Raw genomic sequence first — 57,671 nt, 5'->3', positions numbered from 1 at the left:
CCCGATCCTCGGGGCATTTTTCCGCGACTCAAACATCAGCCGCGAAGAAAAAGAACTGCTGATGATCGTCACGCCGCACCTGGTGCAGCCGTTGGCCGCCAACGCCCAACTGCCGTCGCTGCCTGGTGAAAAATTGCGCAGCTACGACCCGAACTGGTACCGGCTGTTCTTCCTGGAAAACGGTAATTTCGACCGTCGCAGTGGACTTTCCCAATGAGCGATAGCCTGAACCAGACCTTCCTCGCCATCACGCGCAACACCACCGACCTGGAGTGGCTGCAGGGTGCCCTTGCGCCCCTTGGCCAAGTCGTCAGTGCCGGCACCGGCAGCCTGGACGAACTGCTGGCGCTGGTGGACGTGACGTTCGCCAATCTGGTGTTCGTCGGCCTCGACCGAGAAAACGTCGTGGCCCAGAGCGCGCTCATCGAAGGTGCCCTGGAAGCCAAGCCGATGCTCGCCGCGGTCGCCCTCGGCGATGGCATGGACAACCAACTGGTACTCAACGCCATGCGCGCCGGTGCCCGCGACTTCATAGCCTACGGCTCGCGTTCCAGCGAAGTGGCGGGGCTGGTGCGTCGCCTGAGCAAGCGCCTGCCAGCCGTCGCCCACAATGCACAGCTGGGTGGGTTGACCGTACTGTTTGGCACTCAGAGCAACGCTGACGGCGCAATACTGGCAACCCACCTGGCCTTGGTCGTGCAGAAAAGCGGGCAGCAGACCTTACTGCTCGACCTGGGCCTGCCACGCAGCGACAGCCTGGCCTTGCTGGGCCTGGAGAGTACGTTCAATTTCGGTGATGCGTTGCGGCATTTACGCCGCCTTGATACCACGTTGATCAACAGTGCGTTTACCACCGCCCTGGATGGCCTGCGCATCCTGGCGTACGCCACCGGTGACGAGCCACTCAAACTGACCAGCGCCGCCGAGCTGTACATGTTGCTCAGCGCTCTGCGCCAACACTTCCAGCACATCGTCGTGAACATCACCGGGCAGCCAGACAGTGAAGCGCTGCGCACCTTTGTCAGCCATTGCGACAAGCTGCTGTGGTGCACCGACCAGAGCGTACTGGACTGTCGCCGCAACCTCGCGGTGATAAGCCGCTGGCGCGAAAAAGGCATGAAGCTTGATCACGCCAAGCTGGTGATCGACCGCTACATCAAGGCCTGTGCGCCGGACACCGACGCCCTGGAAAAAAGCTACGGCCTTGAATGCGTCGCCGTGCTGCCCCTGAGCGCTGAGCTGCGCCTGAACGTGAAAAACCAAGGCCAGACCCTGTTCGCCCTGGCCCCACGTGAACCCCTGACCCAAGCCGTACGCACCTTGGGCGAGCGCCTGGCAAAACGCTCCGAGGGCCTTGCAAAGCCCTCAATGCGCTGGTTTGAACGCATCCTGGGGTCGGGACGATGAGCGGCGAAAAACTGTTTGGCGGCCCGGCCCGCAGCGTCAGCGGCAACAGCGATCACGATGGGCTGAAACTGGTGCTGCATCGCTACATCATCGACGCCATCGAGGAGTCGGGCAAAAACCTGCTCGAAGGCACGCGCCAGTCGCTGGCGCAACTTGTCATCGACAAGGTTTCGGAATACATCACGCGCATGCGCCTGGCGATTTCGCGCTATGAGATAGAGCGCCTGGCCGAAGAGATAGTCGACGAACTCACCGGTTTCGGCCCACTGGAAGTGCTGTTGCGCGACCCATCGGTCACCGAAATCCTGGTCAACGGGCCGCACCGGGTGTTTATCGAACGTGATGGCCTGCTGCACCAGAGTGACTTGCGCTTCATCGACGACCACCACGTGGAACGCGTGATGCAACGTATCCTTGCGCCGCTGGGCCGGCGCCTGGATGAGTCCTCGCCGATGGTGGACGCACGCTTGCCCGACGGCAGCCGGGTGAACGCGATCATCCCGCCGATTGCCCTGGACGGCCCGTGCCTGTCGATTCGAAAGTTTCGTAAAGACATGCTCAAGAGCAGCGATCTGGTCGCCATGCAGACTATCGACCAGAGCATTTTCGGGTTCTTCCAGGAGGCCGTGGGCAGGCGCTGCAACATCCTGATCAGCGGCGGTACGGGTACCGGCAAGACCACTTTGCTGAATATCCTCAGTCAGTTGATCAACCCCCACGAGCGCCTGGTAACGATCGAAGACGTTGCCGAGCTGCAATTGGGCCACCCGCACGTGGTCCGCCTGGAAACCCGTCCGCCCAACGCTGAGGGACACGGCGAGGTCAGGTCCAGCGACCTGATCCGCAACGCGTTGCGGATGCGCCCGGACCGCATCATTCTCGGGGAAATTCGTGGTGTGGAAGTGCTCGACGTAATGACCGCGATGAACACCGGTCACGACGGTTCCATGAGCACGGTACACGCCAACAATGCCCAGGATGCGTTGCTGCGCCTGGAAACCCTGGTGGGCCTGACCGGCCGCGTGATCGCGGAAAAAACCTTGCGGCAGATGATCTGCGCCGCGCTGGACGTGATCATCCAGCTGACGCGCATGCCCGATGGCCGTCGCTGCGTGAGCGAGGTGGTGGAAGTGGTCGGCGTGCGCGATGACGTGTATGTCACCAACACCCTGTTCCGCCTGGATCGGCGCACCGGCTTTGGTTTCTTGCGCGAAGCCCTCAACCCGGCCGGCGACAAACTGCGCCGCGAATCGGCCTTGCCACCCTAGGGAGCGCGTGATGACTGGACCGGCGTTGCTGCTTGTCTGCCTGCTGCTGATCGGCTTGTCGTTCTGGCTGCTTCAACATGGCCTGCGCAAGGCCCGGACGGATCGCGTGCTGGAGCGCCTCGGCGATGGCCAGCCCGAGGCCCAGGAGCCGAGTACCCGATGGACCGGCCTTGAACGCATGTTCCTGCGCGCGGGGCTGGGCAAACCTACAGACCGTTTGGGCCTGTGGCTGAGCGCCTGGGTCATCGGCGCATTGTTGGGCGGGTTGCTCGCCGACGGGCTGGGCCTGTTCGCGATGATCGTGGGACCGCCGCTGGTTTTGCGCATGTACATCAGCTGGCGCTACCAACGTCGCGTGCAGCGTATGGTCGAGCAACTGCCGCAGTTGCTCGACCACAGCGTACGCAGCCTCAAATCCGGCAGAACCCTGGCCGATGCCATATTGGGCGGCGTCGATAGCGTTGAAAACCCACTCAAGGATGCGATGGGCCGCGTGCAGCGCAACGTGCGCATGGGGGTCAGCCTGCCGGATTCGGTCAGCGACTTCGCCGAGTTCTACGAACAGGACGAATTCCGCCTGTTTGCCCTTGGCTTGAAGGTCAACCATCGCTACGGCGGCAACGCCAGCGAACTGCTGGAAAACCTGATCAAAATGATTCGCGAGCGAGAACAGGGCGCCCGTCAACTCAAAGCCATGACCGGCGAAACGCGCATGACGGCCTATGTGCTGGGCGGCCTGCCCGTGTTGATCGTGGGTTACTTCATGGTGGTCAACCCCAGCTATTTGATGACCATGTGGAACGACAGCACGGGGCGCATGATGCTGTTCACCGCGCTGGCCATGGACCTCGGCGGCACTTTTATCATGTGGCGCATGCTGAGGAGTGTCTGAGATGGCACTTCTGGCCTGCGCCTTGTTGTTGCTCGCAGCCGTGGTATTGGTGGGCGGCCAAGAGCTCGAGAATCGACGTCGCAAGCGCCGGGTGGCTGAACGCTTGCAGGGGCGGATGAGCGGCGATGCAAGGTTCGGCACGCTCATGCGTCAATTGGGCGCAAGCACCCTGGCGCAGCGCTCGGTCAGCCTGGACAACGAGACGCAGGTCCTGCTCAACCGGGTCGGCTGGCGCAAGGCTAGCCAGCGCTCACTGTTTGCTGCGTTCCAGATTGGTTTGCCTGTCGTGCTGCTGGGCCTGACGCTCCTCGGCCAGCAACTGCTGTTTCCTCATGCAGACCCTGCCTGGATTGCCCCGATATTTGCGCTGGGCATCGGTTACCTGTTGCCAAAACGCGTGCTGGCTGCGGCGGCCAAATACCGCCAGCAGGCCATCGCCAAAGAAATCTCAACGTTCATTCCGCTGCTGCGCATCCTGTTCGAGTCGGGCATGGCGATTGAGCAGTCGCTGCGCGTGCTGGGCAACGAAGCCGAACGCCTGCTACCCGCGCTTACCCATGAATTGCGGCTGATCCTGGCGCGTGTCGATTCCGGCCTGGAGCTGAGCGAAGAGCTGGGCAAGACCGCACGCTTGCTCGAAGTGGATGAATTCACCGACACCTGCATCATCCTGCAGCAATTGATCCATCAGGGCGGCGGCGCGATGAAATCCTTGCTGGCGCTAAAGCAGTTGCTCGACGACCGACGCCTGACTCGCCTGCAGGAATACATCTCGAAGATGTCGGCAAAAATGTCAGTGGTGATGATGGTGTTTCTGTTCCCCGCGTTGCTGATCGTGCTCGGTGGCCCTGCGTTTATCGGCATCGCCCGCGCTTTGAATCACTTTTGAGGAGACGTTGATGAAAGTACTGATTGCCGGCGTGGCCCTGCTAATGCTCGGCGGCTGCGCCACCAACGGCCAATCACCCTGGGCCGCGTTGATCTCGTCCGGCAGTTGCGCCAAGCCGAGTTCAGACCAGGGATTGGCGCTCAACCTGTCGGACGACCTGGCCAACGAAGGCAAGCTGCACGCCAGCCTCGCCAACCTGCAAAACCTGCCCGAGTCCTTGCCCCAGGTGCGCCAGCGCAAGGCACGCGCTTACCGCTTGCTGGGGCGCAGCGAGGCCGAGCCGTTCTACCGCAGCCTGCTCGGCACCTGCATGACCGCTGAAGGCGAACACGGTTTGGGGCAATTGGCGGCGGCCAAGGGCGACAACGACCAGGCGATGGCGCATATGCAGCGAGCGGCGCGGCTGGCGCCCACGGACGAAAAAATCCGCAATGACCTGGGCGTGGTGTACCTCAACCAATTGCGCCTGGAAGACGCCCGCTTTGAATTCATGACCGCCATCGAGGTCAAGCAGGGCAATCCCTTGGCTGCCGTCAACCTGGTGACGCTGTTGATCTATCAGGACGACTGGGGTCAAGCGGCGAAAGTGGTCAGCCAGTTGGGCCTGACCCCCGAGCAAGTCACCGTTGCCCAGGCACGCGCGGAAAAACTCAAGGGCTCCCGCGCGGCGACGCGCAAAGTAGCGGCGGTGAGCGATGCCCTGCCGGTGACCCTAAAGTAAGGAGTGATTGATGAAAGCACATTACCTTATTGGCCTGGCGATGCTACCGCTGAGCGCACTGGCCCTCGAACCCGGCCCGTCGTCCCCGCAACAAGCGGAGACGGAAAACTGGCTGGCCTTGCAGGTCAATGGTCGGGCTGCTTCGGCGACGCCGCAAAGGACCACTCCCGCAGAACGGGAGCAAGCCTTGCAGCGCTGGCTGGACAGTAATAAGCATCCGATTCCGGAGTTCTTTGAATCGGAGTCGGGAGGGTCTGCCCAAGGCGGGAAGAGCCAGTGACACCCTAGTGGGCGGTGAACCGTTGGCGAATCGCGGAGTTATTCGGTGACAAGGCCAACGCCAGCTGGGTGCGGTTGCGCATGTGGGTGAGGCGAAGCACCTGGGACACGTACAGCTTGACGGTGTTCTCGGTGATCCCCAGCTCACAGGCAATCTGGTAGTTGGCCTGGCCCTTGCCCACCAGACGTGCAACGTCAAGCTGGCGCGGCGACAGCTGGTTGAAAATGGTCGGAATCTCCACGGGCCCAGCCTCTTCGGCGACCAGCTCGCCATCGTCCACCAAGCCGGGACTTGGGCTGCGGCGCACTTTATCGAGGTCCTGGTACAGGTCATTGATGGATTCGGAGAGGTATTGCAGCTTCTGGTTCAAGTGCCCCAGTTGCAGCTCTTTTTGCCGTTCTTCCAACGCCGCTTCCTGGCGTTGCAGGCCTTCGAGCAACTCATCGAGATTGATCGGCTTCTGGTAGTAATCCGAGATCCCTGCGCGCAGGGCCTTGATCACGTCCTGCTTGTCGGCACGCCCGGTCAGCATGATCGCTTCGAACGCCCGCTGCTTGCCCGCCACCTTCTGCATGGCCTGCACCAGCTCGATGCCATCCATGTCCGGTATATGCAGATCGCACAGGACCAAGCCAATGTCGGCATCCTCGCCGAAGCGTTGCAACGCATGCCGACTGGATTCACAAGGGACGCAGCGGTAACCACTGCCTTCAAGAAATTCGCAGAGTTCTTCCACGATCATCGGCTGATCGTCGACAACGAGCACTTTCACCGCCGAGGTAAGCTTGTTCACACGCCACTCCATGCCCGGAAAGCCAAAAGATTGAGCTATCCCTTTTGACAAAAAATCCTACACATCCAGTTAATAAACGTAGACCTACTTTCTGACTCTGTACACAGTGACAGAGGCCTCGTCAGCCTAATCGATCCAAAACCAATATAGCCCAAACCCAGTCAATACAAAGGGCGCAAAAGGCTGTTTTGTTGACGCTCCCGCAGCCGCGATTAGAAGAGGCGCGCTAAGCCTTTGACGCACAATCACCCAGCCACTTTGGAACAGCGCTGCGCCGATTAAAGACCACAATAAATAGTCCAGCGTACTGGCCAGCGCCAGGGCGGCCAGCAGCTTCACATCACCCGCGCCAAAGCGGCCCAGCGCATAGCCGGGCAAGGTCAGCAGCAGCGCCACGGCAAAGGCCCCGCCACCTTCGCCGGCGGGCGCTCCGAGCCAGGTGGTGCCCGTCCATGACAGGTAGAACAGCGCCAGCAGCGCCGCCCCCAGGGTCAAGCCGTTGGCGATTTGCCGTTGACGCATGTCCTGCCACGCACAGAGCCCCAACCAGAGCAGTATCACCACGCCATGGATCACGTAAAAAACATCCCTTTTTGCTGAATGATTCTATGCTCATATCAAGTAGTAGCCGTCAGGGTAGACGCAGTCATGAAAACAAGCCTCCCTAGAAAGCAAAAAGGTGCGGCGGCGATTGAGTTCGCGCTGGTCTTCGGGATCTTTTTTGCGGTGTTCTATGGATTGATCAGCTATAGCCTGCCTCTGTTGTTGATGCAGTCGTTCAACCAGGCGGCAGCGGAGGCCGTACGCCAGGCGATGGCGGTGGACCCGGTCGCTGCGGGCACTGCCTATGGCACCGAGCTGATTGATCGCGCCAAAACCAAGGCGATCCTGCAGTTGGACTGGATTCCACCCAGCTTCCAATTTACCGACGATTTAATCACCGCCGCCTACAACGGCACTACGCTGACTGTGACGATTAAATACCCCACCAGCCGCCTCTATTCAGTGTTTCCGGCGTTGGTAGTGCCGGGCATAGGCACCGTGCCGAATCTGCCGGCCAACCTGACAGCCATTTCGAGTCTGCAGTTTTGACCTCGGGGGATAGCCTCTTCGGGCGCCTGCTCGGCCGCACCAGCGCAACGCCCCTCGACACGCCCGGCGCACCCACGCCAGGGTTGCACCTGCAACTGGATCACCAGGGCCACGTATTGAGCATCAGCGGCACGCTGCGCCCGCAGCTCGCGTCGCATGGCGTGGGCGAAACCCGGCCGCTATTGCGTGAACTGTTGTGCGCCAGCAGCACCTTGAGCATTGAAGGTCGCCCGGCCGACTGGCAGCGCCAGAGCCTGGACCTGGACCTGGACTTCCAGGGTGCTACCGGCCAGGTCTTGCACACCCGCGGCTGGATCGAAGCCGAGGGTGACGGCTGGAGCCTGCGCCTGCTGGACGTCAGCGACTTGCTGGCTGGCTCGCAACTGGCCCAACACCGTGAGCAGAACCATCAACTGACCTGCCAGATGAGCGGCCAGTTGCGGGTGTGCAGCCTGGCCCGACTGCCCGAGGTGTTCAACGAGCACCTGCGAAGCGTGGCGCAGCGCTGGCGCATGCCCTGCCTCGCGCTGGCGTTGCTCGATGAAGAAGACCAGGGCTGGCGGATCTACAGCCACTACGCCGCCCACGATGCCCCCGCCTTGTGGCGGACCGGCCAACACCTGGGCACCAGCCTCGACAGTGTGAGTGGCAACACGCCGTTGAGCCTGGCCCAAGAGCGCAGCGACAACCTGCGCCTGCAGAGCATTTTCGGCAACGCCGATGGATTTTTGGTGCCCTACCGTGACAGCCAGGGCGTCGCCGCATGGTTACTCTGCGGCCTCTACAACGGCCAGCAACACACCCGCGAACAGGACTGGCTGAACCTCACCGCCGCCCTCGCCGCCCCACTGCTGAGCCGCTTGCGCGAGCAACGCTATCATCAACAGCTCGACCGCATGGAAGCCCTGCAAGGCCTGCTCGGCACCGGCTGGTGGGAGCTGCTGCCGGCTACCCAAGAAATCCAGCTCGCCCCGCAGTTGCTGCACAGCCTCAGCCCGGAAGACGGTCCCACCCGCCAACCGCTGGGCCTGTGGCTGGAACTGATCCACCCCGCCGACCGCCAGGAACTCAACAGCCGCCTGCACGATCTGCAAGCCCTGGGCAAACCGCTGCTGACCACCGTACGCCTGCAACGCACCGACGCCGAGCACAACCCCCTCTGGTACCGCGTACAGGGCCAGGTGCTGGGCATGGGCGATGACCGCCGCTGGGTCGGCTTCATGCTCGACATCAGCGACATCAAGAACCAACAACTGCAAGCCGCCGCCGCCCATGCGCGCCTGGACAACCTCATCGCCAGTTCACCAGCAGTGATCTATGTGCAGCGCTATGTCAGCGGCGCCCTGCACCCTGCGTTCTTCAGCGATAGCCTGCTGCCCCTGCTGGGCTGGACGTTGGCCGAGTGTAACCACGACAGCCTGGCATCGCTGATTCACCCCGAAGACCGCGATTTGTACTTCGAACGCACCCGCCAACTGTTGCGCGAAGGCGCCGTGCGCAGCCGCTACCGCCTGCGCGACAAACAAGGCCAATACCATTGGCTGCTGGATGAGGCCAAATTACTGCGCGATGACCTTGGATTGCCGCTGGAAGCCGTCGGGCTGTGGCTGGACGTCACCGAGACAACCCAGGCTGCCGAGCAGATCAAACAAAGCGAAGAGCGCTACCGCATTCTCGTCGAAGACTCCCCGGCAATGATCTGCCGCTACCGCCCGGACCTGACCCTGACCTTTGGCAACACGCCGCTGGCCAATTACCTGGAATGCCTGCCCGCACAGCTGCCGGGGCAGAACTTGGGTAACTGGCTGTCGGAAGAACAACACCAGGCCTTTGTGCAACGTATCGGCCAATTGAGCGCGGAATTTCCGGTCAGCACCGCCGAAATCAGCCTGGAATTGCCCGGCCGCGAACACGCCTGGTGGGTATGGTCAGACCGTGGCGTGTTCGATGAACAGGGCACGCTGGTGGAAGTGCAAGCGGTGGGCCGCGACAACACCGAAGTGCGCCGCTCCCAGCAGCAACTGACCCAAAGCGCAAAAATGGCCACCCTTGGCGAAATGGCCACGGGCCTGGCCCATGAGATCAACCAGCCGCTTAACGTGATGCGCATGGCGATCGTCAATGTGCTCAAGCGGCTAAGCACTGGTGATGCTCAAATCGACTACCTCACTGACAAGCTCCAGCGCATCGACACCCAGGTGCAGCGCGCGGCGCGGGTGGTGGACCATATGCGCGTGTTTGGCCGCCGCTCGGAAATCGAACAACAGCCCTTCGACCCGTCACAGGCGGTAGAAGGCACGCTGTCACTGCTCGGCGAAGGCTTGCGCGGCAAAGGTGTGGAGGTGCGCGTCACGCCAGCGGACGCTGCGGTGCAGGTCAAAGGTTACGTCGACCAGCTTGAGCAGGTGCTGATCAACCTGGTGGTCAATGCCCGTGATGCGCTGTTGAGCAAACAGGACAAGGACCCGGCGTTCCGCCCCTGGATCGCAGTGCATTGCGAGCACGACAGTCGGCATGCGCGGATCTGGGTGGAAGACAACGCGGGTGGCATTGACCCTCGGTTGCTGGAGCGGATTTTCGAGCCGTTCTTTACCACCAAGCCGATTGGCGTGGGCACGGGGTTGGGGTTGTCGGTGAGCTACGGGATTGTGGACAACATGGGCGGACGGTTGAGCGTTGCCAAGGGGGAGCACGGTGCGCGGTTTTGTGTGGAGTTGCCGATCAGTTAGATCACCAGGTAGGCGCGACCCATGTGGCAACTGAGGTTGGCGCCGACTTCGGCGTTGCCGAGGCTGATCCCTAGGGCTAAGAGCAGCGTGTTGACGATGGGGTCGAGTATCGGAGTCAGGACGCTTTTTACAAGCGTGATCACCGAACTGATGATGGTAGCCATAGCACTTGTGACAGTGCCGTTCGCCGCACCGGGTGTGCTGCCGCTGGGCGGTACGTAGGTGACCTCTAGACCGTTCAACGTAGCCCCCAGGCTACTGACGATATTGGCGGTGCCAGGTGGGCTTTTATAGATCGTCGCCGCGTTGATGTCATTCACCGGAGAAAACAGCAACGTATTAGTCTGCGCGCCCACCGTGGACAACGCTCTCAGATTCAAGCCGCCGCCGACGCCTGCTGTGCGCGGACCGCAAACCAGTGTCAGCAGGCAAAAGCGCTGGCCAAAGTCGATCAGCCTCACTGGCTGCACGTTGACAGGCGCAGACGATGAAAATGCCGCCACCGGATCCACATAACCAACGCCCAGGGTAGCGAGTGTGGTGGTGGCCTGCACCGTCAAAGACTTAGTGGCCGGTGTGGCGCAACTGAAGTCGGTTACATGGCTTTGCGCACTGGCCGCCTCGATATAGATGCTCAAGGGCTGGGTGATATCCACGTCAGTGAGATTGCACCCCAATAAGCACACGACACCGGCCACCGTATCAACAAGGTTCAGGTTCAACAAACCGCCGACCACCTTTGACACTGGCGTCGCAAGCCCGGTCAGAATCGGTGAAACCCCAGAAACCATCTTGATTACCGGCGCATCAATGGTGACCAAAGTGCGCACTTGGGCGGTTCGTACAAAAATCTGATCTGTCTGCGGGTTATTCAGGAGTCCGGCCTTGGCCTTTGCGGGATTGCCAATCGCCGACAGTTGCGGCGGCTTGATGACTTTGGTCTGGATCGAGACATTGCCCACCAGTGGAATATTCACCTGCGTTGCGGCACTCACCGCGCTCTTGCTATTGGACAGTTGCGCCACAGTCTCAAGCAGTTGAAACAACTGCAGGCTGGTATTCAAGGCAGCGGCCGGTGTTCCAGTGGCGACCTTCAGCAGGTCTCCGACCTTCAACAGCTGTGTGTTGGGCGCGATTGCTTTCACTGAAATCACGTCGTTAATGATCGCCGTGGCCACCGAGCCATTTTTTTGCAGCACCTTTACCGCGGCTTCGATCAACTGGCTGGCGGACACAGCGGTGTTGAGCAATGCATCGTAGTCACCTGCCTTGACATTCAATTCAATCGCCAACTGATCCAAGTAGCTGAGCAGATTAACGTTCGTCGTCAAAAAGCCGTTCCAGGCCGCCGCCGTCAGGGACAGGTTGCCGCCCAAAAGATTGCCGATGACCATGTTCAATATAGGAGATTTACTGGCATCGACCGTTCCTAGGCTGCTGCGAATCGTCAGCTGCGCCACCGGTGGCGCATATGCAGCAACGGCGGTGGCACTCAAGATCATCTGGGTGGACATTGGCCCGCCGCTGAACATGCTCCAGATCCCGCCGGCAATGCTGGTCATCACGCTACGCGTGGCCACCACACGCACGGCATCGTTTTTGGTGGCGTCTGCGGTGAATACGCGGATATTGCTGGCATTGGTGGTCAATGTGCCGCAGGTCACGGCCAGGCCACGGCTGTTGTCGCCGGCGACCACGGTGAAGCCGTTGCGCGTGGCGTTTTCCTTGGCGTAGTCATTGGCGCTGGTGGTGGGCGTGCACAGGCCACCACGGCTGGCGGCCTCCACGGCCGAGGTGTCGGCGATGGATTGCAATTTGCGCTTTTCCAGGTGGAGGCGGCCGCTGTCTACCGCGAGCAGCATGAACACCAGGGCCACTGCGAGGGTGCCCGCAGCCATCAGGCCAATCGCACCACGCTGACGGGAACCAAGTCGGGGAGACATCAGGCACTCCTTAGCGCTTACTCTCCTTAGTTGGTATTGAGTGTAGACAAGGGCTGGCCAGTCTCCACAAATCAATGTGGGGGCTGGCTTGTGTGGGAGCCGGGCTTGCCCGCGATGCAGGCACCTCGGTTTTTCAGATGCCCCGAGGTGATGCTATCGCAGGCAAGCCAGCTCCCACAGGGTTCAGCGGTGGTTTTAGTGGGGTGGGTAGCTGGAGAGGATTCGGGTGATCGTGGTGCGGATGGCGTTGTTGCGGTCCTGCGGGCTGGGCGAGTTGGCCATCATTTGCTCGTCGCTGCCGCGCCAGACCAGTTTGCCGTCTTTGCCGTCGAGCAGGTCGATCTGGAGGGTGGCGACTTTGTAGGTGATGTTGCGGGTTTCATTGTACATCGGCGCGCCCCAATAGCCGTTCCATGGGCCGCCCCATGCGCCGCCATAGTTGGTGGTGACTTGTTGCTGGCGGTCTTCGACGATCAGGTAGGCCTGTACGTTCAAGTCGGCCTTGCTGCCCGGTGCCGCTGAGCGCAGGCCGCGTTGGTCGAGTTGTTCGCCCACCGCCTGACGGATGCGTTGTTCGGTGAGGTCGCTCTTGATGCGCGGGTCATCCGGGCGATATTGCAAGGCCGGGTCTTTCCAGGCCCAACTGCGGTAGGCGCCAAAATCACGGCTGGCGTCAAAATCGTGGTTGACTTGGCTGGTCTGGCAACCGCCCAGCAACATGACAACAGCGAGCATAGCGATACGACAAAACATGGGTTTTCTCCAAAAAGCGACCCGCGCTCAGGATGAGAATAGCTGTTAACTGGGAGGATACGCCGTCATTGCCTTTTGCACCGCCTGGCGCAAGGCATCTCCCCGTTCACTGAGGCTGCCCTGGCTGCCCGTTTCCGCGCTGGCACTCCACACCGGCTGCCCCGTGCGGGCATCGAATAGATTGACGCGCACCACCACGACCTGGACTTCATAGGTGCGTACGATCGGCACCGAGTTGTACATGCCATAGCCATTGCCATAGCGGTTGTAGCCGCCGTAACCGTAGCCATAATCATCCTGGACCTGCTTGAGGCGCTTTTCCTGGCGCACATCGGCTCTCACCAGCAGGTCTGCCGGGCGGTTGTCGTGCAAGGGACGCAGACCGCGCTGGTCAAGCGCGCCGCTGACCGCTTCGGCAATTTGCGCCGAATCCGCCCAGGCCGTGCCCGCCGGGAGCTGGCCATTGCGCCACGCCCAGTTGCGGTAGGCGCCGTAGTCGCGCACGGGCGCGGGATAGGCGCTGGCATCAAAGGTATTGGCTGCCTGCGGCGGCGCCGGTGGAATCGGCGCCGAAGCGGAGACATAAGGGTTGGGGCTCGAACACGCACCCAAGCCGAGAGATAACAGGATCAAACAGAGACGACGCATTTCGACCTCCGCAGACTGGGCCGTTTAAACCGGACGGCAGACCCAGTGCAAATAACGCCCAAGTCCGGCAAAGCTTGGGTGACGACGGTGAGCGAGTTCCATCTCCAAAAGGCCCTGCAAATCCGCGCGGGCCTGGAATTCCACCGGCATATAGTCGTGGAATACGCGAACGCCACTTTGGCTTTCGACCTGCCAAAGGCCTTCGAGTTGCGCCGCCAATTCACGCGGGTCGAGCGGCTGCTGCGGGGTGAGGCTCTGCTTTTCGCCGGCCATGTCGTTCTTGCGCATTTTGCGGAAGTGGCCTTTGAGCAGGTTGCGGTAAATCAGCGCATCGCGGTTGTAGAACGCCAACGACAACCAGCCGCCAGGCAGCGTGAGCTGATGCAGCACCGGCAGGATCGCATGAGGTTCGGCCAGCCATTCCAACACGGCGTGGCACAGCACCAGGTCGTAGGGTTCGGTGAGTTGGCCGAGCAGGTCTTGCCAGGGCGCATGAATAAAGGTCGCGGTCTGCCCGGCGTCGGCAAAACGTTGGCGGGCGCCGGCGAGCATCGGTTCGGCAGGTTCGGCCAGGGTGACCTGATGGCCTTGCTCCGCCAGCCACAGCGACATGTGGCCCAGGCCTGCGCCGATATCCAGAACGCGCAAGGGGCGTTTGGGCAGGGCTTCGGTGAGGTCGGCCTGGAGCACCGCCAGGCGAATCGCGCCTTTGGCACCGCCGTAGATTTTTTCGGCAAAGCGCGTGGCCAGTTGGTCGAAATGACGATCACTCATGGGCAAACCGCCGTTCGCTGTCGGCCAATTTGGCGCGCACCACCTCGTTCATGTCCAGGCCCAGTTCGCTGCACAGCAACAGCAGGTACAGCACAATATCGCCGACTTCCTGGCCGGCGTGGGCGAGTTTCTCAGCCGGGAGCTGGCGCGATTGGTCTTCGCTCAGCCATTGGAAGATTTCCACCAGTTCAGCCATTTCTACGCTGGCGGCCATGGCCAGGTTTTTTGGGCTGTGGAACTGTTTCCAATTATTTGTATCGCGAATGCGGTGCAGGCGTTCGGTGAGGTGTTCGAGGTTCATGCGGGGGCTCCTGAAGATGGGTAGCTTCGGGGGGATTGGCGGTTAAGGCAAGTGAATCTGTGGGGGGTTGAGGAGGCTCGACAGCTGCTACGCAGAGGGCCCGCTCTAGAGGTGTAGATGCCTGGGCTGCAATGAGGCTCTAGTCGATGACGCTGAATCCTAGGCGGGCGGTTTGGCCGGCTTCGTCGAGGACGCTGAGTTGGTAACGGCCCAGGTGTTCGAAGCTGGCGTTGATGAAGTCCTGGTTGGCGCTGTCGCCCAGTGGCGCGCCGTTGAGGAACCACCAGCGCCGACCACTGCCGCCGAGGGCGGAGATTTTCAGGCGCAAGGTTTGCTGGCTGGCGGCGGGCAGACGCAGCTGGTCGCCCTCGCGTACGCCAACGATCGACAGCGGTGAAGACGCGGCCAGCGCCGGTGGCGGGCAATCGGAGTCAGCGGGCGGGATGCGTGCTTCGCGGCGTTCGGCCCTTGGCAGCCAGGGTTCCAAGGGCGCAGGCCACAGGGCGATGTTTTTCGGCTCTGCCCCCGGGCAATGGGCGTCGACCCGCGAGCCTTTGGCATTGACCCATACGCTTTCCATCAGGCCCACGCTCAACGGTTGGTCCAGTGCCTGCAAGGTCGGCGGCGTGGTGTTGTCCAGCGTCCAGGCGAAGCGCTGGCGACGGCAATTGGGGTCGCTGCGGCTCATGGGCTGGCCTAGTGGCCAACAGATCGCTGCCACGCCGACATTGGCAGGCACAGGTTTGACCGGCGCGCTGATGCCGCGCTGGCTGTCGCGGTTGCTCAGTACGTCGTGCACCTGCAACATCAACGGCGCCGCCGAGGCCAGCCCGAACTGGCCCGGCACCGGTGTGCCGTCCGGGCGGCCGATCCACACGCCGATCAAGTAACGCGGCCCCACCCCAATCGCCCAGGCATCACGAAAGCCGTAGCTGGTGCCGGTCTTCCAGGCCAGCATCGGGCGCTGCACCAGTTCGGCCCGCGGGTCGCGGTCGGGACGCGCCTGGCCGCTGAGGATGCGCCGCACAATCCAGGCGGACCCTGGCGACAGTAATGGTCGCTCCCTAAGCGTATCATCCGGCTGTAATCGAATAGTTGCACTCCTGCCGTTCCGGGCGAAGGCGCTATAGCCGCTCACCAGATCTTCCAGACGGCTGCCTGCGCCGCCCAGGATCAAGGCCAGGTTCGGCTCGGCCAACGCCGGCAACGCCAAAGGCACGCCGCCAATACGCATCTCGGCGGCGAACCGCTTCGGCCCATAGGCTTCCAGCAACTGTACCGCTGGCAGGTTGAGCGAACTGGACAACGCCGTACTCGCCGGCACTGCGCCGGTAAAACCCAGGGAGAAGTTGCCCGGCCGGTAATCCCCGTAACGCCGCGGCACGTCCTGCAGCAGGGACTCAGAGTGAATCAGCCCGTCATCAAGGGCCATGCCGTAGAGAAAGGGTTTCAAGGTGGAGCCCGGCGAACGCAGTGCGCGGATCATGTCCACATGGCCAAAACGCTTGGCATCATTGATGTCCACCGAGCCGAGGTAGGCGCGTACCGCCATGGTTTCTTCCTCCACCACCAGGATCGCGGCGGAGGTGTGCTCCGGCAAGCGTGCACGCCAACCCAACAGCAGGTCTTCGAGGCGGCGTTGCAGGGTGGCATCCAGGGTGGTGCGGATCAGCGGCGGGCTGTCGGGGCGGTTCAGGCGGCGCGCGAGCAGGGGCGCCAAGCTCGGCTCCAGCCGCGGGGCGAGCAGCAGCGGTTCCTGCAGGGTTTCATCGACGGCGGCTTGCGGCCACACCTTGAACTCGGCAAGACGACGCAGCACTTTGTCGCGCGCTTCCTGGGCACGCTGCGGGTGACGGTCCGGGCGCAAACGGCTGGGTGCCTGGGGCAAAACCGCGAGCAAGGCGGCTTCGGCATGGGTCAATTGTGATGGAGACTTGCCCAGATACGCCCAACTGGCCGCCGCCACGCCCTGCAATGTTCCGCCAAACGGTGCGCGGTTCAGGTAGAGGTTGAGGATCTCCTCCTTGGACAGGTGCCATTCCAACTGCGCCGTGCGCCACAACTGGCGCAACTTGCCGTGGAAGGTACGCGAATGCGGATCCAACAACCGCGCCACCTGCATCGACAACGTACTGCCCCCCGACACCACACGCGCCCCGGTCAGGTTCTGCCACGTCGCCCGCACCAGCGCCAGTGGGTTTACGCCAGGATGCTGATAGAACCAACGGTCTTCATAGGTGAGCAACGCATCCAGGTAATACGGCGACACTTCGCTGGTTTGCACTGGATAGCGCCACACCCCATTCGCATCGGCAAACCGCCACAACGGCGTGCCATCCTCAGCCAACACCACCCGCGCCAAATCATCCTGAGGCAACGGCAACGGCCAAACCCGATCCGCTCCCCACAACAACACCACCACCAACACCACTGCCCCCAGAGCCCAGCGCAGTAAATGTGGGAGCGTACACCCGCAAATGACGCAACTTAATCGCAAATTCAACCGGGCAAACCTCTATGCTTGTAGGGAACTAGCCAGTCGCAATAACAACCAAAGACACGGATACGCCCACCTCTTCATCAGGACACACACATGCAGGTAGAAAGCTTTTTCGAATGGCTGGGCCAGGCGCTCGGTTCCATCATCCGCTTTATCGTCGACGGCCTCAGCGGCCTGTTCGGTGCCCTGACCAACGCCGGCGGCAACTTCGTCGAAGGCCTGTCCCGCACCTTGGGCATGGATACCTCGATCATCAGCATCATCACCCTGATCGTCGGCCTGCTATTCCTGTATTCAGCCGTACGCGCCTTCATGCGCGCCTCGGTCATCATGGGCATCATCTGGCTACTGCTCGGCCTATGGCTCCTGAGCTGGGTCGTCCACTAACCCACAGAGTATCCCCAAACTAATGTGGGAGCGAGCAAGCCCGCTCCCACATTTAGCCCCTATTTTATGTTGGAATATCAGCGCCCCTTGATCACCAAATCTGCCGGCGTCTCCCCCACCGCCTGCCAATTCGGCCGATACATCGACTCCACCTGCGGCGGTGGTACGCGATAAGTCCCCGGTGTCACCGCCCGCGCCAGATACAGCAGGTGCGTGGTGCCAGACCCCTCCAGATTAATCGCCGCCACATACCGATCATCCCTGAACTCCTGATGCTTGAGCGACGCGTTCTGCATCGACTCACGCCACTCCTTCACTTGGCTGCTGGCGTTCTCCAGGCTGGCGGCACTCTGCGCCAGGTTCTGGTTTTCAAGCTCCAGGCCAGCGGGCAGCAAATCCACCACCAAGGCATCCGGCACACGCTGCTTGGCACCGACCGCCAGATGCACCAGCACCAGGTCCCCACTGTTGAGGTTACGAAGATTCAACGGCTGGCCATTCATGCCCAGGTACTCACGGCGAATGCTCAGGTTGTCGCCGCCGGCAGCCGGTGGCAGCTGTGGATAACCCGAAATCGTCAGTTGCTGATACACCGGCGTTTCGCCCTGATTGCTCAAGGTTAAATCACTGGAAAGCAGCTTGCCTTCCAGCGCCAGCGTCGACTGCTGATCATTCAACGCCTGCACACCGCCACTGCCGGTGAGCGACACCTGCCAGTTCGAATCCGGCTTGGCGAAACCGAGGCGCCCCGCCAGGAACAGCGAATTACGCTCCTGGGTCGACAGATACGCACTGGCCGCCAGTTGATCCGACAGCGTAAACAAGCGCTCCTCACGCTTGCCCTTGGCCAAGTCATTTTCTTCCAGCAACGCCAGGATCATTGCCTGGTCGCGCAGCGGGCTGCCGTAATCGGCCAACCATTCACTGGCACTGCGCTGCGCCGCCAGCCCCGCCAGCAAGGCTTGGTCCGCGCGCGGCTGGTCGCCCATCTTCTGCAACGCGACAGCCAACTGCACCAGCGGCAAACCGGAGCGCGCGTCGCTGCGTCGTTCAAAAATGCTGCGCAACGCACCCAACGGCGCCTGCTGACTGCGCGCCAACACCATGCCGGCGTAGGCCTGCACGGCAAAGCGCGTGTGATCAGCGTTATCGCTGTAGTCGACATCGATCAAGTTGCGCTCCTGTACATAACGCAGCAGGCGTTCGCTGGCCTTTTTCATGGCTTCAGGCGGTACCGCGAAACCCTGATCTCGGGCGCGCAACAGGAAATCGGTGACATAGGCGGTCAGCCAGTACTCCTCTTCACCGTCGGCGCCCCACAAACCAAAACTGCCGTTGTAGCGCTGCATGCCCAGCAAACGCTCTATGCCCAGCTCGATCTTGCGCTTGCGCTCGCTGTCCGACTCGCCCTTTATCGACAGGCGCTTGAGCAACGCATCGTCCGCATACAGCGATGGGTACAGGCCGCTTGCCGTCTGTTCCAGGCAACCGTAAGGGTAAGCTTTGAGTGCACTTATCTGCGCACCGAGGTTCAACGGCGGCCGGCTCGACAGGCTCAGCAGCGCCTGACGCCCCGAGGTATCGAATTGATCCAGGGTACCCGGTGGCAAGGTCCACGGCTGATCCTTGAGTACCGCGCGATAATGCTTAAGCAGTGCCGGATAGGCCGGCCGCACGCCCAAGGTCCATTCACGCGTGAACGGCGGCAGGTGCTCACCTGGCAAGTCCAGCCCATTGACGGTCACCTTGACCTTGCCCTGCCCCAACCCGCCCCAGGCTTTTACAGGGATGCGCAGCGTGGTGCGTTGGCCTTGTGTCAGCTCGACGGTTTGCGCGCCACTGTTGACCAGTTCCAACTGCCCCTCGGCAGTCAGTTGCACATCAAGCTTCTGCGCCTTGCCCGACAGGTTGGACAGGTCCAGCGCTAACGTTGTCTGGTCACCACCGGCCAGGAAGCGTGGCGCCGACAGTTCGGCAATCAGCGGCGCGGCAATCACTGTCTTGGCTTCGGCCATGCCATAGCGGTCATCGCCCCAGGCCTGGGCCATCAGGCGCAGTTCGCCGTTGAAGTCGGGAATGTTGACGCTGACTTCGCCCTCGCCCTGCTCATTCAACGTCACCGGCGCGCTTTGCAGGGCGACGATGGTCACACTGGTGTCCGGACGCTTGCCGCCCTTGGCCAGCGCCGCGTCACCACCAAACGCCAGGCTGGCCAGGCGACCCTGGCCGGCCTCGATCAACTGGCCGTAGATATCGAACTGGTCCACGCCATACGCCTTGCGGCCGAACAGGCTGGAGTACGGGTCCGGTGTCGGGTATTCGGTGATATTGAGGATGCCCACGTCCACCGCTGCCACCAGTACGTGCACCTGTTTCGGCACGCTGCCATCGGCATTTTTTGCCGATATCTTCACCGTCAGCGGTTGTTTGGGGCGCATTTTTTCCGGCGCAGTGAGGGTCACGCCCAGTTTGCGCTGGGTGCGATCCAGCGGCAGGTGCAGCAGGCCCACTGCGCGTTTGGGGGTGATATTGGCTTTACGCTCGCCTGGGCGAATCACCAGGGCACTCACGTACAAGTCATGCCGCGACCATTTCGGGTCGAGCTTCACAGCGAAGCTTTTGCCCTCGGCCGGCACGTCGATTTCCTGCCACCACAGCGGCCCTTCGGCGGACTCCACCAGCAGGTAGCCTTTACCGGCTGCCGGTGGCGTCACGGTGACATTGGCGGTGTCACCATCGCCATACGCTGGTTTGTCCAGCGCCAGCTTGACCTGATCGGGGCGCACGGCGCCGCCTTCGGTGTTGTCCTGGGCCTGGTAACCGGCCCAGAAGCGCAGGCTGCTGACCAACCCGGTCTGCGGGTCTTCGACCTCGACGCGGTACGGGCCCCACTCCACCTGGAAGCTGACCTTGGCGGTGTCGCCAGCCTTGATAGTCAGGGTCTGCTCGTCGAGGTTGAGGAATTTCTCGTTGAAGTGATAGCTCCAGCCATCGTTCTCTGAGTAATTCCAGTAATAGTCACGGCGCTCGCGAACCAGGCGCACCTTGAGGTTTTGCGCGGCGAGTTTCTGCCCATACTGGTTGGCCAGCAGTACTTCAAATTCCGCCGGGCCATCGCCATTGGTTTCGGTGCCGTCAAACAACCCGCGCAGGCCCGGAAGCTGCTCGGCGGGCCAGATCGGCTGCACCAGACGCCGCGTGATCGGGCGCCCGCCGGACTCTTGCAGGCTGGCTTGCACGATTAATTGCAACGGCGACTTCGCGTCGGCCCACTTGCTTTCCAGGGTCAGCGCTTCCTGGCCCTTGGCGTCGAGCACGCTTTCATCCAGTTCGAAATCCTGGCTCAACTCTTCTTCGGTAACAGAGCCGAACTGGTAGCCCGGCAACGACTTGACCGCTTCGCGCAACGGGCGCACATAAACCTGACCACTGACGCGGTTGCCCGATGCTGGCGCACCGTACAGGTAACGGCCGTTAACCTGAATGACCGGGTTGTCCGCGGGGCTCAGCGCGGTGTCGCTGCCCTTGAGTTCCAGCGCAAGGCGCTCGGGCAGGAAGTCTTCAACGAGAAATTCATACAACTGCGGTTTGCCATCGCCCAGGTCGAACACCAACTGCCAGCGCCCAGTCGGCGCTTCGCCGGCCAGTTGCAGCGGATATTGATAAAGACCGGAGGCATCCGCATCCCAGACAAATTTGCGGCTCACCTGCTCATCCGGGCGACGCACTTCCACGCTCACCGGCTGCGGTTTGACGGCATGGCCATCCTTGTCCCGCAACAATGCATTGAGCAGCACCGTTTCACCGGGGCGATACAGATCACGCGGGCCGAACACAAAGAACTGCAAGGGGTGGGAAGGCTGGCCGCCAATGTCGAACTCGGCCAGGTCCAGTGCAGCGCTGTCGAGGCGCAACAGACTGGTCTGCTCACCCTGCTTGGCCAGGAGCACCTGAGCCTTTTTCGGCAGCGGCAACTCAGCGTGGCCGCCCTTCTCGGTCTTGCCCTGGCCCAACACACGGCCTTCGGCGTCGAGCACTTCGAGGTCAACCCCGTCCAGTGCCTTGCCGCCTTCCAGCGCCTGGGTAAACACATCTAATCGGTTGGCGTAGCGGTGCACCGACAGGCCGATGTCACTCAAGGTGAACAGCGTGGCCGGTTGCGAATAGTTGTAGGTGCCCGACGCACGCATCACCGCCAGGTACACGCCCGGCTGCTGCAATTGCTTGAGGCCGGCGATCGGCAGTAAAAGGGTTTCGCGGGTGTTGCGCGCTGGGTTCAAGTCGAAACGGCCACCGTAGACCAGGTCGGCCAGCGGCAGCAGTTCGCGGGATTCGTAACTTTGCAGGCTGGTATTACGCCCCCACTGCGCCAGGAATGACGGCAAGGATTCGGGCTTGATGCGGAAGAACTCGACGTCGATCTTGTCGACGTTCAGCGCGATCACTGGCAGGCCTTCGGCCAGGCGCGTCGGCAACAAGGTGCCACGGCTGGCGAAGCCGACAGTGGCTTGCAGGTCGCGGGTTTCCAGACGGGCGATGTACTCGGCGGCGAGCGTGTTGTCGTTGACCGCCTTCACCCCGGCATCCACCGTAAGCACCAGTTTGCGCTGTGGCTCCAGGTGGCGAAGGCGCAGTTCCATGAGGTTTTCGGAGATTTCCCAGGCGCCATCGACCTTGCCGGACTTGCTGTCCACCAAGTGCAATTTGTCGGCGAATTTCTGATCGCGGTCCAGCGGAATGGAAAAGCTCACCGACAAGGTACTGGCCCCATCGAGCTGCACTTCAGACACGTCCACCACGCTCAACTCACGCCCGGCGTAGCGTTGCTTCAGCGCCGCCACATCCACCGCCGCTTTAGCCGGCGTGGTTGCAACCGTTGCCACCGCAGGAGCGCTCGGAGCAGTCGGTTTATCGGAAGAATCGCAGGCGCTGAGCAGTGCCAGCGCGCAGGCCAGGAACAATCCTTTGTTAAGCATGAGACACTCGTAGTGAGAGGGACCGAAGGGCTAACTATATATCAGCCAGAGTGGGGCCGATGAGATGCTGCTCACATTGACCGACGGAGGGTGGTTTGGTTCTGAGCTGCCCCCCAGCCCCAGCCAAATCCCACAAGCACTGAAGATCAAAATGTGGGACCTGGCTTGGCTGCTCCCACATTGGTTCTGCGGCGTGTCTGACGGCCAGTTACACTGCTGCTCTCCCAAGGAGCCCCCATGACCAACCTGCTCACCGACTGGCGCCACCGCCCCACCCACCGCCGCGTCTGGGCCCTGGCCGCGCCTATGATTCTTTCGAACATCTCGGTGCCGCTCGTAGCGCTGGTCGACAGCATGGTCATCGGCCACCTGCCCCACGCCCACCAACTGGGTGCCGTGGCCGTCGGTGCCAGCCTGTATACCTTCCTCGCCTGGGCCATGGGTTTCCTGCGCATGGGCTCCACCGGTTTCGCCGCCCAAGCTGCCGGGCGCAATGATGGGGCGGCGCTGCGGCAAATCCTGCTGCAAGGTTTGCTGTTGGCACTGGGCCTGGCGATGCTGCTCGGCACCGTGGGCATCCCGCTGAGCCATCTGGCGTTGCAGTGGATGCAGCCCTCCCCCGAGCTCAATCAACTGACGCAGGATTTCTTCCACACCCGTCTGTTCGGCCTGCCCGCCGCGCTGGCCAGCTACGCGCTGGTCGGTTGGTTCCTCGGCACACAAAACGCCCGCGCGCCGCTGGCGATTCTGTTGACCACCAACCTGGTCAACATCGCCCTGAACCTGTGGTTCGTACTGGGCCTGGATTGGGGTGTGGTCGGCTCCGCGCGCGCCTCGGTTGTTGCTGAATGGACCGGCGCCCTGCTGGGCCTCGCACTGACGCAAAAAGCCCTGCGCGCCTACCCCGGTCACATCGCCTGGGCGGCACTGAAGTTGTGGGAAAGCTGGCGTCCACTGCTGGCGGTCAACCGCGACATCTTCATCCGCAGCCTCGCGCTGCAATCGGTGTTTTTCATGATCACCGTGCAAGGCGCCCGCCTGGGCGACGCTACCGTGGCCGCCAACGCGCTACTGCTCAACGGCCTGTTGCTGACCGCCCACGCCCTGGATGGATTGGCTCACGCCGTCGAAGCCCTGTGCGGTCACGCTATCGGCGCCCATGACCGCCCAGCGCTGCGCCGTTCGCTGGTGGTGGCCGGCGGCTGGTCGCTGATCGCCAGCGTCGGTTTCGCGCTGCTGTTCACCGTCGCTGGCCACGTGTTTATCGCCATGCAGACCGATATTCCCAGCGTGCGCGAAACCGCCGACAGCTACCTGCCTTACCTCGCGGTATTGCCGTTGATTGCGGTGTGGAGTTACTTGCTGGATGGTTTGTTTATCGGCGCGACACGCGCGCGGGAGATGCGCAATGGGATGCTGCTGACGGTGGTTGTGGTGCTGCCCATTGCCTGGGCGTTGCAAGGGCTGGGTAACCACGGGCTGTGGATAACCTTCCTGGTGTTTATGGCGGTGCGCAGTTTGACGCTGTGGGCGATTGCCTGGCGTTTAAATCGGCAGGGGCTTTGGCTGGGCAGCAACTGAAGGAATTAGATGCAAATGTGGGAGCGAGCAAGCCCGCTCCCACATGGGATTTATGTCAATCCAGCTTAAGAGGACAGGTACGAAGAGCGGGTCAGGCCCAGGCGCAGCGCATCCAGGAACTGGGTACGCTCAGATGCAGAGATCTTCGCACTCGCACACTTGTCGCGGTAATGCGTCATCAACTCTTCCGGCGACAAGTGCACATACCGCAGCATGTCTTCAATAGTGTCGTGGGTCTCGATACCCGCGCTGTACACCGACCCATCTTCACGCTGGTAGATGTTCACCGAATCGGTGTCACCAAACAGATTGTGCATGTCACCAAGGATTTCCTGGTAGGCACCCACCAGGAAGATCCCCAGCAAGTAGTCCTCACCTTCTTTCAAGGCGTGAACCGGCAGGCTGGTCTCGATGCTCTGCTCGTCGACGTACTGCTTGATCTTGCCGTCGGAGTCACAGGTAAGGTCTTGCAGTACGGCACGGCGCAACGGCTCTTCGTCGAGGCGGTGCAGCGGCAGGATCGGCAATACCTGGCCGATGGCCCAGGTGTCCGGCAGGCTCTGGAATACCGAGAAGTTGCAGATGTACTTGTCGGCCAGCTTGTCGTTGAGTTCGTCCAGCACTTGGCGGTGCGAGCGCTGGCGGGCTTTCAACGAGTTATGCAGGCGACGGCACACGGCGAAGTAGCACTGCTCGGCCAGGGCTTTTTCGGCCAGGGTCAGTTTGCCGTCGGCGTACTGGGTGGCCACGTCGCTCATGTAGTGAGTGGCGCGCCAGTAGGTCTCGGTGACCATCTCGATGTCGGTCGGGCCGAGCAGGTCCACCAGCCATTGCACGGTTTCCGGCAGGCTTTCCTTGTTTTCGATGGTCGGGATTTCGTCGTTGTGTTTCTCGACGTCGGTGACCTGCACCACCAGCATGGCGTGGTGGGCGGTCAGCGAGCGGCCGCTTTCAGAGAAGATGTTCGGGTGCGGCAGGCTCTGCGCGTCGCAGAACTCCTTGAGCATGCCCACGACCACGCCGGCGTAGTCGTCCATGTCGTAGTTGATCGAGCTGGCGTTACGCGAGTGCGTACCGTCGTAGTCCACGCCCAAACCGCCGCCGACGTCGATGTGGTCCACCGGCAAGCCGAGGTTGCGCAGTTCGCCGTAGTAACGAATGGCTTCCTTGAACCCGTGCTGGTAGTCGGCCAGGTTGGCGATCTGCGAGCCCATGTGGAAGTGCAGCAGGCGAATGCCCTGGTCCAGACCCGCCGCGCGGAAGCGCTCGACCACAGACAGCAGTTGCGCCGCCGACAGACCGAACTTGGACTTCTCGCCACCGGTGTCTGCCCACTTGCTCGACGCCAGGGACGACAAGCGCACGCGCAGGCCGACCTGTGGCTTGACCTTGAGGCTGGCGGCCTCTTCGATCACCAGCTCAACTTCGGACTCTTTCTCGATCACGATGAACACGTTGTGGCCGAGCTTTTGGCCCATCAGCGCGAGGCGGATGAACTCACGGTCTTTGTAACCGTTGCAGACGATGGTGCCGCCCTTCGGCGCCAGGGCCAGTACGGCCAGCAGCTCAGGCTTGGAGCCGGCTTCCAGGCCGATGGACACGTTCTGGGTGGCGATGATGTTCTCGATCACCGCTTCCTGCTGGTTCACCTTGATCGGGTACAGCGCGGTGTACTTGCTCTGGTATTCCAGGCGCTCGATGTTCGAATCGAAGGCGCCGGTCAGCTGGCGTACACGGTCTTGCAGAATGTCGGGAAAACGCACCAGCAACGGCAGCGACAGGCCGCTTTTACGCAACGCGTCGACTTGCTCGTAGAGGTCGACGGGCGTGCTGTTCGGGCCGTTCGGACGGACTTCAACGCGACCGGCTTCATTGATCGCGAAATACCCGGCCCCCCAATGGCGGATCCCGTAAACACTGCGGCTGTCCGCAACTGTCCATTGGCTGCCATCGTCTTTGCGTGTGCGTCGTACGGACATCGAAGTCCCCTATAAATGAAGGCGAAGGCGCCACCTCTCGCGGAGGCTGGCGCAGTCTAAAGAATGAAAATGACGATTTGCCTGCGAGGGAGGTAGACCTCATTCGCAGGACAGAGTTTAGACACAGGTCGGGAAGAGGCTTTCAGCCGCCGGACTTCTTGGCCTTGTAACCGAGCTTGATCAGCTCGGCCAACAGCAATTCAACGTGATCGCCCTGGATCTCGATGACGCCCTCTTTCAACGCGCCGCCGGTGCCACAGCGCTTTTTCAGCGTGGTGGCGAGCGCCTTCAGCGCGTCTTCTGCCAGCGGCACGCCGGTGATGGTGGTCACCGTCTTGCCGCCACGGCCCTTGCTCTCGCGTCGCACGCGGGCAATACCGTCGCCTTCGGGGATCAGGGTCTGTTTGCAGGTACACGCGTCCACGGGCTGGCGACAGTCCGGGCAGTGTCGACCTGCGTCGGTGGAAAATACCAGGCCGCCCAGGGCGGCGAAGGATGCGGCTTTTTTGGCCACCGGCAATCCTCTTGGGGGCTGAAAAGTGGCGCAGTGTAACGGCAAAAAGTCCACTTGCTAAGGGCCAAATGGCGCCATTTCATGCAACTTTAGCGACGTGACACCAGATAGCGCCGCAAGCCTTCTTGAGCGTCCGGGCAGTAAGGCTTTTGTTCAGCCTCCTGCAGGACTGTTTCAATAGGTAAAAAGCGCGCTTCCATGACCTCTTCAGGCTGCAGGCGCAGCGGCCCGTCCCAGACAGCGGAGTAGGATTTGCACCAGAGTTTGCTGTCACCGTCTTCGAAGTAGAAATGATCGTGCTCAGTCAACGCCACGCCGCTGACGCCCAACTCTTCCTCTAACTCGCGGGCCGCCGATAAGGCGTACGACTCGCCCGCCGCCACCATCCCACCCGCTGCCGTGTCCCAGAAACCGGGATACATGGCTTTGCTTAGGGTTCGCCGATGCACACACAGCTCACCCTGGGAGTTAAACAGAAAGATAAAGGTGCACCGGCCGATTAGGCCGCGTTGGCGCAAATCGGACCTGACAAGGGTGCCGAGCAGGTTGTCCTGCTCGTCGACCCAGCAGATCAGTTCAGCATCGGACGCCGCACGGTGCGCGGCCTCTTTTTGAATAGCGTCCATCATCAACCCTGGTTGAGGAGCTGACGCAAGTCGATCACTGCAGCGTTTGCCCGGGAAATGTAGTTGGCCATGACGAGCGAGTGGTTCGCCAGTACCCCGAAGCCACTGCCATTAAGGATCATAGGACTCCAAACCGGTTCCTGCGAAGCTTCCAGCTCACGGATGATCTGGCGCACGCTGACGGTGGCGTTTTTCTTGGCCAGCACGTCGGCGAAGTCGACTTCGATGGCACGCAGCAGGTGGGACAGGGCCCAAGCTTGACCGCGAGCCTCGTAGAACACGTTATCGATCTGCATCCATGGGGTTTCCACCACTTCTTCATCGACCTGCGGTACTTGACCCGGCGCCAGGGCCTCGGTTTTCAGAGCGGTGTTCAATTTCACCCGACCCACACTGGCCGACAGGCGTTGCGACAGCGAACCCAAGCGGGTCGCGACGTCGCCCAGCCAGTTGTTCAGGTTGTCGGCACGGGCATAGAACAGCGCACCGCGCTGATTCGGGTCAGACAGACGTGTTTCATAACGGCTCAGAGAGTTGATGCCTTCTTGGTACTCCGACTCACTGGACGGCAGCACCCAGCTCTTATTGCCGAAGTTGAAACGCGGCTCGGCCTTGGCCAAATCGGCGTCTTCGGCCGACTGCGACTGGGAACGGGCGAAGTCCTTACGCAGAGCGCGCGTCAGGTCGCGCACCTGCACCAGCACGCCATATTCCCAACTCGGCATGTTGTCCATCCAAAGGCCAGGCGGGAAGCGGTCATTGGAAATGTAGCCACCCGGCTTGTTCAGCAAGGTGCCGGCTACGGTCTTGAGGGTTTCGACGGTCGTAAACCCTAACACCATCTGCTTGCCGTCTTTTTCGGCCGCAATCTGCGCATTTTGCTGGACCGGAAACAGCGCCGGCTCTTCGCTCCAGTACCAGCCAAGCGCGCCGGTGACCAACAGGTACAGGCAGAGGACGCTCAGCAACGCCCGGCTCAGCAGCAGCGTACGGAAGTAGCTGCGGTTGGCCGACTTGGGCTCAGGCGCAGGGCCTTTGGCGCTGCCTGCACGGTTTTTCCAGTCCAGCATGGCGATATCCTTTCAATCACTTGAGTTCATGCACTTGAATTGATGGCGTGCGTTCAAACACTCCGACCACAACCCTACCCCATCGTGCCCGCCCATGCGGGGCTTTTCGCCAAACTGGCGAACAGGGAGAGTTCGACTATAAAGGATGCACGCTTTTTCCGCTGCGCGACCACTGGGTCAGCAAATGACTATCAGGGAAGAGCAGTTTATTGACGCAAGACACTCATTCCATCGGAAAGATAGTGCTAGCATAGAGCCATTATTGGACCTCAGCGTGCCCCCTAACTAGTAGTCAGGATATGACCGAGCCAGAAGACCCCAGCCGTGAGCGTCTCAAGCAGCATTTTGCCCAGCGGGTAATTCATCAGGCACGTCAAATTCTTGAGATCTGGCAGCGCCTGCAACGCAGCGAATGGTCCAGCGCCGACCTCTGCGAACTCAGCGAAGCCAATTTGCGCCTGCTGCGCTTTGCCGAGCGCTTCGAACAACCCGAGCACGGCCAATTGGCGCGGCATATCGGCGAATCACTCAAAGCGGTGGACGACAACCGTGGCCGCCTGAGCAGCCAACTGATCACCGAACTCAACCGCTTGATGCAGCGCCTGTCGCGCACTGGACTGCGCCAGGGCGACCAGTTCGAACACACCTTCCTGCCGCCGATGCGCAAGCCAATCTACGTGATGCTGGCCGATCACGATCGCGCCGAGCGCCTGGCCAAGCAACTGGAATTCTTTGGCATGAGCGCCCAATCCCTCGACAGCGTGGCGGCATTTCGCGCGTCGATGGCCGAGCGCTTGCCTTCGGCGATTGTGATGGATGTGGATTTCTGCGGCGCAGGGCTGGGGCTCAAGCTTGCCGCCGAAGCCCAGGAAGGCCTGGAGCACAAGCTGCCGCTGCTGTTTTTCAGCCTGCACGAAACCGATACGCCGACTCGCCTGGCCGCCGTGCGCGCCGGGGGCCAGGAATTTCTTACCGGCACCCTGGAAGCCTCCAGCCTGCTGGAAAAAATCGAAGTACTGACCTGCGTCGCCCAGTACGAGCCGTATAAAGTGCTGATCATCGATGACTCGCGGGCGCAGGCACTGCACACCGAGCGGCTGCTCAACAGTGCAGGCATCGTCACCCGCACGCTGATCGAACCGATCCAGGCCATGGCCGAGCTGGCGGATTTCCAACCGGACCTGATCATCCTCGACATGTACATGCCCGCCTGTACCGGTACCGAACTGGCCAAGGTCATCCGGCACAACGACCGCTACGTCAGCGTGCCGATCATTTACCTTTCGGCCGAGGACGACCTGGACAAGCAACTGGACGCCATGAGTGAAGGCGGCGACGACTTCCTCACCAAGCCGATCAAGCCGCGCCACCTGATCACCACCGTGCGCAACCGCGCGGCACGTGCGCGCAACCTCAAGGCACGGATGGTGCGCGACAGCCTGACCGGCCTGTACAACCACACCCATATCCTGCAATTGCTCGAAGACTGCAGCTTCCGCGCGCGCCGCGAAAACAAGCCGCTGAGCTTTGCCATGCTCGATATCGACCACTTCAAGCGGGTCAATGACAGCCACGGCCACCCCATGGGCGACCGAGTGATCAAGAGCCTGGCGCTGTTTCTCAAGCAGCGACTGCGCAAGACCGACTACATCGGGCGCTACGGCGGCGAAGAATTCGCCATCGTGATGCCAGACACCGACCTGGAATCGGCCTGCAAGGTGCTGGATGAAATCCGTGAGCGCTTTGCGGAAATCCACTACCCGGCCCAGCCCGAGGATTTGTGGTGCACCTTCAGTGCAGGGCTGGTGGAACTGGGCGACGGTTCCGACAGCCTGATGATGGCCGCCCAGGCCGATGAAGCGCTGTACCGTGCCAAGAATGCCGGGCGTAACCGCGTGCAAGGGACGCACACGCCAAGGCAAAGTGCCATCTTTTCACCTGAATTCACCAATTCAGTCATAACGCTGTAATAGAAACGCAATAACTTCAGGCACTTATCTTTTGCTGTCGGTTGAAACCACGCATGCGCCTGAAGCTGCTGACCAATCTCAATACCCTTCTTCTGGTGGCCGTGTGCCTGGCGCTCGGGGCGACGCTGTGGTGGTCGCAGCGCGCTTTGGAACGGCCGTATTTATTGATGGAGCGCTACCTGGGCCTGTCGCAGGCATTTCAGAACCAGGCCGCGCGCAATATTGACGATTACATGGCCAGCGGCGACGCCCTGCGCCTGAGCAGCGCCAGCCAGAGCCTGGAAAGCCTGTTGCTGGATCTGGATCAACTGCCCGTCGACCTGGCGCAAAACGTGCGCCCCAGCCTGGTGGACCTGGATGCCTTCAGCAAGACCGACCTGCTCGCCGCCGGCAAATTAGCGGGTGACCCACAGGCCCTGCTGCTGCAAGCCGAGCGCGAACTCGGCGCGAACCTGGAGCAACTGAGCCAGTACGCCATCGGCGTCAACTCTGCAGAGGCCGCACGTTACCTGCCGCCACTGCTGGCGGCGTCCCAGCATCTGGCCAAACTGTCGCTGGCCCGCGACAAACTGGTGAGCAGCGGGCGCGCGGAACTGGCTGATGATGTGGAGCGCGAAGTCGGCAATATCCGCAGCCAGGCGGATGTGCTGGAACAACTGCCGCTGTTGGGCGTGAAGGCCAGCGCCGAATCCAGCGCGGATGATTTTTCCGCGCTGATGGGCCTGGAAAACACTGAAAAAACTGAAGCACAGGACACCGGCGTCGACCTCAAGCGCGAACTCAATAGCCTGCTGAAACGCTACCCTGCTGAACTCAAGCGCACTCGCGAACAGATCCAGCAACGCGCCGAACTGGCCGCCGCTACCCACCTGAAAATCAACGCCGTGCAGCAAGCCATCGCCGGTCTGGAGCCCGTGGTGCGCGCGCAGCACGGCAAGATCCAGGGCGAAGTGCGCCTGCTGCAAGGCGTGATGATCGGCCTGATCCTGCTGATCGCGCTGTTGATCGACACCTTGCAACGCCGCCTGGCGCGGGTGCTGACCAACTTGGCACCGGCCTTATCGACCTGGGCCGAAGGCGACTTCAGCCAGCCGATTGCCTTGGGCAAGACCAACCGCGAGCTGCACGATATCGAAGCCTCCTTGAACCGTCTGCGCGCCTACCTGGTGGACCTGGTGGGCACTATTCGCGGCAACGCCGAGGAAGTTGCCGGCAGCAGCCGCGCCCTTGCCGAACTGAGCAGCGGCCTGCATGACGGCGCCGAACGCCAAGCCGGCGATACCGCGCAGATCCGCGACTCGCTGGGGGAACTGGAAGCGACCATCCAGCAAGTCGCCGGCGATGCCAGCCAGGCCGCGGACGCCAGTCGCAGTGCCGGCCAAGCGGTAGAGCAAGGCCAACGCGTGATCGGCCTGAGCCTGACCGGGCTGCACGCCCTGGTGGGTGAAGTGCAGCAAAACGCGCAGATGATCGAAAAACTCGCCGAAGAATCCGCCACCATCGGCGGCGTGCTCACGGTGATTCGCGCGATTGCCGACCAGACCAATCTGCTGGCCCTCAACGCCGCCATCGAGGCCGCCCGTGCCGGTGAAGCCGGACGTGGTTTTGCCGTAGTCGCCGACGAAGTCCGCTCCCTAGCTCAACGCACCGCTGGCGCCACGGCGCAGATCCAGACCCTGATTGCCGGCCTGCAAAGCGCCGCCCATCAATCCGTGCAAGGCATGCGCGCCCAGGTCGAACACGCCGAAGCCACCGCCCAGCAGGCCCAGGCGGTGGACGGAGCACTGGATGAGATCGTCGGCGCGATCCAGACCATTTCCGACACCGCCGTGCGCATCGCCGATGTGACGGCGCAGCAGAGTGGGGCCGTGAGTGAGATTCGCGATAACAGCGAGCGGATTCATCAGATGGGTGAGGATAACTTGCTGCGCATTGGTCAGGGACGCCGCCAGGGCGAGCACTTGTTGGTCCTCGGTGGGCAGCTCAATACTGCGGTGCAAGCCTTCCGCGTCTAATCCGATCTCCCGCCTCACGACGATCCAAAATCATATGGAGATCAGAAATGTGTGCGGGCTTGCTCCCTCCCACATTTGATCTTCAGTGCACTCAGAACCGTATTATCAATGACCAGAACCCACTACTTGGTCACATACTTTTCGCTATCCTCGCTAATCGTGCTGCCTACTGCATAGAACTGGACAGTCACAAAGGCTTTGCGGCATAGTCGCCGGGTTCTGCCGTACTCACATCAATAACAAGGAACAGCCGATGGCGACCTTACTGGTTCTTCACGGACCCAACCTGAACCTGCTCGGCACCCGTGAACCGGGCGTCTACGGGGCAGTTACCCTGGATCAGATCAACCTCGATCTTGAGCGCAGGGCGCGTGAAGCCGGCCACCATCTGCTCTACCTGCAAAGCAATGCCGAGTACGAATTGATTGATCGCATCCATGCCGCGCGCGGCGAAGGCGTGGACTTTATCCTGATCAATCCCGCCGCTTTTACGCACACAAGCGTTGCATTACGTGACGCGCTGCTGGCGGTGAGCATCCCATTCATCGAAGTGCATTTGTCGAACGTGCACAAACGTGAACCTTTCCGCCATCACTCTTACTTCTCCGACGTAGCGGTAGGAGTGATCTGCGGCCTTGGCGCCAGCGGTTACCGACTGGCCCTGGAGGCCGCCCTGGAACAGCTTGAACAACCGGCCAAGCGCCCCTGACCGACCCTTGGGAGTTGATGATTCATGGATATCCGTAAAGTTAAGAAACTGATCGAGCTGCTGGAAGAATCCGGTATCGACGAGCTGGAAATCAAGGAAGGCGAAGAGTCCGTACGGATCAGCCGTCACAGCAAGACGCCAGCCCAACAGTTCTACGCGCCACAGATGCAAGCGCCGGCTCCGGCCGCTGCTGCTCCGGCCGCCGCACCTGCTGCCGCCGCACCTGCAGCACCCGCAGCGCCTGCGCTGAACGGTTTCGTGGTCAAGTCGCCAATGGTCGGTACTTTCTACCGCACCCCGGCACCCACTTCGCCAGCCTTCGTTGAAGTCGGCAAGACGGTGAAAGTGGGCGACACCATCTGCATCGTTGAAGCGATGAAGATGATGAACCACATCACCGCTGAGAAAGCCGGCGTCATCGAATCCATCCTGGTAGAAAACGGTCAGCCGGTTGAGTACGACCAGCCGCTGTTCACCATCGTTTGAACCGCGGAGCGCCTTCGATGTTGAAACCTGCGAAGAAACTGCAAAAAGTCCTGATCGCTAACCGCGGCGAGATCGCGCTGCGTATCCTGCGCGCCTGTAAGGAAGAGGGCATCAAGACCGTCGCTGTTTACTCGACGGCCGATACCGAATTGATGCACGTGAAACTGGCGGACGAAAGCATCTGCATCGGCCCGCCACTGGCCACGAACTCGTACCTGAAAGTCTCGAACATCATCGCGGCCGCTGAAGTGACCGGCGCTGATGGCATCCACCCGGGTTACGGCTTCCTCGCGGAAAACGCCGATTTCGCCGAACAAGTGGAAAAATCCGGCTTCGCCTTCATCGGCCCGAAAGCCGACACCATTCGCCTGATGGGTGACAAGGTCTCAGCCAAGGACGCCATGATCGCGGCCGGCGTGCCCACCGTTCCTGGCTCCGACGGCCCGCTGCCTGAAGACGAGGAAACCGCTCTGCGCATTGGTCGCGAAGTCGGTTACCCGGTAATCATCAAGGCCGCCGGTGGCGGTGGTGGTCGCGGCATGCGCGTGGTGCACAAGGAAGAAGACCTGATCGAGGCCGCCAAGCAGACGCGCTCCGAAGCGGGCGCCTGGTTCGGCAACCCAATGGTCTACCTGGAAAAGTACCTGACCAACCCACGTCACGTGGAAGTGCAGGTACTGTCCGACGGCCAGGGCCACGCCATCCACCTGGGCGACCGCGATTGCTCCCTGCAACGTCGTCACCAGAAGGTGCTGGAAGAAGCGCCGGCACCGGGTCTGGACGAGAAAGCGCGCGCGGAAGTGCTGGCTCGCTGCGTCAAGGCGTGCATCGACATCAACTACCGTGGCGCCGGTACCTTCGAGTTCCTCTACGAGAACGGTCGTTTCTACTTCATCGAGATGAACACTCGTGTGCAGGTAGAGCACCCGGTTTCGGAGATGGTCACCGGTATCGACATCGTCAAAGAGATGCTCAGCATCGCCGCTGGCAACGTGCTGTCTTTCACACAGGACGACGTGAAGATCCACGGCCACTCCCTGGAGTGCCGGATCAACGCCGAAGACCCGAAAACCTTTATGCCAAGTCCAGGCCTGGTCAAGCATTTCCATGCGCCAGGCGGCAACGGCGTTCGCGTCGATTCGCACCTGTACAGCGGCTACAAGGTTCCGTCCAACTACGACTCGCTGATCGGCAAGCTGATCACCTGGGGCGCTACCCGCGACGAGGCTATGGCCCGTATGCGTAACGCCCTGGACGAAATCGTGGTCGACGGCATCAAGACCAACATCCCGCTGCACCGGGACCTGGTTCGCGATGAAGGCTTCTGCGAGGGTGGTGTGAACATTCACTACCTGGAACACAAGCTGGCCAACCAGTAAGTGCTCCACCCAACAAAGCCGCCTTCGGGCGGTTTTGTTGTTTCTGGATCACCTGGATTTTGTGGACCCAAATTTGAACGCAGTGCAGTCAGTGGTGTCGTCTTCTGCCCGCCGCTCGCGTAAACTTGCGCCCTTTCGCAGCCCCACCCCGCTGCACACTCATTTTCTCAAAGGTGCCCGCCATGCCTTGGCTGCAAGTCCGTCTCGCCATCAGCCCAGAACAAGCCGAAACCTATGAAGACGCTTTCCTCGAAGTGGGCGCTGTCTCGGTCACCTTCATGGACGCCGAAGACCAACCGATCTTCGAACCCGAACTCAACACCACCCCGCTGTGGTCCCACACCCATTTGCTGGCCCTGTTCGAAGACGGCACCGACGCTGCCGCCGTGCTGGCCCACATGGAATTGCTCACCGGCGGCCCATTGCCGGAGCATCACAGCGAAGTGATCGAAGACCAGGACTGGGAACGCAGCTGGATGGACAACTTCCAGCCGATGCGTTTCGGCCAGCGCCTGTGGATCGTGCCAAGCTGGCACGCCGCGCCTGAGCCGGATGCCGTCAACCTGCTGCTGGACCCGGGCCTGGCGTTCGGTACCGGCACCCACCCGACCACCGCACTGTGCCTGGAATGGCTGGACGGCCAGGACCTGACCGACAGCCACGTGCTGGACTTCGGCTGCGGCTCGGGCATCCTGGCGATTGCCGCCCTGCTGCTCGGCGCAAAGGAAGCTGTGGGCACCGATATCGACGTACAGGCCCTGGAAGCCTCCCGCGATAACGCCGGACGCAACAACATTGCTGAAAGCAAATTCCCGCTCTACCTGCCAGAGCAATTGCCCCAGGTGCAGGCCGATGTGCTCGTGGCGAACATTCTCGCCGGGCCGCTGGTGTCCCTGGCGCCGCAGCTGTCCAGCCTGGTCAAGCCGGGCGGCCGCCTGGCGCTGTCGGGCATCCTCGCTGAGCAAGGCGAAGACGTCGCCGCTGCCTACGCGCGGGATTTCGAACTGGACCCCATCGCTAACCGTGATGGCTGGGTACGCATCAGTGGTCGTCGGCGCTAGAATGAGCGCTTGCCTGAATCGGATGGCCGCATGACCGACAGTTTCGTCACCCAGTGCCCGCATTGCCAAGCGCGTTTTCGCGTCAACCACGCCCAATTGAGCGTGGCCCGCGGCGTGGTGCGCTGCGGCTCGTGCCTGCAAGTGTTCAATGCGGCTCGCCAGTTGCTGGAGCAGCGCGGCCCAGTGCCGGCGCCGCAGCCTGATCTGCCTGCTGCCGAGCCTGTTCCAGACATCACACTTGAGGCACCGCGGGCAATCAGCCAGAAGCAGTGGGCCGCCGAAGAGCTCGACCTGGACAACCTTGACCTGGACGAAGAACTGGCCAAGCTGGAACGTCGCGAGATTCAGCACACGCTGCCGGCGGGTGCAGAACGTCGCCAGCCCGGCGCCGAGCGTCACCAAAAAGAAGAATCCTTCAGCGCCAGCCGCGACACGGTTAAAACCGAAGAAGAAAAATGGGCCGCCAGCCTGTTCAGCGAACCGCCTGAAGAGCGCGGCCAAAGCACTGAAGCCAAAGCCGAGCCGACGAACGCACCTGCGACCAAGCTGCGCACCGAACCGTCCATGTCGCTCCACACCGACGATATCGACGATGAACCGCCACTGCGTTCAACGCCAGAAAATGACGATACCGATCCGCCGTTCACGCCATTGACCCAGTCGGCCGATGACGTTGAACCCGAAGAACGCCCCAAACCCCGGCGCAAGCGCCCGCGCGCCGAAACGAGTGTGCACGACGACCAACTGCTGGATCTCGAAGACGACCCGCTGCACCTCTACGCGCAAAAGCGTCCGGCCAGCCTGGGCCGTCGCCTGATCTGGCTGTTGCTGGTACTGATCGCTGCCGCCAGTCTCGCAGGCCAGTACATCGCCTACCAATTCGACGATCTGGCCCGCCAGGACGCCTATCGCCCCTGGTTCCAGGAACTGTGCCCTACACTGGGCTGCACCGTGCCGTCGCGGGTCGATATTGCCCATATCAAGAGCAGCAACCTGGTGGTGCGCAGCCATCCGGACTTCGCCGGGGCGCTGGTAGTGGACGCGATCATCTACAACCGCGCGATGTTCTCCCAGCCCTTCCCGCTGCTGGAGCTGCGTTTTGCCGACTTGAACGGCGGCCTGATTGCCAGTCGTCGCTTCAAACCCGCCGAATACCTCAGCGGCGAATTGGCCGGCGTTAGCGAAATGCCATCGCAGGTCCCGATTCATATCTCCCTGGACATCCTCGATCCGGGCAATAAAGCCGTGAATTACAGCCTGAGCTTTCACTCGCCCGAGTAAATCAAGGCCCGCATCTTGGATTGAATGGCTGGACCATCGGCAACCAAACCGGTGGCGATAAGAAAATAACTGTTCAGATTTTATCCAATTCAGCCTTTATCCAGTCATCGAGAGCGGGTATCATGCCAACCCTTTTTCGAACTCTAATGATCCGGCCCCACAACAGGGAAGTCCTATGTCGGCGGTACGCATCGGCCCATACACATTGCAGAACGGCTTGATTCTCGCCCCGATGGCGGGCGTCACTGACCAGCCCTTTCGTCAGCTGTGCAAACGTTTGGGCGCGGGTCTAGTAGTCTCGGAAATGGTCACCAGCGACATGAGCTTGTGGAACACCCGCAAATCGCGGATGCGCATGATCCACGAAGGTGATCCCGAGCCACGCTCGGTACAGATCGCCGGGGGAGATGCACAGATGCTCGCGGATGCGGCCCGGGCCAACGTGGAGTTGGGGGCGCAGATCATCGATATCAACATGGGCTGCCCGGCCAAGAAGGTCTGCAACAAGGCCGCCGGTTCCGCGCTATTGAAAGATGAGCAGTTGGTTGCCGAGATCCTGCAGGCCGTTGTCGCCGCAGTGGATGTGCCGGTCACCCTGAAGATTCGTACCGGTTGGGACCGGGATAACAAGAACGGCCTGACGGTGGCGAAGATCGCCGAACAGGCAGGAATTACAGCGCTGGCGGTGCATGGCCGCACCCGCGCCGACCTTTACACCGGTGAAGCCGAGTACGACACCATTGCTGCGATCAAGCAGGCGGTGTCGATGCCGGTGTTTGCCAATGGCGACATCGACTCAGCCGAGAAAGCCCGGCGCGTACTGCACGCAACCGGCGCCGATGGTTTGTTGATTGGCCGGGCCGCCCAGGGGCGTCCGTGGATTTTTCGTGAGATCGAGCATTTCCTGCGTACCGGCGAAGTGTTACCGGCGCCAGGGTTGGTCGAGGTGGAACGTATTCTGCTAGAGCATTTGAATGCCCTGCACGTCTTCTACGGAGACGTGATGGGCGTGCGCATTGCTCGCAAGCATGTCGGCTGGTATCTCGCAACCTTGCCGGGCGCCAAGGAGTTTCGCGCCCAGTTCAATCGTTTGGATGAAACGCAGGCACAGGTCGCCACCGTTCGTGAGTTCTTCGCCGAACGTGACAACAGCCTGGAAACAGGGGATGCAAAGGGGGTGGCCGCATGACGATGATGACCGAGACTTTAGTGAGTGGAACAACACCCGTGAGCGACAACGTCAATTTGAAACAGCACCTCAACACGCCGAGCGAAGAAGGCCAAACCCTTCGCGGGAGTGTCGAGAAGGCGCTGCACAATTATTTCGCCCACCTTGAGGGCGCTTCCGTCACGGACGTGTACAACCTAGTGCTCTCCGAAGTCGAGGCGCCCTTGCTCGAAAGCGTGATGAACTACGTCAAGGGCAACCAGACCAAAGCCAGTGAGTTGCTGGGCCTCAACCGTGGCACCTTGCGCAAAAAGCTCAAACAATACGATTTGCTGTAAGCATTCAATCCAACCAGAAAGGCGCCCGCGTAAAACCGGTCGCCTTTTTTGCTGACTCCTTTGCTTTTGATGGAAATTGAAATGACCGACCAGACTACCCGCCTGCCGATCCGCCGCGCCTTGATCAGTGTTTCCGACAAGACCGGGATCCTCGAATTTGCCCGGGAGCTGGAAGCCCTGGGTGTGGAAATCCTCTCCACGGGCGGGACCTTCAAACTGCTGCAGGACAACGGCGTGGCCGCAGTGGAAGTGGCGGACTACACCGGTTTCGCAGAAATGATGGACGGTCGGGTCAAGACCCTGCACCCGAAAATCCACGGCGGCATTCTCGGCCGTCGCGGCATCGACGACGCAATCATGACCGAGCACGGCATCAAGCCGATAGACCTGGTGGCCGTTAACCTCTACCCGTTCGAAGCCACCATCAACAAGCCAGGCTGCGACCTGCCGACCGCTATCGAAAACATCGATATCGGCGGCCCAACCATGGTGCGCTCGGCGGCCAAGAACCACAAAGACGTGGCCATCGTGGTTAACGCCAGCGACTACGCCCAGGTGCTCGAAAGCCTGAAAGCCGGTGGCCTGACCTACGCCCAGCGTTTCGACCTGATGCTCAAGGCGTTCGAACACACCGCCGTCTACGACGGCATGATCGCCAACTACATGGGCACCGTGAACCAGGCCGCTGAAACACTCTCGACCGAAGGCCGCAGCCAGTTCCCGCGCACCTTCAACAGCCAGTTCATCAAGGCCCAGGAAATGCGCTACGGCGAGAACCCGCACCAGAGCGCGGCGTTCTACGTTGAGGCAAAACCGGCCGAAGTCGGCATCGCCACCGCGACCCAACTGCAAGGTAAAGAGCTGTCCTACAACAACGTGGCCGACACCGACGCCGCGCTGGAATGCGTGAAAAGCTTCGTCAAACCGGCCTGCGTGATCGTCAAGCACGCCAACCCGTGCGGCGTGGCCGTGAGCCCGGACGCTGAAGGCGGCATTCGCCAGGCCTACGAACTGGCCTACGCCACCGACACCGAATCGGCCTTCGGCGGCATCATCGCCTTCAACCGTGAACTGGATGCCGAGACCGCCAAGGCGATCGTCGAGCGTCAGTTCGTCGAAGTGATCATCGCGCCAAGCGTCAGCGAAGAAGCCCGCGCCATCGTCGCCGCCAAGGCCAATGTGCGCCTGTTGGCCTGCGGCGAGTGGTCGGCTGACCGCGCCGTTGCCTGGGACTACAAGCGCGTCAACGGGGGTCTGCTGGTCCAGAGCCGCGACATCGGCATGATCGGCAGCGAAGACCTGAAAGTGGTGACCAAGCGCGCACCGACCGAGCAAGAGATCAACGACCTGATCTTCGCCTGGAAAGTGGCCAAGTACGTTAAATCCAACGCCATCGTCTACGCCAAAAACCGCCAGACCATCGGCGTCGGCGCCGGCCAGATGAGCCGCGTGAACTCGGCGCGTATCGCCGCGATCAAGGCTGAACACGCCGGTTTGCAGGTCGTGGGTTCGGTAATGGCTTCCGATGCGTTCTTCCCGTTCCGTGATGGCCTGGACAATGCCGCAAAAGCCGGCGTTACCGCCGTCATCCAGCCGGGTGGTTCGATGCGTGATGCTGAAGTCATCGCTGCCGCTGACGAAGCCGGCATCGCCATGGTCTTCACCGGCATGCGCCATTTCCGTCACTAATCCACTAGCGTGGAGCGGCAAGTTTCAAGCTGCAAGCGACAAGTAAAAGCAGGACTTTGCCGCTTTTGATCTTGCTTGCAGCCTCTAAAATTCAAAGTCGCATGCTGCACTTCAGAGCAATGCAGATTGCTCTTAACTTGTAGCTTGCAGCTTGTAACTTCCTCCGAAGGAGTCTGACTTGAACGTCCTTATCATTGGCAGCGGTGGCCGTGAACACGCCCTGGCCTGGAAAGTTGCCCAGGACCCGCGCGTCCAGAAAGTGTTCGTTGCACCCGGCAACGCCGGCACCGCCATTGAAGCCAAGTGCGAGAACGTTGCTATCGACGTGCTCGCCCTTGAGCAACTGGCCGACTTTGCTGAAAAGAATGTGTCCCTGACCATCGTCGGTCCGGAAGTCCCATTGGTTGCCGGCGTGGTGGACCTGTTCCGCAGCCGTGGCCTGGACTGCTTCGGCCCAACCGCCGGCGCTGCCCAGCTGGAAGGCTCCAAGGCGTTCACCAAGGATTTCCTGGCGCGCCACAAGATCCCGACCGCCGACTACCAGAACTTCACCGAGATCGAGCCGGCCCTGGCTTACCTGCGTGAAAAAGGTGCGCCAATCGTGATCAAGGCCGATGGCCTGGCCGCTGGTAAAGGCGTGATCGTCGCCATGACCCTGCAAGAAGCCGAAGACGCCGTGCGCGATATGCTCGCCGGCAACGCTTTCGGTGACGCAGGTTCCCGCGTGGTGATCGAGGAGTTCCTCGACGGCGAAGAAGCCAGCTTTATCGTGATGGTAGACGGCAAGAACGTATTGCCGATGGCCACCAGCCAGGACCATAAACGCGTCGGCGACGGCGACAGCGGCCCGAACACCGGCGGCATGGGTGCCTACTCCCCTGCCCCGGTCGTCACCGCCGACGTGCACAAGCGCGTGATGGACCTGGTGATCTGGCCAACCGTGCGTGGCATGGCCGATGAGGGCAATGTCTACACCGGCTTCCTGTACGCCGGTTTGATGATCGACAAAGCCGGCAACCCGAAAGTCATCGAGTTCAACTGCCGCTTTGGCGACCCGGAAACCCAACCGGTGATGCTGCGCCTGCAATCGAGCCTGGTGCTGTTGGTGGAAGCCGCCCTGGCCCAGGCCCTGGACAAGGTTGAAGCGCAATGGGACCCACGTCCGAGCGTTGGCATTGTGCTGGCGGCCGGTGGTTACCCTGCCGACTACGCCAAGGGCGACGTCATCGAAGGCCTCGACGCTGCAGCTACGCTGGAAGGCAAGGTGTTCCATGCGGGCACCGCGCTGAAGGATGGCCAGGTCGTGACCGCCGGTGGCCGTGTGTTGTGCGCCACCGCCATGGGCGCCAGTGTCGACGCCGCGCAGCAGCAAGCGTATAAGCTGGCCGCGAAAATCGATTGGAAAGGCTGCTTCTACCGCAAGGACATCGGCTACCGCGCCATCGCCCGCGAACGTGGCGAAAACAGCTAAGCAGCCGACGTCAGTAGCTATCCGTTCGGCTAGGCAAGGGCCTCAGGCCCTTGCCGTATACAGGCCTCCCCGCGCATAGTTACGCCGTGCCTCAACCTACGAAGGGATTTCGCCGTGCGCTGGCTCAGGATCGCCATAGGTTTTACTGTCAGCCTGCTGACGCTGCTCTGCCTGTTCCCGGCCCAGGCCGCCGCGCAAGGCAGTGGCTGGGCAGTATTGCTTGATGAACAGGCCGACCTGCAGCTCAGCGACATCCGCTCCCCACGCTACACCAATCAATTCAGCCCCATCGAACTGGACCGCATTAGCGCCGCGCAACCGAACGGCGCGCTGTGGATACGTTTTAAGTTGCAACCCGGCAAGCACGAGCAAGTGCTGCGGGTATTTGCCCCGGATTTGTCCCACCTGAACCTCTATGTACTGGACGGCGATACCCTGGTGGAACAACAGAGCACCGGCACGCGCCAGCCCCAGACTGAGCGGCCGTTGCCCAGCAGCGACTTCATGCTGCCGATGCCCCAGAGCCAGAAACCGTTAGAGGTTTACCTGCGCCTGGTCTCGGGGCACGAACTGCGCCCGTATATCACCCTGGAACCGGCTGTGCTCGCCGCCGCCGACCAGACCCAGACGCTGATCTACGGGCTATTGTTCGGCTGCCTGCTGATGCTGATCCTGCACAACCTCACGCGCTTCGCCTACCACCGATCGCGCAGCAGCCTGTGGCTGGCGGCCTGCGAAGCGCTGTTGATGCTCAGCCTGGCGCTATTGCTGAACCTGTTGGGCCCATGGCTGCCGAACTGGCATGCAATCCAGACACCGGGCGCCTACCTGGCGTTGCTACTGACCGCGCCCTGCGGGCTGATGTTCGCCTACCGTTTCTTCATGCCTCTGGGCCCACATCCACTGAACAAGCTGTTGATGGCCGATATCCTGATCATCGTGCTGTGCGGCCTGCTGCTGTTGTTCGTCAACACCCTGCCGCTGAACATCATCACGTACGCGCTGGTGGCCCTGGCTGGCTTGAGCATGCTGTTTATCTCGGCCTATCACTGGCAGAAAGGCTACCGCCCGGCACGCTTGTTCGTGGCGGCAATGGTGGTATTCAACATCGGTACGCTGATCATCCTGCCGGCGCTGCTTGGCCTGACGATGATTTCGCCCCAGGGCCTGATAGTCACGCTGCTGGCGTTCATCTGCCTCAGCGGCTTGTTGATGAGCCTGGCGTTAGGCGAACGCCAGCGCGCGATTGTCGAGGCACGTTTCAGCCTCAGTCGCGACCTGGCAGCGAGCAATGCCGAGATCGCCGCCAAGGCCGAGTTCCTGGCCAAGATCAGCCACGAAATCCGTACACCCATGAACGGCGTGCTAGGCATGACCGAGCTGCTGCTGGGCACGCCGCTGTCGGTGAAACAGCGCGACTACGTGCAAACCATCCACAGCGCGGGCAATGAACTGCTTACCCTGATCAACGAAATCCTCGACATCTCCAAGCTGGAGTCCGGCCAGATCGAACTGGACGACGTGCAGTTCGACCTCAACGCGCTGATCGAAGATTGCCTGAGCATCTTCCGCGCCAAGGCCGAACAGCAGAACGTCGAACTGATCAGCTTTATCCAGCCCCAGGTGCCCCGCGTGATCAGCGGCGACCCGACGCGCCTGCGTCAGGCCATGTTGAGCCTGCTGGAAAATGCCCTGAAAAAAACCGACGAAGGCGAAGTGCTGATCGTGGTTGCCCTGGACGACCGCAGCACCACGCCACGCCTGCGCATTGCCGTCCAGGACAGCGGCCTGCCGATGGAAGCGGCCGAGCGCGACGCCCTTCTGCACAGCGAACTGCACAGCAAGAATTTCTTCTCGGCCACCCGCTTGAACGGCCACTTGGGCCTGGTTATCGCCCGTCAGTTGATCCTGCTGATGAACGGCGAGTTCGGCATCAAGAGCGGCAGCCATCAGGGCAGCACCCTGTGGCTGACCTTGCCGCTGGACCCGGAACGCCTGGAACACCCGACCTCCGACCTAGACGGCCCGCTCAAAGGCGCGCGGGTGCTGGTGGTGGACGACAACGACACCTGCCGCAAAGTGCTGGTGCAGCAATGCTCGGCCTGGGGCCTTAACGTCAGCGCCGTGCCATCGGGCAAGGAAGCCCTGGCGTTACTGCGCACCAAGGCGCACCTGCGTGACTACTTCGACGTGGTGCTGCTGGACCAGAACATGCCCGGCATGACCGGCATGCAACTGGCGGCAAAGATCAAGGAAGACCCAAGCCTGAACCACGACATCCTGCTGATCATGCTCACCGGCATCAGCAATGCGCCAAGCAAGATCATCGCGCGCAATTGCGGGATCAAACGTATCCTCGCCAAGCCAGTCGCCGGTTACACACTCAAGACGACCTTGGCGGATGAACTGACCCAGCGCAGCAAGGGCAACGTGCAACCGCGCGCGGTGCTCAGCGCACCAGCCGCCGTCACCGTACCCAGCGATTTCCGCATCCTGGTGGCCGAAGACAACAGCATTTCCACTAAAGTGATCCGTGGCATGCTCGGCAAGCTCAACCTCAACCCGGACACCGCCAGCAACGGCGAGGAAGCGCTGGAGGCGATGAAAGCCCAGCGTTATGACCTGGTGTTGATGGACTGCGAAATGCCAATCCTCGATGGCTTCTCGGCGACTCAGCAACTGCGTGCGTGGGAAGTCAGCCACCAGCGCATTCGCACACCCGTGGTGGCGCTGACGGCGCATATCCTTTCGGAACATAAAGAGCGCGCACGCCAGGCTGGTATGGACGGGCACATGGCCAAGCCGGTGGAGTTGTCGCAGTTGCGTGAGTTGGTGGAGTTTTGGGTGGCGCAGCGTCAGCAGCGTCCAGAGCACGCACCCTCCTGACGTGTAATGCAGAACCCATGTAGGAGCGGGCTTGCTCGCTCCCACATTTGGTCTCTGTCGCCTGATAGACTCTCAACACTTTTTCCGCCCGCGAGCCACTCACATGCTCCACGTGTTATTCAGCGTCTACCTGAAAATGCTGGTGCTTTACAGCCCGTTCTTCGTGCTGTCCTGCTTTATCAGCCTCACTCGCGGCTACTCCAGCAAAGAGCGGCGGCGCTTGGCCTGGAAAGTGGCGCTGGCGACCCTGGTCTCGAGCGTGTTGCTCTACCTGTTCGGCCGGGTGATTTTCAGCGTGTTCGGCATCACCGTCGACGCCTTCCGCATCGGCGCCGGCAGTGTGCTGTTTATCTCGGCCCTGGGCATGGCCCAAGGCAAATCAGCTGTGCAGACCGACAACGTGCAGCAGGACGTGACCATCGTACCGCTGACCATTCCCCTCACCGTCGGCCCCGGCACCATTGGCGCACTGTTGGTGATGGGTGTGAGCCAGCCGCACTGGGATGACAAGCTCACCGCCATCCTCAGCATCGCCCTGGCCAGCCTCACGGTCGGCGTGGTGCTGTACCTGTCCAACCGTATCGAACGCATCCTCGGTGACCAGGGCTTGCAGATTGTCAGTCGGTTGATGGGGTTGTTTGTGTGCGCCTTGGCCGCGCAAATCATCTTTACCGGGGTGCGCGGCTACCTGGTGCCCTAGATCCGGTACTTGGCGATCGCCAGTTGCACCTTGTCACCCGCGCTCTCGCGCATCAATTGGAGAGTCTTTTCGTTGACCACCGAGGTATTCAGCACCAGGCACGTCTGCCCGCTGAAGGCCTCGAACGAAGAACTGTCCCACTCCAGGAATGGCAGCCCTACCTGTTTACTCACGCTGTGGGTGCTGTAGGTCACCAGCACCATCATCAATTCACCCTCTGTTTCGGCACAGGACGCCAGGCCGAAATCACCGCCTTGGTGTACCGCGCTGTTGCGTTTGAACAGCTCGAAATTCGCAGGCGTCTGCTTCAATGCCTCCAATGCATCGGCGGCCAATTTAGGCAAAGCCGCGAGCAACGCTGCCGACAATGACGTCGACGCCAGCATGGCGCCGATGATATTCAACACCGCCAACTGCACGGTCAGCCCCTTGCCCGAACGTGAGACCCGCTCGAAACGGCTGCGCACCGGCAGCCAGCCCAAACCGACCATCACCTTGATAAATTCCTCGTACCAGACCTCGGTACCGCGCTGGATTTTCAACACATCGCTGACGTAGCTGCTGGCCAGCAGATAGCTCTTGCGAATGTATTCCCGGCTCAGGCCCGACAGGCCATCGGCAAACGAAATCACGCTGTTGTTGACCACCGCCGCGTTGAAATCGTCCCTAGTGTCCAGCGGCAATGCCTTCAGCGTTCCTGGCGCTCCCGGCAGTTTGTAGGCAGCAATCAATTTGCGCCTTTTTGTACTGTTGATCCTTCTGTGATGTCGCTCCATTTTGATTCTCCACAAGCACCCCAATTCGGGGCTTATGTCCACCCTAGTCCACCCACCGACGGGCTTGCCAGACGACAAACATCCCTTGACGCACCTCGTCAAACCACCGCGTCCAGCAATCGCGCGGCGTAACGGGTGAGTTTCCAGACGTCGTCGCAAAAAAAAGAAAAAGCCCCGAACAACGCCAGGAAAATCCCTGGATCATTCGGAGCTTTCCGGCAACCTGCGGGCCGTTTTCAGCAGGCAGGTTTCTCGCCGTACCAGCGCGGTGTGTATACCCATTCACCGCCACCGGCACGGGGGAATGTGCAGGTGGTGGACGAGCCGATCAGCACCATGGTGCGCATGTCCACTTGGTCCGGCGTCAGTTGCCCCAACGTGGTGACACGCAAAGTCTGCCCCGGACGGCCAATATCGCGGCCCAGCACCACCGGCGTGTGCGGCGTGCGATGCAGCGCGACGATTTCCAGGGCACGCCCCAGTTGCCACGGCCGCGAACGGGAAATCGGGTTGTAGAACGCCAGGGCGAGATCGGCCTGGGACGCCAGGTCCAGGCGCTTTTCGATGATCCACCAGGGTTTTAGGTTGTCCGACAACGACATCACGCAGAAGTCATGGCCCAACGGCGCACCGGCCTGGGCGGCGGTGGCCAGGGAGGCCGAGACACCGGGCAGGATTTCCAGGTCGACCTGATGCCAGGCCGGGTCGCTGGACTCGTGCAAGGCCTCGATAACCGCGGCGGCCATGGCAAATACGCCAGGGTCGCCGGACGACACCACCACCACCGAACGGCCCTGCGCGGCCAGCTCGAAGGCGTGGCGCGCACGCTGCATTTCTTCGCGGTTGTCGGTGCAGTGCTGCACCTGATCGTCGCGGAACGGCCCGGCCATGCGCACGTAGGTTTCGTAGCCAAGCACGTCAGTGCAACGCGCCAGTTCGGCTTTCACCGCCGGCACCATCAATTCGGCAGCCCCAGGGCCCAGGCCGATCACGGCCAGTCGGCCACGGGGGCGACCGATTTGCGCCAAGTCCAGCGGTTGCTCGGCAACGTTGATGAGGATATCGGCGTTCTGGGTAACGCTGGCAAACCGCAGCGGTACGCCGAGCTCCAGAGCCGCTTCATGCAACGATGCTTCGGCCATCTGCGTATCACTGGCCAGCAAGCAGGCCAGGGATTGCACGGCGATACCCGCCTCATGCAATGCCCTGCGCACACGCTCACCCAACTGAGCGCCTGGTTTGCAGGTCACACATACATTCTTCGGATAGATCAGCAACTCATTGGCCGCCGGCGTGCGCTCGGCGCTGCCCACAAGAATCGCCAGGCGCGCCTGTTGATCCTGCGGCAAGTTGGCCTGCGCCAGCCACGGCGCCGCGCCTTCGATGCGCACGCTTTCGCCGGCCAGCAGGTCCGAGACAAAACGCTTACCCAGCTCCAGATCCGCCAGTTCATACCCCGCGGGCGGATTGAGCAGGCACGTGCCGAAACGCAACTCACCACTGGTGGTGATTGCAGCGGCAACGTTCAAGGCAGCGGCGATTTCGCGGGCCATGATATTCACCCCGCCAAGGCCACCGAGCAACGGCACTACAGCACTGCCGTCTTCGGCCACGGCCAGCACGGCAGGTTCTTCGCCTTTTTCCAGCAGTAATGGCGCCAGGGTGCGAATGACGATGCCGGCGGCGCACAGGGCAATCAGCGGCGTGCCTTGTTGATAGAGCTGGCGCAGGGTCGCGCCAAACTCGCTATAGGCCTGGTCAGCCCCTTCAACACGTGCGGCCAAGCCGTGGATCATTGCGCCAGGGTAAACCTGCTGGATCTGGCGCGCAGTGGCCAGGCTGCCCTGCCCCAGGATGACAATCGCCGGGCGCATCAACCTTGCCACCGTTCGCCAGGCACGATGATCAGCGAAAAGTACGGCGACGACATCGGCTCCACCTGGTCCAACGGCACGATTTTCTGGTTGGCCATGGTCGCGCGCTCCACATACAGCGCACGCCCGGCCAGGCCGAGTTCTGCGAGCACCTGACGCACTTTGGGGAAGTTACGGCCCAGCTTCATGATCACCGCCGCGTCGGCATCCGCCAGGCGACGCTTGAGGTCGTCATGTGGCAACACGCCTGACAACACCGACAGGCTCTGGTTGCGATACACCAACGGCGCCCCCAGCACCGAGGCGCCACCTAGCATCGAGCACACCCCTGGGATGACTTGCGCTTCGTAGCGTTCGGCGAGACGGTCGTGCAGGTACATGTAGGAGCCGTAGAAGAACGGGTCGCCTTCGCAGATCACCGCCACATCGCGGCCAGCGTCCAAATGCGCGGCGACGTCGGCACTGGCGGCGTCGTAGAAATCGCTGATCACTTGCTCGTAGGACATCGGCGCCGGCAGCGCTTCGGTGGTCACCGGGTACACCAGCGGCATCAGGGTCTGCTGCGGCACCAGGTGATCTTCGATTATGCCGAAGGCGTTGCCCTTCTTGCCCTTGGCCACGAAGTACGCCACGACAGGCGATTCGCGCAGCAGGCGCAGCGCCTTGAGGGTGATCAGTTCGGGATCACCGGGGCCAACGCCCAAGCCGATCAAACGTCCGCGTGCCTGCATTATTCGACCTCCGTGGCCAGGGCATTCACCGCTGCGGCGGCCATCGCACTGCCGCCCAGGCGGCCCTGCATGATCACAAATGGCACGCCGCGGCTGTCGGCGGCCAGCATCGCCTTGGATTCAGCGGCGCCCACAAAACCTACCGGGAAGCCGAGGATCAACGCCGGTTTCGGTGCGCCGGCATCGAGCATTTCCAGCAGGTAGAACAACGCGGTCGGCGCGTTGCCGATCACCACCACGCTGCCTTCAAGGTGCGGGCGCCAGAGTTCCAGGGCGGCAGCGGAACGGGTGTTGCCCAACGCCCGTGCCAGCTCCGGCACGCTGTCGTCGCGCAGGGTGCAGATCACTTGGTTATTGGCCGGCAGGCGCGTGCGGGTCACGCCTTCGGACACCATCCGCGCATCACACAGAATCGGCGCGCCAGCGGCCAACGCATCGCGCCCGGCCTTGCCTGCGCCTTCGGAGAACTGCAGGCCGTCGATGGCATCGACCATGCCGCAGGCATGAATCACGCGCACCGCGAGTTTTTCCAGGTCGGCCGGGATGCGGTCCAACTTGGCTTCCGCGCGAATAATGGCGAAGGAGTTGCGATAGATCTCCTGACCGTCGCGGATGTAATCAATCATCGGTGTTGCTCCGTGGGCGAGCGCGCAGCAAGGCGCCCGTCGCTTCAATGGAAAGGTTGCGCGCGTGCAGCCGGCCGAAACCGGGATGGGCTGCTTCGCGGAAATAGAGGTCGTAGTGGCCGGGGCTCACGGCCAGCAAAGTCACCGGCGCGACGTGCGCAGCGGCGCAGGAACGTGGGCAGCCGGACAGGTGCACGTCGTGATCGGGTTTCAGCGCGGCGAGTTGCACCGCATCAGCCTTGGTGTCGGCCAGGGCTTTGCCGCACCCCCTGGAACCGGTGCAGGCTTTCATGCGCGCCAGGGGTTGGTCGATGGAGCAGAGAAAGCCCAACTGCGCCAGGCGTTCGGTCACGGCGTGAGGTTTTTCGACGGAGGGCAGTAGCACGCCCTGCCAGGGGGTGAAGCGCAAGGTGCCGTCGCCGTACTCGCTGGCGAGTTGCGCGGCGCCGTTGAGCATCGTCGAGTCCAGGCGACCCAGAGGTGCGATGGCGGCGACGTAGAACTGATTTTTTTGATCTTGTGGATAAGTGCCGAGGTGCAGCAAAGCGCCGCTGGGCGGGCGATGGAAGCTGTCGACTGGCAGCAGCGGCAGAGTTAGACGGCTCAGCAAAGTATCAACAGGCAGATGGCGCATTCGGGTCTGCTCTGGGGTAGCAAGGTCTAAAAATACTTCCAGCACGGCCACCACCAGCGCGTGGCCTTGCGTCAGAGGCACTGCCGCCAGCGGCGCATCCAGCCCCGGGCAACCGGCCAGGCCGAACGCGAGCAGCGTCTCACCCTCGCGTACAAACGCCGAAAGCCACAGGTCATGGTGATGTTCGAGCATCGCCAGGGCCTCTGCGCCATCCAACTGCACAGCGAACTTGGCCGACAGCTCATGGAAACGTGGGTGGTTTTGCAGGGTGGCGAGGATCTGATCGGCCAGCGGGCGGGTGTCGAACAGCATCTGCGGGTCGATACCGGCGCTGGGGCTGAGCATCAGGTTGCGCACATCGTCTCCGGCAGCGTTGCTCGGGCCGAGATCGGCGGACAGCAGCATGGCAATCAACGCGTCCTGCTCGGCGCCGATCCCGCGAATCTGCAGGTTGGCGCGGTTGGTCGCCTCGATCACCCCACCCGCATAGGCCTGGGCCGCGTCGGCGACCGCGTGGGCTTGCGCGGCGGTGATTGATCCGCCAGCCAATTTGATCCGGCAAATGCCGCCGTCCAGCGCCTGGACAATACGCAGCAACCCCGGACAAGCCGAGGGGCGCAAGGTATTCACAGCGGGCGTCTGGTTCACGGGGCTACCGGTTCGCGGGTAAAGGCGCGGTATTATGCCTGCTTTGTCCGGCGGCATGAAAAGCCTGCCCGTCGGATGTCGTTCAAGGAATTCATATGTCGCCCTGGCTGACGGTTGTAGGCATCGGTGAAGACGGCTTCAAAGGGCTGGGCAGGAATGCCCGGCATGCCCTGTTGCGCGCCTCGCGGATTATAGGGGGTCAACGCCAGTTGGACCTGTTGCCGGTGTGCATTCGTGGCGAGCGCGAAATGTGGCCGAGTCCGTTTTCGCTGGAGCCTGTGCTGGCGCGGCGAGGCGAGCCTGTGTGTGTGCTGGCCAGTGGCGACCCGATGTTTTACGGCGTGGGGGCGAGTTTGGCGCGACAGGTGACGGCGGATGAGCTGCTGATTTTGCCAGCGCCTTCGTCGGTATCGTTGGCGGCGGCGCGGTTGGGTTGGCCGTTGCAGGAGGTGGTGACGCTATCCGTGGTGGCGCGGCCGTTGGCGGCGTTGAAGGCGCATCTGGCCAGTGGTGTGCGCGTGTTGGTGTTGAGCAATGACGGGCGTAGCCCTGCGTTGATTGCCTCGTTGCTGAGTGAGTCCGGATTCGGCCCTAGCCGTTTGTCTGTGTTTGAACACCTGGGCGGCGCGAATGAGCGGCGTATCGACGGGCTGGCGCAGTCGTGGGAGCACACCTCGGTCGCCGATTTGAATCTCGTCGCCATCGACTGCCTGGTGTCTGACGACACACACCGCCTGTCGCGCCTCGCCGGCCTGCCGGATTCGGCGTTCAAACACGACGGCCAACTGACCAAACGCGATGTCCGCGCCATGACCCTCGCCCGCCTTGCGCCGATGCCCGGCGAATTACTGTGGGATGTGGGCGCGGGCAGCGGCTCCATCGGGATTGAATGGATGCGTGCACACCCGAGTTGCCGTGCGCTGGCGATTGAAGCCGACGAGGGTCGCCAAGGCCTGATCGAACACAACCGCGACGCCCTTGGCGTGCCCGGCCTGCAACTGATTCGCGGCAAGGCCCCCGATGCGTTGCTCGACCTGGAAGCACCGGACGCCATCTTCATCGGCGGCGGCGTTACTCGCGAAGGCGTGCTCGACACCTGCTGGCAACACCTGCGTCCTGGCGGCCGGTTGGTCGCCAACGCAGTGACCCTGCAAAGTGAAATGACCTTGATGAACTGGCGCGTCCAGCATGGCGGCGAACTGACGCGCATCCATGTCGCTCAGGCTCAGCCGCTGGGGGAATTCGATACGTGGCGCCAGGCGTTGCCGATCACCTTGCTGGAAGTGGTCAAGCCGCGATGAAACGCATCCTGCTGCTGGGCGGCGTGACTGAAGCGCTGGCCATTGCACGGACCTTGGGCCCGGAACATATCTACAGTTTGGCCGGCGTTGGCCGCGTGCCTACTGACCTGACCTGCCAAGTGCGGGTCGGCGGTTACGGTGGCGCTGAGGGTTTGGCGCAGTTTGTTCGGGATGAGGGGATTAGCCTGATGCTCGATGCGACCCATCCGTATGCCGCGCAGATCAGCCGCAATGCCGCCGAGGCTGCAAAGGTGTGCGGTGTACCGTGTTGGGCCCTGCGCCGACCGGCGTGGCGGCCGCAGGCGGGGGATGATTGGCGTGAGGTCAGTGATTGGGCTCAATTGATCGAAGCGTTGAAGCCCTTCAAGCGCCCCCTTTTCACCTTGGGTCGCGAACCGCTGCAACACCTCGATGAAATCCCGCAGGACCAGTTCTGGACGCTGCGCGCGCTGGAGGTGTATCCGGGGAATGAGCGGTGTGAAGTGATCGGGGCGCGTGGGCCGTTTTTGATCGAAGACGAACGGGCGTTGTTTGAGCGACGGCAGATTGATGTGCTGATCAGCAAGAACAGCGGCAGCACCGCGACCGAACCGAAGCTGGAAGTGGCACGGGAGCGCGGAGTACCGGTACTGGTGTTGAAGCGGCCCGTGCTGGCTCAAGTAGATCGGGAATTCTTGTCGCCTGATGAAACACTCACCGCGTTGGCAAATTTCATTCGGTAAGTCAGGATCGCTCGCTTGCTTGACTAGTAACCTATTTGTTACCTTCAGGACGGCTAATGATTGAGATTGAAGAATACCGACGCGATAACCAGTCCAGCCCGTTCAATGAGTGGTTTTCATCCTTGAGTGTGCCGGCAGCCACCAGAGTTTCCACCGCTTTGGTTCGACTTGAAATGGGCAACACCAGCAACATCAAGTGGTTCGATGGGTTGGGCGAATACCGCATCGACTGGGGACCAGGCCTGCGAATCTATCTGATACAAGAAGCCCACCGATTAATCATCCTTTTCGGTGGTGGCGACAAGTCCAGTCAAAAACGCGATATCAAAGTCGTGAAGTCGCTGATCAATGAACATCAGCGTGACAAGAAATTGAAACAACAGAGGTAACCGACATGGCGCTCACCCGCAGCTACAAACACACCATCGCCGAACGTGCTCAGCGCGACCCTGAATTTGCCCAGGCTCTCCTTGATGAGGCTGCTACGTTGTTTCTCAATGGTGAGCCGGAAGTTTCACGTGTCATTCTGCGTGATCTGGTCAACGCCACAGTAGGCTTTGAAGGCCTTGCGAAAGAAACGGCCAAACCGAGTAAAAGCCTGCACCGAATGCTGTCGGCCAGTGGCAATCCAAGCATGGATAACCTCGCGGCAATTTTTGCGGTGATTAGAAAAGCACTGGGTGTTGATATGCAGGTCCACGGAGTTCCCACTGCATAATTTGCGACTCTACGTCACCCATTGTGTCGACGCTGTCGACACAATGTAGTGAGCGGGCTTGTCCCGCGCTGGGCTGCGAAGCGGCCCCAATAAGGCCACCGCGTTTTTTCAGGTAACACGCGATGCCAGGTTTTAGGGCCGCTTCGCAGTCCCCAGCGCGGGACAAGCCCGCTCACTACAAATTGCTCTTAAGCCATTAAAAAATGCGCAGATCCCGATGCCATCACAGGCAAGCAAGCTCCCACAGGTTTGCGCAGCGCCTTGAGCATCGCGCCTAATCTGCAAAAATTGGCAATCCGTGGTTCCCGTCTATCCTGTAACCAGTCACTGCGACACCAAACCACACCCACACTTTTTACTTATCCCCACCGATCAGGCTAAATATCCCCCTGATCGTTTAACCCTACGGATTATCCGCCATGGCCCGTCAACGCTTTGCAATCGCTTGGATCGCCTGCCTGGCAGCGCTGTTCAACGCCTTTGCCATGCCGATGGCCAGCGCGATGCAGCAATCAGACGATCCGATCAAACGCTTGATGTGGGGCAGTTTCTGCTCCTCCAATGGTGCCAGCCTGAAGACCATCGCCCTGGGCAAGCTGGAGATTCCAGCGCCGCAGCAGGACGATCACTCCGCCATGCAGCATTGCTGGTGTTGCTCGGGCTCGGCGCCGTTGGTGGCGTTGCCGGGGCATATGCCGCAGTTGTATGTCACGCGGTTCGAGGCGGTGCAAAGCCTGCCGCCGCCCCAGCTGCAAAACCCTACCCCGCGCCAGCAATGGCCGAGTCTCAACCCGCGCGCGTCTCCAACGGTCTGATCCTTCGCAAGTGAACTGCGTTTAGAACCGTTCTGGAGAACTGCCATGCTTAAATCTTCCCTGCTTCTGGCCGCGTTGTTGCTGCCGGTGTTCAGTGCTGCCAATGCCGATGACTACAAGGCCGGCGACTTGCTGGTCAGCGACCCCTGGTCCCAGGAGTTGCCGCCCAACGCGCCGACTGTCGCGGCGTATTTCGTGATTCATAACACCGGAGTGACCCCGGACCGTCTGCTCAGCGTCGAGACGCCGGTGGCCGACAAGGCCGAGCTGCATGAGCATGTGATGCAGGGCGACTTGATGAAGATGCAGCAGGTGCCCAGCGTCGCCGTCCCCGCCAAGGGCGAGCTGACCTTTGCGCCGATGGCGTATCACGTGATGCTACTGGGCCTTAAGGATCGCAGCCTGTTGGCCGACGGCAAGCAATTCCCGCTGACCCTGACCTTCGAAAAGGCCGGCAAGGTCGAGGTGCAAGTGTCGGTACAGAAAGTGCCGCCAATGGCCACACACGCGCATAAACACGCCCAATAGGCAGACTCCAGATGGGCGCCCCTCGCGCCAGGCTGTCTCCACGCCACCGCGTAATGCGCGGCAGTTGGATCAGCCTGTTCGCCATGCTGATGATCTTTATCGGTCCGCTGATTTCCCAAGCGATGCCGATGGATCATCACGCCGGTATGTCGATGGAGATGCCAGGCGACCATGGCGATTCCCATCACAAAAAGGCCCCTGACGAACACCACGCACTCTGGGCAAAGTGCGGCTATTGCGACCTGCTCTTCAGCTGCCCCGCCCTGCCCGGCAGCGTTTCCCACGTCACCCTAGGCACCCCGCCGCCAGCCAACGCCCTTGTCCCCGCAACGCGCCTGGGCCACGCCCGGCAGAGCATCTTCCCCGGCGCCCGCAGCCGCGCGCCGCCCATCGCTTCGTAAGCACTTCACACCGTTACTTCACCCCGGCCGACTTTAGACAGACAGCCGCAGGCTGCTGGCCGTGTTGTTTACGATTGATTGATGGAATTTGTCATGTCCAGGTTTTCTGCTGACACCCGCTTGGGAAGCACGCCTGTGTTCGCCGTTCTATGCGGCGCACTCCTGGCTCCACAGGCGTATGCCGATGAGCATGCTGAGCACGAGCTCAGCCCCACCGTGATCACCGCAATCGCTCCCAGCTCACCGTTGACCGTGGTCACCAACCCCAAGGACCCGCGCCAACCCGTGCCCGCCAGTGACGGCGGTGACTACCTCAAGACCATCCCAGGCTTCGCGCTGGTGCGCAACGGCGGCACCAATGGCGACCCGGTGCTACGCGGGATGTTCGGCTCACGCCTGAATATCCTCACCAATGGCAGCATGATGCTCGGCGCCTGCCCCGGCCGCATGGATGCGCCGACCTCGTACATCTCGCCGGAAACCTACGACAAGCTCACCGTGATCAAAGGCCCGCAAACCGTACTCTGGGGGCCCGGCGCATCCGCCGGCACGGTGTTGTTCGAGCGCGAGCCGGAGACATTCGGCGAGCTGGGCACGCGCCTCAATGCCAGTGTGCTGGCCGGCTCCAACGGACGCTTCGACAAGGTCATCGATGCCGCTGCCGGCGGGCCTTTGGGCTATGTGCGCGTGGTCGGCAACCAGGCGCATGCCGATGACTACAAGGACGGCAATAACGACACCGTCGCCTCGCGCTATGACAAGTGGAACGGTGATGTAGCGGTCGGTTTCACCCCCGGCGCCGACACGCTGCTCGAACTCACCGCCGGCCGTGGCGATGGCGAGGCACGCTACGCCGGGCGCGGCATGGACGGCTCGCAGTTCCTGCGCGAAAGCCTGGGGCTGCGTTTCGAAAAATCCAACATCGGCGAGGTGCTGGATAAGGTCGAGGCCCAGGTCTACTACAACTACGCTGACCACGTGATGGACAACTACAGCCTGCGCACACCGTCGGGCACCGGCATGATGGCCGGGCCGATGGCCTCCAACGTCGACCGGCGTACCCTCGGCGCGCGGATCAAGGCCACCTGGCGCTGGGCCGATGTGCAACTGATCAGCGGCCTGGACGCGCAGACCAACGAACACCGCCAGCGCAGCAGCATGGGCATCGACACCTACAAGGAGTTGCCCAAGGTCAAGGATGCCAACTTCCACAACTACGGCGTGTTCGGCGAACTCACGTGGTACGCCGCCGACCGCGACCGCCTGATCACTGGCGCACGCCTGGATCGTGCCTCGGCCAAGGACTTCCGGCAAACCACAGGCTCCGGCATGAGCACTCGCGCCAATCCGACCGCCGACGACACCCGCGCTGACACCTTGCCATCGGGCTTCGTGCGTTATGAACACGACCTGGCCGACAGCCCCACCACCCTCTACGCGGGCCTGGGCCACTCGGAGCGTTTTGCGGATTATTGGGAGCTGTTTTCCCCCAACACCGGCGCGGCTGGTTCGGCGAATGCCTTTGACGGTGTGAAGCCGGAGAAAACCACCCAGCTCGACTTCGGCGCGCAATACAAAGCCGAGGCGCTTGAAGCCTGGGCCTCGGGCTACATCGGCCGGGTGCAGGACTTCATCCTGTTCGACTACCGGCCAGGGATGATGGGCACGACTTCCCAGGCCCGCAACGTCGACGCCCGCATCATGGGCGGCGAACTGGGCGCGGCGTACAAGCTGACACGCAACTGGAAAGCCGACGCCACCCTCGCCTACGCCTGGGGCAAGAACAGCAGCGACGGCAAGGCGCTGCCGCAAATGCCGCCGCTGGACGCACGTCTGGGCCTCACCTACAGCGAGGATGACTGGAGTGCCGGCGCCTTGTGGCGCGTGGTCGCCGCGCAAAATCGCATCGACCAGAACAAGGGCAACGTGGTCGGTAAGGACTTCGACAAGAGCGGCGGTTTCGGCGTGTTCTCGTTGAACGCGACGTACCGCATCAACAAGCACTTCAAGGTCAGCACCGGCGTCGACAACCTGTTTGGCAAGGCCTACGCCGAGCACTTGAACCTGGCCGGCAACGCCGGGTTCGGCTACCCGGCCAATGACCCGCAGGCCATCAAGGAGCCTGGTCGTACCCTGTGGACCAAGGTGGACATGAGCTTCTAAAAGCCTCGCGAGCAAGCCCGCTCCCACAGTTGGAATGCATTTCAAATGTAGGAGCGGGCTTGCTCGCGAAGGCGGCACAACTGACAAAAACTTTTAAAGCCTTTGCGGAGCACCTGATGAGCACTCAAAAAATCTCCTTTTACAACCTGGCCTGGCGCTGGCACTTCTACGCCGGCCTCTTCGTCGCCCCTTTCATGGTGCTGCTGGCCCTCACCGGCATCATCTACCTGTTCAAACCCCAGCTCGACCCGCTGATGTACGGCAACCTGCTCACCGTGCCAGCCGCCGAACATGCCCTGAGCGCCGACGAACAACTGCAACGCGCCAAGGCTGCTTACCCTCAGGGCTCAATCAGCAAATACCTGCCGCCGGCCAACGCCACCAGCAGCGCGCAGTTCGTGATGCATAACGGCGGCCGCGAAGTAACGGTCTTCGTCGACCCGTATCGCGGCACCGTG

Annotated in this window: 50 protein-coding genes and 1 pseudogene (2 of these 51 cut by a window edge); 33 read left to right on the top strand and 18 right to left on the bottom strand. The window is 61.6% G+C overall.

Features of this window, described 5'->3' with window-relative positions:
• The 7 genes in view from AACY52_RS15825 to AACY52_RS15795 are tightly spaced (at most 10 nt apart) and all read left to right on the top strand, a layout consistent with a single transcriptional unit that may run on beyond the window.
• Nucleotides 1-217, top strand: partial view of a type II and III secretion system protein family protein gene (locus AACY52_RS15825; protein ID WP_339415785.1) — the 3' end only. It extends 1,001 nt beyond the left edge of the window; the window shows 217 of its 1,218 coding nt (coding positions 1,002-1,218); its start codon lies off the left edge, out of view; the stop codon is at nucleotides 215-217.
• Nucleotides 214-1,407 (top strand): pilus assembly protein, encoded by a 1,194-nt coding sequence (locus AACY52_RS15820; RefSeq protein ID WP_339415784.1) that lies wholly within the window; start codon nucleotides 214-216, stop codon nucleotides 1,405-1,407. Before AACY52_RS15825 ends, AACY52_RS15820 begins: the two co-directional genes overlap by 4 nt.
• Nucleotides 1,404-2,675: a CpaF family protein gene (locus AACY52_RS15815; protein ID WP_339560605.1), complete on the top strand. Its 1,272-nt coding sequence runs from the start codon at nucleotides 1,404-1,406 to the stop codon at nucleotides 2,673-2,675. Before AACY52_RS15820 ends, AACY52_RS15815 begins: the two co-directional genes overlap by 4 nt.
• A 10-nt stretch (nucleotides 2,676-2,685) precedes the next feature.
• Entirely contained in the window at nucleotides 2,686-3,567 is an 882-nt protein-coding gene (locus tag AACY52_RS15810; protein WP_339415782.1) for a type II secretion system F family protein, read from the top strand.
• A gap of 1 nt (nucleotide 3,568) precedes the next feature.
• A complete protein-coding gene (locus AACY52_RS15805) occupies nucleotides 3,569-4,456 on the top strand; it encodes a type II secretion system F family protein (protein ID WP_339415781.1) in 888 nt (295 codons plus the stop codon).
• 10 nt (nucleotides 4,457-4,466) lie between these two features.
• Nucleotides 4,467-5,177 carry a tetratricopeptide repeat protein gene (locus tag AACY52_RS15800; RefSeq protein ID WP_339560604.1) on the top strand — a complete coding sequence of 237 codons (711 nt, stop codon included), beginning with the start codon at nucleotides 4,467-4,469 and terminating at the stop codon, nucleotides 5,175-5,177.
• 10 nt (nucleotides 5,178-5,187) lie between these two features.
• Complete coding sequence (locus tag AACY52_RS15795; protein ID WP_339415779.1) at nucleotides 5,188-5,457, top strand: DUF3613 domain-containing protein; 270 nt, start codon at nucleotides 5,188-5,190, stop codon at nucleotides 5,455-5,457.
• Nucleotides 5,458-5,461: 4 nt separating this feature from the next.
• On the opposite strand, the gene AACY52_RS15790 is transcribed toward AACY52_RS15795, so the two are convergent.
• Nucleotides 5,462-6,250 (bottom strand): response regulator transcription factor, encoded by a 789-nt coding sequence (locus AACY52_RS15790; RefSeq protein ID WP_339415778.1) that lies wholly within the window; start codon nucleotides 6,248-6,250, stop codon nucleotides 5,462-5,464.
• A 126-nt stretch (nucleotides 6,251-6,376) separates the two neighbouring features.
• Complete coding sequence (locus AACY52_RS15785; protein ID WP_339415777.1) at nucleotides 6,377-6,826, bottom strand: prepilin peptidase; 450 nt, start codon at nucleotides 6,824-6,826, stop codon at nucleotides 6,377-6,379.
• A 72-nt stretch (nucleotides 6,827-6,898) separates the two neighbouring features.
• Between AACY52_RS15785 and AACY52_RS15780 the strand changes: the two genes are divergently transcribed.
• Entirely contained in the window at nucleotides 6,899-7,342 is a 444-nt protein-coding gene (locus AACY52_RS15780) for a TadE/TadG family type IV pilus assembly protein (RefSeq protein WP_339415776.1), read from the top strand.
• Nucleotides 7,339-10,071, top strand: a complete 2,733-nt coding sequence (locus AACY52_RS15775; protein WP_339427222.1) for a PAS domain-containing protein — start codon at nucleotides 7,339-7,341, stop codon at nucleotides 10,069-10,071. Before AACY52_RS15780 ends, AACY52_RS15775 begins: the two co-directional genes overlap by 4 nt.
• Here AACY52_RS15775 and AACY52_RS15770 read toward each other — a convergent pair.
• The 6 genes from AACY52_RS15770 to pbpC form a co-directional block, all read right to left on the bottom strand.
• Nucleotides 10,068-12,014, bottom strand: coding sequence for a TadG family pilus assembly protein (locus AACY52_RS15770; protein ID WP_339506207.1), 1,947 nt, complete (start codon nucleotides 12,012-12,014; stop codon nucleotides 10,068-10,070). The two genes, AACY52_RS15775 and AACY52_RS15770, sit on opposite strands and share 4 nt — an antisense overlap.
• A gap of 195 nt (nucleotides 12,015-12,209) precedes the next feature.
• Nucleotides 12,210-12,767 (bottom strand): DUF4136 domain-containing protein, encoded by a 558-nt coding sequence (locus AACY52_RS15765; protein ID WP_339415773.1) that lies wholly within the window; start codon nucleotides 12,765-12,767, stop codon nucleotides 12,210-12,212.
• A 45-nt stretch (nucleotides 12,768-12,812) separates the two neighbouring features.
• Entirely contained in the window at nucleotides 12,813-13,415 is a 603-nt protein-coding gene (locus tag AACY52_RS15760) for a DUF4136 domain-containing protein (RefSeq protein ID WP_339560603.1), read from the bottom strand.
• A 24-nt stretch (nucleotides 13,416-13,439) separates the two neighbouring features.
• The gene (locus AACY52_RS15755) at nucleotides 13,440-14,189 is read right to left on the bottom strand and encodes a methyltransferase (protein WP_339415772.1); all 750 of its coding nucleotides are present in this window, start codon (nucleotides 14,187-14,189) and stop codon (nucleotides 13,440-13,442) included.
• A complete protein-coding gene (locus AACY52_RS15750) occupies nucleotides 14,182-14,490 on the bottom strand; it encodes a MazG-like family protein (protein WP_010567659.1) in 309 nt (102 codons plus the stop codon). The genes AACY52_RS15755 and AACY52_RS15750 overlap by 8 nt, the downstream gene beginning before the upstream one ends.
• Nucleotides 14,491-14,629: 139 nt before the next feature.
• The gene (pbpC, locus tag AACY52_RS15745) at nucleotides 14,630-16,942 is read right to left on the bottom strand and encodes a peptidoglycan glycosyltransferase PbpC (RefSeq protein ID WP_339529839.1); all 2,313 of its coding nucleotides are present in this window, start codon (nucleotides 16,940-16,942) and stop codon (nucleotides 14,630-14,632) included.
• 141 nt (nucleotides 16,943-17,083) lie between these two features.
• Between pbpC and AACY52_RS15740 the strand changes: the two genes are divergently transcribed.
• Nucleotides 17,084-17,377 (top strand): hypothetical protein, encoded by a 294-nt coding sequence (locus tag AACY52_RS15740; protein WP_339415771.1) that lies wholly within the window; start codon nucleotides 17,084-17,086, stop codon nucleotides 17,375-17,377.
• Nucleotides 17,378-17,454: 77 nt separating this feature from the next.
• On the opposite strand, the gene AACY52_RS15735 is transcribed toward AACY52_RS15740, so the two are convergent.
• Nucleotides 17,455-22,353 carry an alpha-2-macroglobulin gene (locus tag AACY52_RS15735; RefSeq protein ID WP_339560602.1) on the bottom strand — a complete coding sequence of 1,633 codons (4,899 nt, stop codon included), beginning with the start codon at nucleotides 22,351-22,353 and terminating at the stop codon, nucleotides 17,455-17,457.
• A gap of 237 nt (nucleotides 22,354-22,590) precedes the next feature.
• On the opposite strand from AACY52_RS15735, the gene AACY52_RS15730 reads away from it, so the two are divergent.
• Nucleotides 22,591-23,934 (top strand): MATE family efflux transporter, encoded by a 1,344-nt coding sequence (locus AACY52_RS15730; RefSeq protein WP_339415769.1) that lies wholly within the window; start codon nucleotides 22,591-22,593, stop codon nucleotides 23,932-23,934.
• 65 nt (nucleotides 23,935-23,999) lie between these two features.
• Here AACY52_RS15730 and speA read toward each other — a convergent pair whose 3' ends face one another.
• The 4 genes from speA to AACY52_RS15710 all read right to left on the bottom strand — a co-directional run bounded on the left by speA (nucleotide 24,000) and on the right by AACY52_RS15710 (nucleotide 28,123).
• Complete coding sequence (speA, locus tag AACY52_RS15725; RefSeq protein WP_339415768.1) at nucleotides 24,000-25,913, bottom strand: arginine decarboxylase; 1,914 nt, start codon at nucleotides 25,911-25,913, stop codon at nucleotides 24,000-24,002.
• Between the two features lie 142 nt (nucleotides 25,914-26,055).
• Complete coding sequence (locus AACY52_RS15720; protein ID WP_339415767.1) at nucleotides 26,056-26,427, bottom strand: translation initiation factor Sui1; 372 nt, start codon at nucleotides 26,425-26,427, stop codon at nucleotides 26,056-26,058.
• Between the two features lie 89 nt (nucleotides 26,428-26,516).
• The gene (locus AACY52_RS15715; protein WP_339415766.1) at nucleotides 26,517-27,053 is read right to left on the bottom strand and encodes an NUDIX domain-containing protein; all 537 of its coding nucleotides are present in this window, start codon (nucleotides 27,051-27,053) and stop codon (nucleotides 26,517-26,519) included.
• A 2-nt stretch (nucleotides 27,054-27,055) separates the two neighbouring features.
• Complete coding sequence (locus AACY52_RS15710) at nucleotides 27,056-28,123, bottom strand: DUF2333 family protein (protein WP_339415765.1); 1,068 nt, start codon at nucleotides 28,121-28,123, stop codon at nucleotides 27,056-27,058.
• Nucleotides 28,124-28,422: 299 nt separating this feature from the next.
• On the opposite strand from AACY52_RS15710, the gene AACY52_RS15705 reads away from it, so the two are divergent.
• The 13 genes and pseudogenes from AACY52_RS15705 (at nucleotide 28,423) to AACY52_RS15645 (ending at nucleotide 45,276) form a co-directional block, all read left to right on the top strand.
• Complete coding sequence (locus AACY52_RS15705) at nucleotides 28,423-30,093, top strand: PleD family two-component system response regulator (protein ID WP_339415764.1); 1,671 nt, start codon at nucleotides 28,423-28,425, stop codon at nucleotides 30,091-30,093.
• 1,499 nt (nucleotides 30,094-31,592) lie between these two features.
• Nucleotides 31,593-32,108 (top strand): annotated as a pseudogene (locus AACY52_RS32265) (methyl-accepting chemotaxis protein); the annotation flags it as partial.
• A 253-nt stretch (nucleotides 32,109-32,361) separates the two neighbouring features.
• A complete protein-coding gene (gene aroQ, locus AACY52_RS15695; RefSeq protein ID WP_012721999.1) occupies nucleotides 32,362-32,817 on the top strand; it encodes a type II 3-dehydroquinate dehydratase in 456 nt (151 codons plus the stop codon).
• Nucleotides 32,818-32,841: 24 nt separating this feature from the next.
• A complete protein-coding gene (accB, locus tag AACY52_RS15690) occupies nucleotides 32,842-33,303 on the top strand; it encodes an acetyl-CoA carboxylase biotin carboxyl carrier protein (protein ID WP_012721998.1) in 462 nt (153 codons plus the stop codon).
• Between the two features lie 17 nt (nucleotides 33,304-33,320).
• Entirely contained in the window at nucleotides 33,321-34,682 is a 1,362-nt protein-coding gene (gene accC / locus AACY52_RS15685) for an acetyl-CoA carboxylase biotin carboxylase subunit (RefSeq protein ID WP_339415761.1), read from the top strand.
• Between the two features lie 182 nt (nucleotides 34,683-34,864).
• Complete coding sequence (gene prmA, locus AACY52_RS15680) at nucleotides 34,865-35,743, top strand: 50S ribosomal protein L11 methyltransferase (RefSeq protein WP_339415759.1); 879 nt, start codon at nucleotides 34,865-34,867, stop codon at nucleotides 35,741-35,743.
• Nucleotides 35,744-35,773: 30 nt separating this feature from the next.
• Nucleotides 35,774-37,024 carry a DUF3426 domain-containing protein gene (locus AACY52_RS15675; protein ID WP_339415758.1) on the top strand — a complete coding sequence of 417 codons (1,251 nt, stop codon included), beginning with the start codon at nucleotides 35,774-35,776 and terminating at the stop codon, nucleotides 37,022-37,024.
• 175 nt (nucleotides 37,025-37,199) lie between these two features.
• A complete protein-coding gene (dusB, locus tag AACY52_RS15670) occupies nucleotides 37,200-38,213 on the top strand; it encodes a tRNA dihydrouridine synthase DusB (protein ID WP_339415757.1) in 1,014 nt (337 codons plus the stop codon).
• Nucleotides 38,210-38,530 carry a DNA-binding transcriptional regulator Fis gene (fis, locus tag AACY52_RS15665; RefSeq protein WP_002555375.1) on the top strand — a complete coding sequence of 107 codons (321 nt, stop codon included), beginning with the start codon at nucleotides 38,210-38,212 and terminating at the stop codon, nucleotides 38,528-38,530. Before dusB ends, fis begins: the two co-directional genes overlap by 4 nt.
• A gap of 81 nt (nucleotides 38,531-38,611) precedes the next feature.
• A complete protein-coding gene (gene purH, locus AACY52_RS15660) occupies nucleotides 38,612-40,219 on the top strand; it encodes a bifunctional phosphoribosylaminoimidazolecarboxamide formyltransferase/IMP cyclohydrolase (RefSeq protein ID WP_339435828.1) in 1,608 nt (535 codons plus the stop codon).
• Nucleotides 40,220-40,397: 178 nt separating this feature from the next.
• Nucleotides 40,398-41,690: a phosphoribosylamine--glycine ligase gene (gene purD / locus AACY52_RS15655; RefSeq protein WP_339415755.1), complete on the top strand. Its 1,293-nt coding sequence runs from the start codon at nucleotides 40,398-40,400 to the stop codon at nucleotides 41,688-41,690.
• 114 nt (nucleotides 41,691-41,804) lie between these two features.
• Nucleotides 41,805-44,576 (top strand): response regulator, encoded by a 2,772-nt coding sequence (locus tag AACY52_RS15650; protein ID WP_339560600.1) that lies wholly within the window; start codon nucleotides 41,805-41,807, stop codon nucleotides 44,574-44,576.
• A gap of 103 nt (nucleotides 44,577-44,679) precedes the next feature.
• Complete coding sequence (locus tag AACY52_RS15645; protein ID WP_003171467.1) at nucleotides 44,680-45,276, top strand: MarC family protein; 597 nt, start codon at nucleotides 44,680-44,682, stop codon at nucleotides 45,274-45,276.
• Here AACY52_RS15645 and AACY52_RS15640 read toward each other — a convergent pair.
• From AACY52_RS15640 to cobG, 5 genes are all read right to left on the bottom strand, one after another.
• Entirely contained in the window at nucleotides 45,273-46,052 is a 780-nt protein-coding gene (locus AACY52_RS15640) for a hypothetical protein (protein WP_339560599.1), read from the bottom strand. The genes AACY52_RS15645 and AACY52_RS15640 overlap by 4 nt on opposite strands.
• A gap of 236 nt (nucleotides 46,053-46,288) precedes the next feature.
• Entirely contained in the window at nucleotides 46,289-47,926 is a 1,638-nt protein-coding gene (cobJ, locus tag AACY52_RS15635; protein WP_339560598.1) for a precorrin-3B C(17)-methyltransferase, read from the bottom strand.
• Nucleotides 47,926-48,657 carry a precorrin-2 C(20)-methyltransferase gene (locus AACY52_RS15630; RefSeq protein ID WP_339415749.1) on the bottom strand — a complete coding sequence of 244 codons (732 nt, stop codon included), beginning with the start codon at nucleotides 48,655-48,657 and terminating at the stop codon, nucleotides 47,926-47,928. Before AACY52_RS15630 ends, cobJ begins: the two co-directional genes overlap by 1 nt.
• Nucleotides 48,657-49,283: a precorrin-8X methylmutase gene (locus AACY52_RS15625; protein WP_065874298.1), complete on the bottom strand. Its 627-nt coding sequence runs from the start codon at nucleotides 49,281-49,283 to the stop codon at nucleotides 48,657-48,659. The genes AACY52_RS15630 and AACY52_RS15625 overlap by 1 nt, the downstream gene beginning before the upstream one ends.
• On the bottom strand, nucleotides 49,276-50,622 hold the full coding sequence (cobG, locus tag AACY52_RS15620; RefSeq protein ID WP_339415747.1) for a precorrin-3B synthase: 1,347 nt from the start codon (nucleotides 50,620-50,622) through the stop codon (nucleotides 49,276-49,278). The genes AACY52_RS15625 and cobG overlap by 8 nt, the downstream gene beginning before the upstream one ends.
• A gap of 38 nt (nucleotides 50,623-50,660) precedes the next feature.
• Here cobG and cbiE point away from each other — a divergent pair, with 38 nt between their 5' ends.
• The 9 genes from cbiE to AACY52_RS15575 all read left to right on the top strand — a co-directional run.
• Nucleotides 50,661-51,866: a precorrin-6y C5,15-methyltransferase (decarboxylating) subunit CbiE gene (gene cbiE / locus AACY52_RS15615; protein ID WP_339415746.1), complete on the top strand. Its 1,206-nt coding sequence runs from the start codon at nucleotides 50,661-50,663 to the stop codon at nucleotides 51,864-51,866.
• Nucleotides 51,863-52,588, top strand: coding sequence for a cobalt-precorrin-6A reductase (locus AACY52_RS15610; protein ID WP_339415745.1), 726 nt, complete (start codon nucleotides 51,863-51,865; stop codon nucleotides 52,586-52,588). The genes cbiE and AACY52_RS15610 overlap by 4 nt, the downstream gene beginning before the upstream one ends.
• A gap of 56 nt (nucleotides 52,589-52,644) precedes the next feature.
• A complete protein-coding gene (locus AACY52_RS15605) occupies nucleotides 52,645-52,977 on the top strand; it encodes a type II toxin-antitoxin system RelE/ParE family toxin (RefSeq protein WP_339415743.1) in 333 nt (110 codons plus the stop codon).
• 5 nt (nucleotides 52,978-52,982) lie between these two features.
• Nucleotides 52,983-53,306, top strand: coding sequence for a DNA-binding protein (locus AACY52_RS15600; RefSeq protein ID WP_049710234.1), 324 nt, complete (start codon nucleotides 52,983-52,985; stop codon nucleotides 53,304-53,306).
• A 419-nt stretch (nucleotides 53,307-53,725) separates the two neighbouring features.
• Nucleotides 53,726-54,121: a DUF2946 domain-containing protein gene (locus AACY52_RS15595; RefSeq protein ID WP_339427226.1), complete on the top strand. Its 396-nt coding sequence runs from the start codon at nucleotides 53,726-53,728 to the stop codon at nucleotides 54,119-54,121.
• A gap of 45 nt (nucleotides 54,122-54,166) precedes the next feature.
• Nucleotides 54,167-54,649, top strand: a complete 483-nt coding sequence (locus AACY52_RS15590) for a copper chaperone PCu(A)C (protein ID WP_339415741.1) — start codon at nucleotides 54,167-54,169, stop codon at nucleotides 54,647-54,649.
• 11 nt (nucleotides 54,650-54,660) lie between these two features.
• Nucleotides 54,661-55,050 (top strand): DUF2946 domain-containing protein, encoded by a 390-nt coding sequence (locus AACY52_RS15585; RefSeq protein ID WP_339560597.1) that lies wholly within the window; start codon nucleotides 54,661-54,663, stop codon nucleotides 55,048-55,050.
• A 93-nt stretch (nucleotides 55,051-55,143) separates the two neighbouring features.
• The gene (locus tag AACY52_RS15580; protein ID WP_339415738.1) at nucleotides 55,144-57,213 is read left to right on the top strand and encodes a TonB-dependent copper receptor; all 2,070 of its coding nucleotides are present in this window, start codon (nucleotides 55,144-55,146) and stop codon (nucleotides 57,211-57,213) included.
• A gap of 116 nt (nucleotides 57,214-57,329) precedes the next feature.
• Nucleotides 57,330-57,671, top strand: the start of a protein-coding gene (locus AACY52_RS15575) for a PepSY domain-containing protein (protein WP_339427227.1). 1,041 nt of this gene lie beyond the right edge of the window; the window shows 342 of its 1,383 coding nt (coding positions 1-342); it begins with the start codon at nucleotides 57,330-57,332; its stop codon lies off the right edge, out of view.

Origin of the sequence: Pseudomonas sp. EA_65y_Pfl1_P113, assembly GCF_963970525.1 — a bacterium.
GTDB classification, from domain to species: domain Bacteria; phylum Pseudomonadota; class Gammaproteobacteria; order Pseudomonadales; family Pseudomonadaceae; genus Aquipseudomonas; species Aquipseudomonas tritici.
The sequence above is the reverse complement of the archived record's forward strand: the minus strand, read 5'-3'. Positions and strand labels throughout refer to the sequence as shown.

Excerpts from the sequence above, each read along its gene's own strand:
- AACY52_RS15740 (WP_339415771.1), top strand. The coding sequence starts at position 17,084 with ATGCAGGTAGAAAGCTTTTTCGAATGGCTGGGCCAGGCGCTCGGTTCC.
- AACY52_RS15710 (WP_339415765.1), bottom strand. The coding sequence starts at position 28,123 with ATGCTGGACTGGAAAAACCGTGCAGGCAGCGCCAAAGGCCCTGCGCCT.
- accC (WP_339415761.1), top strand. The coding sequence starts at position 33,321 with ATGTTGAAACCTGCGAAGAAACTGCAAAAAGTCCTGATCGCTAACCGC.
- AACY52_RS15805 (WP_339415781.1), top strand. The coding sequence starts at position 3,569 with ATGGCACTTCTGGCCTGCGCCTTGTTGTTGCTCGCAGCCGTGGTATTG.
- AACY52_RS15645 (WP_003171467.1), top strand. The coding sequence starts at position 44,680 with ATGCTCCACGTGTTATTCAGCGTCTACCTGAAAATGCTGGTGCTTTAC.
- AACY52_RS15800 (WP_339560604.1), top strand. The coding sequence starts at position 4,467 with ATGAAAGTACTGATTGCCGGCGTGGCCCTGCTAATGCTCGGCGGCTGC.
- AACY52_RS15595 (WP_339427226.1), top strand. The coding sequence starts at position 53,726 with ATGGCCCGTCAACGCTTTGCAATCGCTTGGATCGCCTGCCTGGCAGCG.
- AACY52_RS15640 (WP_339560599.1), bottom strand. The coding sequence starts at position 46,052 with ATGGAGCGACATCACAGAAGGATCAACAGTACAAAAAGGCGCAAATTG.
- AACY52_RS15585 (WP_339560597.1), top strand. The coding sequence starts at position 54,661 with ATGGGCGCCCCTCGCGCCAGGCTGTCTCCACGCCACCGCGTAATGCGC.
- AACY52_RS15580 (WP_339415738.1), top strand. The coding sequence starts at position 55,144 with ATGTCCAGGTTTTCTGCTGACACCCGCTTGGGAAGCACGCCTGTGTTC.
- accB (WP_012721998.1), top strand. The coding sequence starts at position 32,842 with ATGGATATCCGTAAAGTTAAGAAACTGATCGAGCTGCTGGAAGAATCC.
- AACY52_RS15590 (WP_339415741.1), top strand. The coding sequence starts at position 54,167 with ATGCTTAAATCTTCCCTGCTTCTGGCCGCGTTGTTGCTGCCGGTGTTC.
- AACY52_RS15715 (WP_339415766.1), bottom strand. The coding sequence starts at position 27,053 with ATGGACGCTATTCAAAAAGAGGCCGCGCACCGTGCGGCGTCCGATGCT.
- cobG (WP_339415747.1), bottom strand. The coding sequence starts at position 50,622 with ATGCCGCCGGACAAAGCAGGCATAATACCGCGCCTTTACCCGCGAACC.
- AACY52_RS15770 (WP_339506207.1), bottom strand. The coding sequence starts at position 12,014 with ATGTCTCCCCGACTTGGTTCCCGTCAGCGTGGTGCGATTGGCCTGATG.
- speA (WP_339415768.1), bottom strand. The coding sequence starts at position 25,913 with ATGTCCGTACGACGCACACGCAAAGACGATGGCAGCCAATGGACAGTT.
- purH (WP_339435828.1), top strand. The coding sequence starts at position 38,612 with ATGACCGACCAGACTACCCGCCTGCCGATCCGCCGCGCCTTGATCAGT.
- cobJ (WP_339560598.1), bottom strand. The coding sequence starts at position 47,926 with ATGCGCCCGGCGATTGTCATCCTGGGGCAGGGCAGCCTGGCCACTGCG.
- AACY52_RS15810 (WP_339415782.1), top strand. The coding sequence starts at position 2,686 with ATGACTGGACCGGCGTTGCTGCTTGTCTGCCTGCTGCTGATCGGCTTG.
- AACY52_RS15780 (WP_339415776.1), top strand. The coding sequence starts at position 6,899 with ATGAAAACAAGCCTCCCTAGAAAGCAAAAAGGTGCGGCGGCGATTGAG.
- aroQ (WP_012721999.1), top strand. The coding sequence starts at position 32,362 with ATGGCGACCTTACTGGTTCTTCACGGACCCAACCTGAACCTGCTCGGC.
- AACY52_RS15600 (WP_049710234.1), top strand. The coding sequence starts at position 52,983 with ATGGCGCTCACCCGCAGCTACAAACACACCATCGCCGAACGTGCTCAG.
- prmA (WP_339415759.1), top strand. The coding sequence starts at position 34,865 with ATGCCTTGGCTGCAAGTCCGTCTCGCCATCAGCCCAGAACAAGCCGAA.
- AACY52_RS15760 (WP_339560603.1), bottom strand. The coding sequence starts at position 13,415 with ATGCGTCGTCTCTGTTTGATCCTGTTATCTCTCGGCTTGGGTGCGTGT.
- AACY52_RS15765 (WP_339415773.1), bottom strand. The coding sequence starts at position 12,767 with ATGTTTTGTCGTATCGCTATGCTCGCTGTTGTCATGTTGCTGGGCGGT.
- cbiE (WP_339415746.1), top strand. The coding sequence starts at position 50,661 with ATGTCGCCCTGGCTGACGGTTGTAGGCATCGGTGAAGACGGCTTCAAA.
- AACY52_RS15625 (WP_065874298.1), bottom strand. The coding sequence starts at position 49,283 with ATGATTGATTACATCCGCGACGGTCAGGAGATCTATCGCAACTCCTTC.
- AACY52_RS15795 (WP_339415779.1), top strand. The coding sequence starts at position 5,188 with ATGAAAGCACATTACCTTATTGGCCTGGCGATGCTACCGCTGAGCGCA.
- AACY52_RS15705 (WP_339415764.1), top strand. The coding sequence starts at position 28,423 with ATGACCGAGCCAGAAGACCCCAGCCGTGAGCGTCTCAAGCAGCATTTT.
- AACY52_RS15610 (WP_339415745.1), top strand. The coding sequence starts at position 51,863 with ATGAAACGCATCCTGCTGCTGGGCGGCGTGACTGAAGCGCTGGCCATT.
- AACY52_RS15815 (WP_339560605.1), top strand. The coding sequence starts at position 1,404 with ATGAGCGGCGAAAAACTGTTTGGCGGCCCGGCCCGCAGCGTCAGCGGC.
- AACY52_RS15755 (WP_339415772.1), bottom strand. The coding sequence starts at position 14,189 with ATGAGTGATCGTCATTTCGACCAACTGGCCACGCGCTTTGCCGAAAAA.
- dusB (WP_339415757.1), top strand. The coding sequence starts at position 37,200 with ATGTCGGCGGTACGCATCGGCCCATACACATTGCAGAACGGCTTGATT.
- AACY52_RS15605 (WP_339415743.1), top strand. The coding sequence starts at position 52,645 with ATGATTGAGATTGAAGAATACCGACGCGATAACCAGTCCAGCCCGTTC.
- AACY52_RS15750 (WP_010567659.1), bottom strand. The coding sequence starts at position 14,490 with ATGAACCTCGAACACCTCACCGAACGCCTGCACCGCATTCGCGATACA.
- AACY52_RS15730 (WP_339415769.1), top strand. The coding sequence starts at position 22,591 with ATGACCAACCTGCTCACCGACTGGCGCCACCGCCCCACCCACCGCCGC.
- AACY52_RS15735 (WP_339560602.1), bottom strand. The coding sequence starts at position 22,353 with ATGCTTAACAAAGGATTGTTCCTGGCCTGCGCGCTGGCACTGCTCAGC.
- fis (WP_002555375.1), top strand. The coding sequence starts at position 38,210 with ATGACGATGATGACCGAGACTTTAGTGAGTGGAACAACACCCGTGAGC.
- AACY52_RS15630 (WP_339415749.1), bottom strand. The coding sequence starts at position 48,657 with ATGCAGGCACGCGGACGTTTGATCGGCTTGGGCGTTGGCCCCGGTGAT.
- AACY52_RS15675 (WP_339415758.1), top strand. The coding sequence starts at position 35,774 with ATGACCGACAGTTTCGTCACCCAGTGCCCGCATTGCCAAGCGCGTTTT.
- AACY52_RS15820 (WP_339415784.1), top strand. The coding sequence starts at position 214 with ATGAGCGATAGCCTGAACCAGACCTTCCTCGCCATCACGCGCAACACC.